Origin of the sequence: Flavobacterium aureirubrum (genome assembly GCF_038739835.1) — a bacterium.
Taxonomy (GTDB): domain Bacteria; phylum Bacteroidota; class Bacteroidia; order Flavobacteriales; family Flavobacteriaceae; genus Flavobacterium; species Flavobacterium aureirubrum.
Genome location: NZ_JBCGDO010000020.1, coordinates 1 through 55,705 on the forward strand (window position 1 = coordinate 1; position 55,705 = coordinate 55,705).

The following is a 55,705-nucleotide window of genomic DNA, read 5'->3' on the forward strand; positions in this document are numbered from 1 at the left end:
TAACCACCGACAGTCAAACCGGTAGAAAATATTACACAAATATGTTTATGAAAAGATAACCAATTCGTGTTCCCATAAAATAGTTTGATTATTGTTTTGTTTGATTTTGACAGATCGAAAAACCCACACAATCGAGTGGGTTTTTGCTATATACTAGGTTCAACTTTTGCAGTTAGATATTCCATTCAAAAAACAAAAGGAATAATTACAAAACACCAGTTTATTTTTCAATAAAATACAAATTGACTTTGGTGGTTGACGGTTTGAATTTCATATTTTCTTGTTCTTTTTGTCGGTCAATGAGGAGAATTCCGTCCAAATGGTCGCGTTCGTGCTGAAAAATAACGGATGTAAAACCTTCGAGAATTTCGGTCACTTTTTCGCCTTTCAAGTTATAATACTGCACTTGAATTGAGTAATGACGCATAATCATGCCGCGTTCGTCAAACGATAAATCGCCTTCTGGACCTTTTTGCATCAACTCTGATTTCCAATTAATCTCGGGATTGATGAAAACTTCAAACGGTTTATCTTCTTTGTCAAATCGTTGAACTAAAACCATTCTACGATTAATACCAACTTGTGGCGCGGCAATCCCAACACCACGATGGTTCACATCTTGAACCGACTTCAGCATTCGTTTTGCCAACACTTTGGTTAGTTTGTCTTTTGGATTTATAGATTTGGAAACACTTTTTAAAATGATAGAATCGTTGTGAAACTTGGTTTGCGTTACCCGCATCATTTGGGTAGTATCCGCGAGTAGTAACTCTTTTTCCTGAGTGGTCAGCTTTTCATATTGCTGCGAATGTACCACAGTAGAAAACAATAGCGCGAAAATAACGGATTTGATTATAGAATTCATAACGAAATGGAACTTTTTCAAAGATAGTTATTTTAAGATTTTCAGACTTTCGGATATTCAGATTTTCGGATTGTATGTATCAATGAGTTGCTACATTGACAAAATATTCTGCTAAAGTTTATAAATGAGTTGTTAACGTGAGAAAACTTCTTGCTAACAGGTTTGAAACATTTACAAAGGAAAGGTTTGTTTGAATTTGTTTTTGAAATTAGTTTGTGGTCACGGATTGCAAATCCGCGCTATCGGGGACTTTTTCAAAGATACAGATTTTGGTAAATAACTTCGATCACTATGTACTTATACTTACTTAAGTTAAGCATAAGGCTAAACTAAGTAAAGTATAAAGCTAAACTGAGTTAAGCATAAGGCTATACTAAGTTGAGTATAAAGCTATACTAAGTTGAGTATAAAGCTATACTAAGTTGAGCATAAGGCTAAACTAAGTTGAGTATAAGGCTACACTAAGTTGAGCATAAAGCTATACTTAGTTTAGTCTTATACTGTTGTTTTTATTTTTTAAGACTGAAAATGAAGTAGTTACAAAGCGTCTTTTTTACCTAAAAAAACAATGTTTTGATGGTTTTTCTGCTTGTGGGAGTAATATTTAGTCAAAAAAAAACCTTTGCCAAATTAGGATACATTGACAAAGGTTGGGGTTTATTTGAATTTTTTTTTTGAAATTAGTTTGTGGTCACGGATTGCAAATCCGCCTATCGGGTTTGCAGAATGAAACTTTTTTAGTTTTTTGATACTATCCATTTATCCTTTTTGAACTCATAAATTGGGGTTGGTAGCAGCTTTACACAAGAAAAAGCAAGACCATAATCAAAAGCGGCTTTAGTATAATTTTCATTAAATATTGGCTTGACTATATAAAATATTCCAGTTTTGCACAATTCTAAAGTGTGACTATCTTCTCCTTTTTTTATATTCCAAATATCTTTCGAGCTGACTATTTTAATTTTATTGACCTTAATTTTTTCGCTGTCCAATTTGAAGTTTTTTGAAACCGATAACAGACTATCGAGATTTGCATCCGTTTTTAGATTGAGTTGCATTTTTAGTTTTGATTTGATATCATAGCCTGGGTTTTCTGAATTATTAATATCTACCAATGATTCTTCTGGTATTTCTAGAATACACTTGCAATTATTTTCCTTTAAAGTTTGGAAAATTAAATCATTGGCTTTCTGATTATAAATAGTGGTTTTTGAAACTTCTTCTTTGGAACAACTAAATGCAATCCAGATAAAAAGACAAAAAGAAATATGAATGTTTTTCATTATTTATTTTAGATAATGTAAAGTTGGTTGTTGGTTAGACCGAGCTGCTCGCACAAGCTGCGATCTAAAAGTCGAATATTTATAATCTAAATTGCTAAAATCATATCGTATCTATGCATTCCAATTTCATAGTAATCATTTGTTATTTTGGTGACTTTAAATCCATACTTTTCAAAGAAACCATATGAATATTGAGTAGTATCAATAATTACAGGAAACTTTGGTTTGAGCAGTTTTATTTGTTCAATTCTATAGTTCAATAGCCTTTCACCAAAACCCATTTTATGAAAATCTTTATGAATTAATCCCCAAGCCAATGAAATGATTCCGTTGTTATCTTTATCTCCAAACCCACCACAACCAATCGTTTTGTTATTATGATTAACTACATAAAATTGAGTTTTGTTATCGTCGCTTTCAAGTCTTGTTAAAAAGGCTTCGAAGTCCTGTACCTCTTGATTTGTGAAATAAGTAGGGACATTACTCTTAAAAGCGTTTATGCAACCAAGTCTGTCTGTATTTAAATATTTTTTTATTTGTATCTCCATTTTTTTTGATCGTGTAGGTTTTTTTGAAAACAACAATTTACACCCGCGCTATCGGGGATGTATTTGGCTGTTTTTGAAGCAAATAAAGTAAGAATTACTAAGAAAATAGTAGTTGAATAAACCGGGCAGTCGGGGTTTAATTAAAACTCCAATTGAAAACCAATACCATTGTCATTGGCGATAACTTTTAATGCTGATTTATCAAAATAGGTAACATTTTTGTTGGGCATAGAATTATACCCCTCGATGGCTTTTTTAATATTCTTAATACCGCCTAATCTTACAGGAATTCCAACAACAGCTGTAGCCAAACCAACAATAAGGAAAGCTGAAGAACCTTTTTTTCCATTATTGGCAAGTGATACATTACTTAATCCGCTACCAATGAAAAAACCTATTCCTCCCCCTATTAAAATACTGCCAAGCATGGCTCCATTTTCCCCTTTTTTATATTGATTGTAAATACTTGGTTCTACTTTTAAAACTGTTGCTAATTGATCATCGGTAAGGATTTCATCATTCAAAGTTATTTTGGATGCTGATTTATAAATAAGTTTTTCACTCTTCTTTTTAAGAACTACAGTTTCTTTTCTTGAAGTTTGCTCATTAGTAACATTTTTGACTTTTATTTTGTTTTCAGACTCATAGACTATTGTACCATTGATATCCATGATCTTTTTTATGGAGGTTAACGGATACGTTGTTTCTGTTTGAGAAACTTCATTAAAATAAGTTGCATTTCCATTTTCAATAGTTAGATTTTTAAATTCAAGTATTGAATTGCTATTGAAAGTAATATAACCTGCTTTTACAACTTTCTTCTCTTGGGAAAATGAAATTAAACTAAAAATGAGGCATAAAAGGATACTAATTTTTTTCATAGTTTTATATGTTAACTATTTTAATAGTTTTAATTAAATCTAAAATTTACATTTTAATTGATTTACAATAATTAATTAATCTTTATTAAACTAACTTTGAAACAATACCTTTATTTTTGGCTTGGTCAATATAGAAATCCTTTCCGGTGCTCGTCTATGACGAGTACCTATTTACCTTTATTTGACAAATAAAGCGTTTGTAACGCGGGTTTTAAAACATTTTATCAAATATAGTATTTTTGAGAAAACAATAATATAAAACAGAATCTTAATTATTACTTCTTTTTTAGTTAACCGCATAGCAAATGCTACGATTTTTGTTCTAATTTAAGTAGGTACTCGTAACAGACGAGCACCAGTTTGGGGTTTTGATTGTTTCTCGCAAACACACAATGGGGCAAAGAAAATTTTCAGTATATAGCGTCTTAGCGCCTTTGCGAGTTAAATAATTTTTATGTAAAAAGTCTTAAATTGAATTTTTATCGGATAGCAATGATTGGAAATAAAAACTATTTATAAAAAAAACCACCCAAAAAAATGGATGGTTTTCCAAACAATTAACTTAACTTAAAACTAAAAACAATAACTATTTTCAGCCACTAACTTAGCTGTAATAGTTTCTCTTAAACCAACAATATTAGGCATGTTGGTGTATTTTGTAAATCGGCGTAGCCCCATAAGCATCATGCGTTGTTCGTCGCCTTCGGCAAAAGAGATAATGCTTTCTTTTCCTCTAGCGGCAACAATATCTACGGCTTTGTATAAGTATAATTTTGCCATGGCAATTTGCTCTTGAACTTTAGCTTCTCCTTCTTTTTTAGCTAATTTTTCAGTTCTAAGAATAGTACTTTCCGCCATGTAAATTTCAATCAACATATCGGCAGCAGCCATTAATAGTTGTTGGTGTGCATCCAAGTCCATTCCGTATTTTTGAACGGCAGCACCTGCTACCATAAGAAATGCTTTTTTCAATTTGCCTACCATTTCTTTTTCTTCCGAAAATAGCTCTGAATAATCTGGTGTGTCAAAAGATGGAATTCCCATTAATTCTTCTTGCACTTTCATGGCTGGTCCAAGCAAATCAACGTGACCTTTCATCGCTTTTTTGATTAACATCCCAACGGATAACATTCGGTTGATTTCGTTCGTTCCTTCATATATACGGGCAATACGAGCATCTCTCCAAGCACTTTCCATAGGTGTGTCTTCAGAGAAACCCATTCCGCCATAAATTTGAATTCCTTCATCGGCACAGTTTTGAACATCTTCCGAAACGGCTACTTTCAAGATAGAACATTCGATAGCAAATTCTTCAACTCCTTTTAATTCGGCTTCTTGATGACTTGCGCCTTCAGCTTCACGAAGTTTTATTCTGTTTTCAATGTCTTTTGCAGCACGATACGTAGCACTTTCTCCAGCATAAGCCGAAGTTGCCATTTCGGCTAGTTTATAACGAATAGCTCCAAAAGATGATATAGGCGTGTTGAACTGTATTCTTTCGTTAGCATAGTTCACAGCGTTAGAAGTTACACGACGTTGCGCATCCAAACAAGCGGCTGCCAATTTGATACGACCAACATTCAATGCATTCATAGCGATTTTGAAACCTTCGCCACGAGCAGCCAACATATTTTCTACAGGAACTTTAGTATCTGCAAAGAAAACTTGACGCGTAGAAGAAGCACGAATTCCTAATTTATGTTCTTCTTCGTTCATGGTAATTCCGTTGCTTGGATCATTTTCTACGATGAAACCTGTAATGTTTTTATCATCTTCAATTCTTGCGAATACAATAAATACAGAACAAAAACCTGCGTTAGAAATCCACATTTTTTGTCCTGTGATTTTGTAATGCGTTCCATCTTCTGAAAGAACCGCTTTTGTTTTTCCTGAATTTGCGTCCGAACCTGCTCCTGGTTCTGTTAAGCAATACGCTCCGAACCATTCACCAGAAGCTAATTTTGGTACGTATTTTTGTTTTTGTTCTTCTGTTCCGTATAATGTAATTGGCATGGTTCCAATTCCTGTATGCGCCCCAAAAGCTGTAGAAAACGAACCTGTCGCTCCCGAAATATAATCACAAACTAGGCAAGTATCCACAAATCCCATTCCCATTCCGCCATAATTTTCTGGAACGGCAACACTTAAAAATCCCATTTCTCCTGCTTGTTTCATTACGGCTTCTGTAAATGCGTAATCTTTATGCTCAAAACGGTCTTTATTTGGCCAAATTTCTTTATCAACGAATTCTTTAACAGAATCACGCATCATGATTTGCTCTTCTGAGAAATCTTCTGGTGTGAAAACGTCTTCACACTTTGTTTCTTTAACTAGGAATTGTCCTCCTCTGGTTATATCGCTCATTTTTTTATTTTTTTTAATTTTAATAGTTATTTTATTTTTTAGAATATAGAGAATAGAGAATAGAAAATAGACGGGATCATTGAGAAGATACTTTTCTTTAATCCATTTTGAAATGACATTGTCATTCTTTGAAATTCTTCTATTTTCTTTTCTAATTTTATGAAGGTTTCTTCATCAATATATTTTCTATGTTTTGCAACAATTAATTGTGTTATTAATTCAAAAGAAGAGTCTAAAGCTATATCAACAAAATGACTAAACGATTTGTCCGTTCGAGATGAACCTTCAGCAATATTACTTGGAATAGAAACAGAACAACGGCTCATTTGAGAACTTAAATCATATCTTTCATGTTTTGGAAACTCTAATAAAATATCAGAAATATCATTTGCAATTTCAATTCCTAATTGCCATACTTTCAAATTTTTATAATTATGTCTCATAACAAAACTCTATATAATTAAACTCAAAATCTATTTTCTATTCTCTATTTTCTATTCTCTATTTTCTATACTCTTCAAATTACAACAACTCGTAAATTCCTGCAGAACCTTGTCCAGTTCCTACACACATACTTACAATTCCGTATTTGGATTTTCTTAAACGCATTTCGTCAAATAATTGAACGGATAATTTTGCTCCTGTGCAACCTAGTGGATGTCCAAGTGCAATCGCGCCACCGTTTACGTTAATGATATCAGGATTTAAACCTAATTCTCTAACAACAGCTAATGATTGAGAGGCAAATGCTTCGTTTAGTTCGATTAAATCGATGTCATTCAAGGTTAATCCTGCTTGTTTTAGTGCTTTTGGAATAGCTTTTACTGGACCAATTCCCATAATTCTTGGTTCAACACCTGCTGATGCAAAATTTACTAATCTAGCAATAGGAGTAACACCTAATTCTTTTACCATTTCTTCGCTCATGATTAAAACGAAAGCCGCACCATCACTCATCTGTGAAGAGTTTCCTGCTGTTACAGAACCATCAGCTGCGAATACAGGTTTTAGTTTTCCTAAAGCAGCAATATTGGTGTCAGCTCTTGGACCTTCATCTTTGCTTACTACGTATGATTTTGTTTCTTTTTTACCATTTTCATTGATGAAAGTCTGCTCCACGGTAATTGGAACAATTTGTTTATCAAATTTACCTTCGGCTTGCGCTTTTAAGGCTTTTTGATGTGAATTGTAAGCAAACTCATCTTGATCTTCACGAGAAACGTTGAATTGTTTGGCAACTGCTTCTGCTGTTAAACCCATTCCCCAATAGTAATCTTCGTTTCCTTCTTTTGCTACAGCGTAATCTGGTGTTGGTTTATAACCACCCATTGGGATAAAACTCATACTCTCAGCTCCACCGGCAATGATACAATCAGCCATTCCACTTTGGATTTTGGCTGTTGCCATTCCGATAGTTTCTAATCCTGAAGCGCAGTATCTATTTACTGTTACACCTGGAACGTCAGTTACTTTTAATCCCATTAAGGAAATTAATCGTCCCACATTTAGACCTTGCTCAGCTTCTGGCATTGCGTTTCCAACCATTACGTCGTCGATACGTTTTTTGTCAAAATCAGGAAATTGTGCCATCATGTGTTCGATGGTTTCTGCTGCTAATTCGTCAGGACGTTTGAAGCGGAAAACTCCTTTTGGCGCTTTTCCAACTGCTGTACGAAATCCGGATACTATATATGCTGTTTTCATATTTTATTGTATTAATTTTTTTGTATTAAGATTGGAGTATAAAGTATTAAGATTTTTTCTAACAATTATGTCTTGATACTTAATACAATTATCTTGATACTTATGTTTTTAATGTTTTTTGAAAAGAGAAATTCATATTTGAAACTTCTACTAATTTGTTAATTATAGGCTGTATTATTTCTTCTGATATTAGTTTTAACCTTTTTGCGAGTATTAGTTGAGTTATTAATTCAAAAGTAGAACCATTAGCTATTCCTAAAAATTGGATAAATTCTTTATTATGATTTCTACCTGAACCTTCAGCTATGTTAGAAGGAATAGAAACTGCACATTTTTTTATTTGATGTATCAAATTGAATTTTTCATCATCAGGTAAAAGCAAAGAAATTTCATAAACTTCAACAGCTATGTCCATTGCTTTTTGCCAGATTTTTAGTTTTTCAAAATTGTGCATATTTGTTTTGTATTAAGATTGGAGTATTAAGTATCAAGACTTCCAATCCTGTTTAATTTTTATTTAATATCTACACTCTTAAGTCTTAATACTTAATACTTCTGTCTTAATACTAATTTCTCAACGGTTTCCCTTTAGTTAACATAAACTGAATTCGCTCTAGAGTTTTTCTTTCTGTACACAAACTCAAGAAAGCTTCACGTTCGATGTCTAATAAATATTGTTCACTTACTAATGTTGGTTCAGATAAATCGCCTCCAGCCATTACATAAGCTAGTTTGTTAGCAATTTTTAAATCGTGTTCTGAGATGTATTTCCCAGCAACCATTTGGTTTGTTCCTACTAAGAACATTCCTAATGCTTGTTTTCCTAATACTTTGATATCCGTTCTTCTTACTGGTTGTGTGTAACCTTGATCAGCCATTTGTAATGCTACTTGTTTCGCTACAGCAATTTGACGGTCTTTGTTTACCACAACGATGTCTTTTCCTTTTTGTAAAATTCCTAAATCAAACGCTTCGTAAGCTGATGTTGCTACTTTTGCCATTCCAATAGTTAGGAAGTTTTCTTGTAAAACATTTAATTCCACATCATTTTTACGGAATAAATCACTTGCACGTAAAGCCATTTCTTTAGATCCACCGCCACCAGGAATTACACCCACTCCAAATTCTACTAAACCAATGTAGGTTTCAGCAGCGGCGACAACTCTGTCAGCATGCATACTCATTTCGCATCCACCACCAAGTGTCATTCCATGAGGCGCGACAATTACTGGAATAGAGGAGTAGCGCACTCGCATCATTGTGTCTTGGAACATTTTGATAGCCATATTCAATTCGTCGTATTCTTGCTCAACAGCCATCATGAAAATCATTCCGATGTTAGCTCCAACTGAGAAATTCGTTCCTTGATTTCCAATTACTAATCCTTTATACTCTTTTTCAGCTAAGTCGATAGCTTTGTTGATAGCGGTTAAAACGCCACCACCAATAGTATTCATTTTAGAGTGGAATTCTAAGTTCAAAATGCCATCACCCAAATCGATAACTGAAGCGTCTGAGTTACCCCAAACTTTGTGACTTTCTCTGATGTTATCTAAAATAATGAATGCATCTTGACCTGGTTTTTCTTCTTGAGCTTTTGATGGAATGTTGTAGAAACACGTTTTACCATTTTTAACCGAATAAAACGATTTGTTTCCTGAAATCAACATATCCGTTACCCAAGCTGCTGGTTTGTATCCTTCAGCTTCCATTATTGCTATTGCTTTTTCTACACCAATGGCATCCCAAATTTCAAACGGACCATTTTCCCAACCGAAACCAGCTTTCATAGCGTCGTCGATTTTGTAGAATTCGTCAGTGATTTCTGGAACTCTGTTAGAACAATAAGCAAACATTGCTGAGAAATTTTTTCTGTAGAAATCACCAGCTTTATCTTTTCCTTTTACCAAAACTTTAAATCTATCAATTGGTTTGTCAATTGTTTTGGTAAGTTCTAAAGTGGCGAACGATGCTTTTTTAGCCGCTGTATATTCTAAAGTATCTAAATCTAACGATAAGATTTCTTTACCTTCTTTTTTGTAAAATCCTTGTCCTGTTTTGCTTCCTAACCATTTTTTTTCCATCATTTTGTTGATGAAATCTGGTAGTTTGAACAATTCGTGTGCTTCATCATTTGGACAATTGTCATAAATTCCGTTAGCTACGTGAACCAACGTATCTAAACCAACTACGTCAACAGTTCTGAATGTTGCCGATTTTGGACGACCAATAACTGGACCTGTTAATTTATCAACTTCTTCAATGGTTAATCCCATTTCCTTAACTTGGTGGAACAAACTTTGGATTCCGAAGATACCGATTCTGTTTCCGATAAAAGCTGGAGTATCTTTAGCAATTACTGAAGTTTTTCCTAAGAATTTTGAACCGTATTCAAAAAGGAAATCCAATACTTCTTGTGATGTTTTTGGACCTGGAATGATTTCGAATAATTTCAAATAACGTGCAGGATTGAAGAAATGCGTACCACAGAAATGGGCTTGAAAATCATCGCTTCTTCCTTCACTCATAAAGTTAATTGGAATACCTGATGTATTTGACGTTACTAATGTTCCCGGTTTACGGAATTTGTCGATTTGTTCAAAAACCAATTTCTTGATATCTAAACGCTCTACCACTACTTCGATAATCCAATCGCAAGTTGCAATTTTGGACATATCATCCGTTGTGTTTCCTGTTGTAATTCGGCTAGCAAATTTCTGACTGTAAATAGGTGATGGGTTGCTTTTTAAAGCATTTGCTAAATGGTCATTTACCAAACGATTGCGAACCACTTTACTTTCTAAAGTTAGTCCTTTCTTTTCCTCGATTTCAGTAAGTGCATTAGGCACAATGTCTAAAAGTAGTACTTCCAAACCGATGTTAGCAAAATGACAAGCAATTCCTGAACCCATTATTCCTGAGCCGACTACTGCCACTTTTTTAATTGTTCGTTTCATGTTTTTCTTTTTAAAGATAACAGAAAATAGAGAATAGAAAAAAGACTTTACTGTCTAGTTCAACCTCTATATTCTTTATTCTATGTTCTATATTCTTAATTTAAAAAATCTTTTTCTCTGCAATCAAATCATTAATTATATCTGCGACTTCTATAAAGTTTTGAAGTTTTTCATCTGATATATTTTTTCGGATACTTTCATTAAATTTAAGTACAGTTTCTTTAGATTGTGCTCGCATTTGTTTCCCAAAATCGGTTAGGTAAATTAACACGCCACGACCATCATCTGGATTTTTCTTTCGTATGATTAATCCTTTTTCTTCTAATGTTTTTAAGGTTCTAGTTAATGAAGTTGCTTCCATTCCCATTCTAGAACTGATAGCCGTTGATGGTGTTCCGTCTTCTTTGTCAATGCTTAGAAGTGCAAAACCTATCGCCATTGAGCCGTCAAACTTTGATGCTTCTTCGTTGTACATTCTTGAAACGGCCTGCCAGGTGGCACGTAGAATGTAATCTATGGTTTTGTCTTTCATTTTTTACTACAACGTTTTCTTTCTGTTGTCAAATATATAAAATATTTATTATGCACGCATAGTATTTGTGTTAAATTTTATGCATGCATAGTATTTTTTTTAAGTTTGAGGTACAAAAAATGAGGTGAGAAGTGAGTTAAATGACCCTTTATTTTGGAACACTGATTAAAGAAATTCTTAACATTAATAAATCTGTATTTCAAAAAAGTATATTAAGTTTTTGTTTTGTTATTAGTTTGAGAGTCTAAATTGTTAGCGTACCACAACCCTACCGTTGCTATGCAGTATCTATAGGGTTGCTATAAAGCAACTATGGCGAAGTGTAGGTTATCTCTGGTTTGTATTTGGTTCGTAACTTGTTCGTAAAAAAAGGTTTATTTTTTGCAAATGCATTGAAAATTAGTATTATTTTAGGTTACCACAGCTAAGCAGCAAATAGAAACAAGACAGGAGCGAAGAAGAATATAAAAAAATGAAGTACAAACGATGGCTAGAGTTAAAGTAGAAGGAGAATTTCCTAAGCGAATTGATGATTATGTTCTTTATAAATTGGAAGACCAAATCATTATGAGAGCTAAAAGTGGCTTTACTACAAAAGCTTTAAAAACTTCGCCAAAGTATGCCTTAAGTAGGCAGAATGCTTCTGAGTTTGGACGGGTTTCTTCTACTTGTAAGGAACTTCGGTTGGCTTTGAAGGATTATTTACCTAAAAAAAATAATCTTTTGGTGGTGAATAACTTGACTAAAAAGATGCGTCAGTTGTTGGTTTTTGATACAGAATCAATAAGAGGTGAACGTACATTAGCCAAAGCACTCGTTACTATTGAAGCACAAAATCAACTAAAAAGGTTTCATTTTAATCCTGAAATGGCAATTTCTTTAGATTGTACAATTACAAATAACCAATTACAATTTACTACTGATGGAATCGTACTTCCCGATGGTGGAACTAGTGTTAGTTGTACTGTTTTGACTTTAGCTTTTAATTTTGAGACCAAAACGAATTCTTTGTGTGAGAGTGATAAACACTTTTACAACCTCACAACGCTACCTAATTCTATTACACTTGAAGTGCCTAAAATGGAGCTTACTGATGGTATCTTGTTTACTATTTTAGTACTTGATTTTTACAAGGAACTAGACGGCACTTATGTTCCTTTGGAGGATGATAGGAGTAAAGTGGTGGTTATTATTTAATTATTTCATTCCCCCAATTTATATTTCTCTAAACTTTTTTCTAGAATGCTTTTCATCCTTTTGCGCATTCCTTCTGGTTTGATGATTTCTATACCGTTGCCAAATCCGAGAAGTAGTCGCTCCAATTCGTAGTTTTCTACTAAAAATAAATGAATGATAATGCTTCCATCTTCGTTGGTTTTTATCAATCGTTGGGAATTGTGTAATGGTTTTGTTATCACATAAGGCGCATTGGTTCGGTCAATCCAAAGTACTATTTTTTTGGGTTGTAATCCGGTGTTTACGGTTACGCCAACTATATTTTTATAAAATTTTTCAGCATCAAATTCTTCTTCTAAATAAGGTGTTTGAAAATCATAATCTACTGCAATAATGCGGTCTAATGCTAAATTACTTATAGGTGCTGCACTACGTTTTCTGCCTACTAAAAACCAACGATTGTTGAACTCTTTCAAAATAAAGGCGTGAAACAAAAACGTATTTTCATCACGAGACGTGAACGACTTGTAGGTAATTTTAAGGGCTACTTTTTTGATTATGGCTTGATACAATTCGTCTAGAAAATGCAGTCCTTTTAAGTTTTCGTTTTTATCTAAATGGATTACCGGTTGCGTATGCGATTTTTCGGAATAGATTTTATCTTCCAATCGTTGTAAAATATCCGAAACATCATGAAACAAAGAAAAGTCTTTGAACTGTTTTAGCATAGAAACTGTTTCGGTTAGCACATTAATATCGGTTTCGGTTAAGGGAATATCTGTAATCGAATAGTCATCATCGGCATAGCGATAGTATTTTTTGTCGTATACTTCAATTGGCGCATTGTAGCCCAGTTTTTCGCTACGCATTAGTTGAATGTCCAACTGAATGGTTCGTTTGCTTACCGGATTTTCTTTACCTTCATATTCATACAATGCTTCACTAACTGCTTCAATCAAATCTTCCAAAGTCCATTGGCGGTAGTGATTTTGCAAACATTTATCAATGGTTTTATAGCGAATGAGTGCGTTTTTGTTTTGAGCCATTTTGTTTAGTTTTCAGTTTTCAGTGTTCAGTTTTCAGTTTACAGTTTACAGTTTACAGTTTACAGTTTTCAAAACCAATCAAATTTAAAGTTTATTATTTACTACGCAAAATAATTGCGTAGTAGTTTTTGAATATTTGTAATGTAAAACAATAACCCGATTTATTCATCGGAAATAAGTCGGGTTTCACAAAAGGAAAAGAAAATGAAAACACCTATCAATGGAAATGATCTAATGGAATTGGGTTTGCCACAAGGACAAATCATCGGCATTGCCTTAAAAATAAACAGCAAACGACATGGTTTTACTCGTGAACAAATGTTGGCACATTTTAAATTGGTTCTTGAAAATCCCGAAAATTATATTGATGATGCTATTTTTAGCAAATTGGCTGTTGCCTTAATCGAAAAAGCCAATGAAAAACCAGAAGATTTCATTCAGTTAAATCCAACACCCAATGCTTTTACGGCTTATGGTTTAGCCCATATTGAAGAAGGTGCCAAAAAACAGATGGAAGTAGCGATGCAATTGCCTGTTACCGTTGCTGGTGCGTTAATGCCTGATGCACATCAAGGGTATGGATTGCCTATTGGTGGTGTTTTGGCTACTCGAAACGCGATAATTCCTTATGGTGTTGGCGTTGATATTGGTTGTCGAATGGCGTTATCGGTTTATGATATTACAGAAGATTTTTATTATGCCAATCAAGATAAATTTAAGCGAGAATTGACTGCGCACACCAAGTTTGGTGCAGGTCATGGTTTTCAAGGTCAGTACAAAGCTGAGCATGCTGTTTTGGATAGCCCTGTTTTTGAAGCCAATTCGTTTATAAAAAATTTGAAAGACAAAGCTTGGTCACAATTGGGTTCGTCTGGTGGTGGCAATCACTTTGTGGAATTTGGTATTATGGAATTCATGGAAGCCGATGCCGATTTGGGAATTCCTAAAGGGAAATATGTGGCATTGTTAACCCATTCGGGTTCGAGAGGTTTTGGTGCTACCGTTGCTGGGCATTATACTAAAATGGCGAAAGACGTTTGTAAACTTCCAGAAATAGCCCGAAACTTAGCTTATTTGGATATGAATTCTGAGTTGGGACAAGCATATTGGATAGCTATGAACTTAGCAGGTGATTATGCTTCTGCGTGTCATGAAGTTATCCATAACAAAATGGAAAAAGCACTGGGCGCAACGGTTTTAACCAAAGTAGAAAACCACCATAACTTTGCTTGGAAAGAGATTTGGAATGGCGAAGAAGTAATTGTACACAGAAAAGGTGCGACACCAGCCGGAAAAGGCGTCATGGGAATTATTCCAGGCAGTATGACCGCACCGGGATTTTTAGTAAGAGGAAAAGGTGAAGAGAACGCCATCAACTCGGCTTCACATGGCGCAGGACGACAAATGAGCCGAACCCAAGCGGAGAAAAACATTACCAAAGTCGAAATGCAAGCCGTATTAAAAGATCATGGTGTAACCTTAATTGGCGCAGGTTTAGACGAAGCACCAATGGCTTACAAAGACATTAATTTGGTTATGGAAGCCCAAAAAGATTTGGTTGATGTCGTGGCAAAGTTTACTCCCAAATTGGTTCGCATGGCGGATGATGGAAGTCGTGAGGACTAGTATTCAGTCTCAGTTTTCAGTGAGCAGTTTTCAGTGAGCAGTTGTAATGTTACATAAAATCCAATACATGCAGGTTCGAATCCTCCTGCGCAACCAAGTAAGTCGCATAGTTTAAATTGGATAAAACGATTGGATTTAGAGCATTTCAAATTAGGTATTTATACATAGATTGGGAATGCTTTTTTTCTTACATTTGAGAAATTAGCCATGAAAGAAATAATACTTAAAAAGTTAAAAGAGGCAGAACTTCAAAAAGGAGTTGAAATCTTGTATGCGGTAGAATCGGGTAGTCGTGCTTGGGGATTTGCCTCGCCTGATAGCGACTATGACATCCGTTTTATCTACAAACACGATTTAGATTATTACTTATCACTTTGGGAACAAACCGATGTTATTGAGTTTATGACCGAGGATAATTTGGACGGTTCAGGTTGGGATTTACGGAAAGCCGTAAAATTATTAGCAAAATCCAACGCACCTTTGCTGGAGTGGTTGTTTTCGCCAGTGGTGTATTTTGAAAATGAAGCGTTTATAGCTGAAATGCGCCGTTTGGCAAAAGATTGCTTTTCGCCTATAGCTTGTTTGCACCATTATTTGGGTACGACCAAGAATTTCATGGACGTATGCCAAGCCGAAGAAGTAAAACTAAAAAGTTATTTCTACGCTTTGCGCACAGCCTTAGCCGGAAAATGGATTATAGAACACAACAGTTTTCCACCAGTAGATTTCATGGAATTGTTGCCCATTGCGCCACCAAACATACAAGAAAAAGTAAAAGAATTGATGCAAATAAAAGCCAACCAAGACGAAAAATACTTGCACCCAAAAGAGGCTTTGATTACTAATTTCTTGATGGAAACAGTGAAGTTTAATCAAGAGAAAGCTGTTGGGTTGAGTAGTGGTAAGAAGATGAGTTTGGAATTGGATGGGGTTTTTAGGAGGATGATAAATAATTAAATTAATTAAGTAGATGAAAAAATCACATTTGTTTTTCAAAAATCCTGTTGAAGGTTTGGTCGGATATAAACAAAAAACTAGATATTCAGGTAATGACAATAAAGATGTAGATGACTCAATAATTGATTATTCTCCAAAAAAAGAGGATTTTAAAAGGTCATTGAAAAATTTTCAGATTGATAGAATTGAGAGAAAGAGGAGTAAAACACTTGATATACCTGAAAATATTGAAATGATGAAAATTACTTTTCATGATGTTTTTGATTCTTCAGTTTTTGAAGTTAGGTATAGAAATGATTTTGGACTTGAGTTAGTTATGTATGAGGAATGGAACACTGTTGGAGTATTTGTTATATGGGATATAAGGTTATTTAATTATTTCATAAATCAACTTGAAATTTTTATTAATACTGATTCAAGAGGACATCATAAATCTAATTATAATAATAATATCAAGTTTATAAAAGAATTCTCGTTTTTAACTTCTGATAGAATTGTCAACTTGAAGCAAATAAAAAAACTTGTAAAATTAAATTTAATTAATACTTTAACATTAGACAATTTAAGTCAGTCTATTAAAAAGCATTTATTTCAATACTTGGATGAACTTGATATTAAGTATAAATATAATGCGGATATGGATTTAATTGAGCTAGCTGAAGTCAGCCAAGAATTGATTTCTGAGATAGTTGATAATTTTGATATAATTCATTCAGTTAATTCATATAATTCAGGATTTGTAAGTCCTAATAATTTTAATTTATCGAATAAGTCTTTTGGTTTTGAAATCTCAAATTGGGAGGATGATATGCCAATTATTGGTATTATTGATACTGGTATTGAGAAAAAGTCTCCATTAGAAAAGATAATAATTAATGATGATTCATACAATTTAACTGACTTTTCTTCATTAATAGATAACTGTGATCATGGAACGTCGGTTGCGCTAATTGCTGCTTTAGGTGATAAGTTATATCCTAATCACATAGGAGCTTTCAAAGCTGATGCAAAATTGTTGAGTATAAAAACTTTAGATAGAAATACAGGTTTTATTTTTGAAAAAGATGTTATACAATTAATTAGGAGAGCTCACGAAGAATATAATGTGAGAATTTTTACTTTAACAATTGGTTATAACGAATACAAAAAGTATAATGAAAAAGTTTCTGAGTATGCTTATGGATTAGATTTGTTATCTTTTGAGTTGAATATACTTATTTTTATTTCAATTGGTAACTTCAACGAGTATTTTAATTTTCATACAAATCAAATTATAGATTACAAAAGTCATTTTGAAATTGAAAGCTCAAATTTAACAAGTCCATCTGAAAGCATGAATAATATATGTGTAGGAGCGTACGCATCAAATCTTGACAATAATGAGTTAGTAAGAAATGCACCTATTGGAACTATTCATAGTATTATTAGCAGAACTTTTCATTATAATTGGGATTTGAAAATTTTTAAGAATAAAAAAGATGGAGAAAATACTAATAGGGTAAATAAGCATTTATTCAAACCTGATTTAATTAATTATGGAGGAGATATTGACACAGAGACAGACTTCTCAAAAACAGGGTTAAAGGTTTTGACTATAAAAACTGGACATTTTTTTCAAAAAGAAATCGGGACAAGTTACTCAGCACCTTTTACCGCTAATTTAGCTGCGAGAGTTTTAAACGTTTATCCTCAGCTTTCAGACAACATGCAAACAGTTAAAGCGTTAATAATCAATTCATCTAGTATTGAAGAAAATAAAGATATTTTAAATGAAATCAAAAAGCAGAATGTAATTGGCAACGGTTTTCCAATTGAAGAAAAAGCTTTGAATTCGACTGATAATAATGTTACATTAATAATAGAAGATAACATTTTACCAGAAAAGATTAAATCATATTCTCTTAAATTACCAAGTTACTTAATGAAATTATTGAATAAAAAATCGATAATTAAGATAAAAACCACACTTTGTTTCAAATTTAATCCAATCTACCATAATCAATTTACTTATTGTCCTATTCATTTAGCATTTGGATATTTTAATGATAAAGAGCTTGAAATAATTAATGATAGCGAGGTAAAAGATGTTAAATTGAAAGATTCTTGGTCACAAGATTATTATTTCAAAAGAAAAGTATTAAGTAATGTTCAGAAAACCGAATTTAATTTAACCAAACCTTTTCTAAAAAAGAATATTAATGAAAAAGGAGAAATAGTTGTTAAAATTGCAATTAATTCTAAATTGCATAAATTATTGAATGACATAGATAAAGTTAAGCTTAAAGATAAAGCTATAAATTTTTCATTAGTAATTTCTGTAGAGGAACTTCCTTATAAAAATACTTATTCAGGTAAATTATATGATGAAATGAAACTAATTAATAATCTAGAAGCTATTAATAATATTGATACAGACCTCGAAGCAGAAAATTAAATATTCATTGATTTTTTTTCAATCTCAATTAAATTTTGCCAAACAGTAGTATCAATCTTTGCAGATAAAATAAGTTCAGGATTTACAATAGCAAATAAACTTCGTTTGATAGCTGTAACCAAAGTTTTTTGGATACTATAATAAGATAATCCAATACAGCTTTTAATTACTTTATTAGCTTTAGTTTTGTTGTCAAAAGTGAAATTACCATTTTTTAATGTTAAAGAAATCAAGTCTTTTATTTCTTTTTCAGTAGGTAGATTAAAACCAATAGAAAAATCGAACCTTCTTAATAAAGCTTCGTCTAACATTTCTTTTTGATTGGTGGCAGCAATAACTATGCTTGATTGTGGTAAATAATCAAAAAGTTGCAGTATTGTATTTACAACTCTTTTCATTTCACCATGATCTTGACTGTAATCTCTAACTTTACCTAAAGAATCAAATTCATCAATAAAAATTATACAATCTTCTGATGCCGCTTTACGAAAGATTTTAGAAAGATTTTTGCTTGTTTCACCTAATTTAGAGGAAACAATAGCACCTAAATTAACCACAACCATCATTTTATTTAATTCACCTGCGACAACATAAGAAGCTAAAGTTTTTCCACATCCAGATGGACCATGTAACAATAATTTATTAGCAATCGGTAAATCAAATTTTCTTAAAACTTCTGATTTATGATGTTCTTCAATAAAATGATTTAGATTATCAATTACGTTTTCATCTGCGACAATATTGTCAAGACGATAATCAGAGGTAAGTTTTTCTAAAATTAAATCACCAACTTCTCTATCTTCAATTCTATTGAAATAAGAATCAGAACCAACTTTAGTTAAAGAACTAGTTTTTTGTTGGCGAATAGATTCCTTTAAAATGGATTGTAATTGTATAGCAAAATTTGTCTTTTTACTATTTTTAGAATATTCAATGAGATCGTTTAAAACGTTCAATAGCTTCTCTTGGTCATTTTCAAGACCATATTTCGCAATTTCTTTTATATAATCAAATTGGCTCATTTTATTACAAAAGTAATCATTTTTTACTTTTAGTTGTAAGTTTGCTGTTAAAATTAAACACATTTGTTTCAATAACCATCCAAACCCTAAAACCCCAACCCCAAACTTTCTTCAAAGCTATTTCAAAAACTAAGTAATACAACACCTAACAGGTTTCCAAAGCCTGTTAGGTGTAAAAAGAAAATCATTATCTTTGTGTCAACAATTCCATGAAGCATGAACTACAAAATATCATTTCAGGAAAGAGCCAAGTTGAGTTTGGAGCAACTATCCAAGCAGTCACCCATTACCTTAGAGAAAGCAAAAGCTCAAGTGAAATGGCTCAAGGAAGTATCGACTTCAAAAAACAAGAAGAAGGCTTTTTAGTACAATTTGCTAACCAAAATTCGCTCTGGTATCCAAAAATTGATGTAAAACAATTTGTTTCCAATGGTGCAGAACAGTTGGTTTACCTAAAAGATAGTCGTAAAGTTTTAAAACTAAATGATTCTATTTACTATTCCAGTTGGGAAGATTACTTCAACAACTTACTTATAAATAATTGTTTTTTTCCAGATACAGCTTATCGCCTTTTAGGTTTTTACAAAACGCATACTACTTTTTATGCGGTGGTCGAACAAAATTTTGTGTTAGCCACCGAAAAAACCAACTTAGAACATGTTAAACTTTTTTTGGAAAATGCCGGTTTTATAAATAAAAAGAATAACGATTATTATCATCCAGAATGGGGAATCATTTTGGAAGATTTGCACGATGAAAATGTGCTTACGCAAAATGGTATATTAAAATTTATCGATACCGTTTTTTACCTAACGGAACAATTTTACAAATGACCATTCAAGACCTAAAATCCCAAAACCTAATCCTCTTCGAAGTCATTTCGGGCAGTAAGTCGTTTGGGTTAGACACGCCAACATCGGACACAGATATTAAAGGCGTGTATTATTTGCCAAAAGAGCAGTTTTATGGGTTGCATTATATTCCTCAAATTAGTAATGAAACCAATGATGAGGTGTATTATGAAATCGGTCGTTTTGTAGAATTGTTACTCAAAAACAATCCCAATATTCTTGAGATTTTAGCATCGCCAACCGATTGTATTCTGTACAAACATCCGTTAATGGAACGATTACAGTTGGATGATTTTTTGTCTAAACTCTGTAAAGACAGTTTTGCCGGTTATGCCATGACGCAAATCAAAAAGGCAACGGGTTTGAACAAAAAAATCGTCAACCCAATGGAAAAGCAAAAGAAAAGTCTGTTGGATTTTTGTTATGTGTTGCAAGGCTATAATTCGGTTGTACTTTCGCAATGGTTGGAAAGTAATGGTTTGCTTCAAGAACGTTGTGGTTTAATCAACATGCCCAACTCCAAAGGAATGTATGCGCTGTTTTATGACGAAACGGCTACTTTAGAGTATCGAGGAATTGTTAAAAATGAATTCTCCAACGAGGTTTCGTTGTCATCCGTTCCAAAAGGCGAGAAAGAGCTAGCTTATCTCTCTTGCAATCAAGACGGTTATTCCAAATATTGTAAAGAATACAAGGAATATTGGGATTGGATAGAAAAACGCAATGAAGAACGTTATAACACCAACAAAGAACACGGCAAAAATTATGACAGTAAAAACATGATGCACACCATACGTTTGTTGCAAACTGCCGAGCACATTTTAAGCAAAGGAACATTGCATATAAAAGTAACCAACCGAGATGAGTTGCTAGCTATCAAAGCAGGCAAAATGGAGTATGACGATTTACTACTGATGGCAAATAATCTAATTGCGTCTATAGAAAAGCACTATGAAACAAGTACTTTACCCGAAACCCCAGATGTGGAAAAAGTCATTGATATTCTCATAAGTATTCGTGAAGAATTGTATAGGTAATTATGTTTTAAAATAGTAGTTTAGTATCAAAATAGATAGATTGTGAATATTCAATTTTAAATTGAAATTATGACTGAGGAACAGTTGCAACTTTGGAACGAAATAAAAGGTTTTGAAATAGACGATGCAGAAGCTTCCTTTACTTTTACTGATCGTCTTGCGCGGGAAAATGGTTGGTCTATAGAATATGCTGTTCGTACCATTTTAGAATATAAAAAATTTATTTTCCTATTGACACTTTCCGACCATCCGCTGACGCCTTCTGACCAGGTTGATCAGGTTTGGCATTTGCATTTGCTATACACACAATCGTATTGGGTAGATTTTTGTGATACTACAATTAAGAGAAAAATCCATCACAATCCAACAAAAGGTGGCGATAATGAAAAGTCTAAATTTAACAATTGGTACGAAAAAACAAAGACTTTTTATCAAGAAGTATTTAAGCTAGAAGCTCCAAATGATATTTGGCCAACCAGTGAAATTAGATTTTCAGAAGTTGAATTTCAAAGAGTAAATGTTAAAAGAAACTGGATAATTAAAAAGCCTTTTTAAATGAAACATCTATCACAACTAACTCCAGCAGAAGTAGTATTGTTAACCAAACCAGGTGCAACACATAATGAATTATTAAAGTTAACGTTTATAGATTTACTGTTCAAACAAGTTTTAAAAACATACGAAGTTGAACGCCGACCACATTATAGAGATAAATTAAAAGTTTATACGTATGTTAGTATTGGAAAAAACTTTGAAACGTACACTTCTCTAAATCACGAAAGGGTTTTTTTATCCTCTTTTGTGTCTGATACTTCTATTGAAATTTTGTTTAGCAATTTGGTGAAAATTGCCTATCAAAAATCGAAAGCACTATTGTATTACAAGGCTGATATCTACAAAACGCCAACGCTACAAAAATGTTTTTCTCAAAATATTTTCCAAAAGTTATTGTATAAATACAGTATAACAGATTATGGAGCCAAATTAAAAAAAGAAGTAAAAGAAGAAATTCAAATTGAAGCGAATAAGCTTGCCAACAATAGTACTTTAGAGAGTCAAATGGTAATTGACCTAATTGAAAAAATAGGTGGTAACATATTTTTGTTGGTTGCTTTTGATCATGAGTTGTTTAGTCGTATTGATCATGAGATGGGAAGTATTATCAATCGGGTTAATGACAATAGTGGAGTAGGTGAATCAGGTTGTGCCTATATGAGTTTCGACGACTATTCTTCAAGTTTTGATAGCAGCTGTAGTGGCGACAGTGGATGTTCTGGTGGCGGATGTTCTGGTTGTGGTGGAGATTGATACCTGAAAAGTATTCTGTATGATTTAGATTTCCAAAATAGCTTAATTTTCTGATATTATAATAAAAAAACACCAGACAGGTTTCCAAAACCGGTCTAGTGTTGATGAAAAATAAAGTAAATAATTTTTTACGAAATCATTTTCACTCCCAAGATATGTTTGCAAATTCCTCGTTTGCCTTGGTAGGTTGTAAACCAATCGCAGGTGCAGTGTTGGTTTTCTCCGTCTAAAATTACTTTATGGGTTACTCCAGTTCCTTTTACGTTGGCTTCGGTATAGTTGTGTCTTTTAGAAATGATTTGAATGTCATCGTTGTCGATTAATTTTTTGGCATTTTTCAGTCTTGGGTTTAAGCTTAAAATGCGTTCGGTTTTAAAAGGTAATCGTCTGTAAAAATGGTTGCGTTCTTCAATATCATAACCTAATAATCCCATGGAAGATAAGTTTGCCGTGAGATTTTCCATCGTTCCAAAATCGATATCATTCTCGATAGAAAGCATCGTTGGATCGAATGATTCGTTTGATTTTAGCAAACTGTTTAAACCATAAACCCATTCTATCGGAAGATTTTCGGTCATGTTTTCCAACGCTTTTCCTTCGCCCGAAAAACCACGGTATGCATCAGGTGAAAACGCCATGAGCAATTGCATTTTTCCAAATTCGCAAACCGCAGCACAGGTTTCTTTATCGGAAGATTCGTAGAAGTAGATTTTATCTACAATAGGCAAAATACCTTCTAATAAACGTAAACGATGAACGCCACCAATTCGAACACTGTCAGGGGTTTCTAAAGTAGAAAACATAAATTTTCCAGCACGTTTTGTGATGTAGAATTCGCCTTTTACATTTCCTTTGGGAAGGCTTTGAAAAAGTTGAATGGTTTGCATTTTATTGAGTTCAAACTTTTTATCCATGTCGGCTAAATATAATTGAACGCTAGTCAAACCCTTAATCCATCGTGGCGGAAGCGTTACTTTTTTTTCAACCACTTTGGCTTTGGTTGTAATGACTTGAACATCGTGTTGACCAACGGCTAACGTTACTTTTTCATTTTTTTGAATAGCGTTTAAAGCGTTTAACATCGGTTCGTTAAAATCGACATTGGTTGTTCCAGAGGCGATAAATTCGCCATCGATAGCTTCGGGTTTCATATCTAGTCGAACATATACTCCATTGCAAGAAGAAAAACCTTCAAAACGCATGCGTTCTGCTCCAGCCGAAACAATTGGATCTCTTAAACTTGGTGGGATTGGTCCAAAACTTGAGCGAACTACTTTGGCAATTGTACTCCAACATTTTGCCGTAATGTAAGGTTCGGTTAGACTTCCCCAAAAGAAGCAAGGAATATTGTTTACTTCTTCTATCTCTGTTTGATGTGCCATCACCAAATTATTGATTCCTTTGGCTTTATTTAGTGTAGAAACACTTTGGTATTTATATAGTAAATCGTTCATTTTTATGATGTTAAAAGTTGTTTTATCAGTGGTTTTAGCGAATTGTTCTCTTTGTGTTTTTCGAAGAAATGAATACTTTCTACTGATAGTTTTTGGTTGGTTTTTGCTATAACATCCAAATAATTTTCAACTAATTTCTTGAAGTTAGTAGGCAATTTATCATTTAATTTTATTCTCTTGAAAATACCATCTAAAATTAGAAACAAAGCCGAATTGTGTAACGGTGAAACGTCTTTTAAAGTAATAATTCCATCGATTAATCGTAATAAAACGCCATATTTATTAGTAATAAGAAACGCTAGTTTTTCAGAAAAAAGATTGAGGTCTATCTTTTGTTTTTCTACAAGATTTATAATCATTTCGGAAGCTAAAAGGCGAACCTCTTTTTTCTCTTGGAAGAAGCAACAAGCAAAAACCAATAATGAAGTGGTATCAAATTGAAAACCTGGAAAATTGGTAATATTTAAAAATCCTTTTAACTCATTATTTGTTCCGTCGGCTGTTTTACAATTTTTGGCTAATAGTAAATAGGCTAGAGGTTGATTGTTTTGAGGCATAATGCTATTCCAATAGTAAGCATTGTCTTCAGAATTTAATACATAATCCGAATGCCAAGTATATCGTTCTTTTTTGGGATGTAAATCTAGATTATAAATAAAATTTTGTGGAATATTCTTTTCTACAGGAAGTGTATAGGTAAGTTCTGTCCATGAAGGCGAACGCTCTAGTTCTTTGGTTTGGTAATTTTTCCATTCGTTCCATTTTTCTTTAAAATTGATTTCGGGAGCGAAAGGTTTAGCTACAAAAGGAATATCATTTAAAGTAGTTTTTTCAAATTCTTCAAAAGTTTCATTTGGATAATACGTTCTGGCTGCAACTGCCCACAAAGCCAGTTTTTCGGTGTCTTCGCTTGGACCAGTTACTTTTTGAAACAATTTTGAAAGTATTGAAGACGAATGGACTTTTAATTCATTAGAAACGCCTAAACAATAGGACATCAATTCTTTCATTTCGGTATCAAGTTTACTTAGCAATGGAATAGCTTCTTCTACATTTTCGCGCGGCATTCTGCTGATGGCTATACTTAAATCAACTTTATCAATAGTTTCTTTTGAGGTTTGATATTGAATTATTCGTTCCAAAAGTGTTTTTGGTTCCACCCAATAAGGTTTGTGTGTTGGGAAAGAAAGTAACGGAAGTTTTGAACCTTCGCTATTCTTTAGAAGTGCTTTTTGAACAAGAGGTTTTATTAGTTTGAGCGTATTGAGCGTAATTAAATCTTTGTCATTGATTTTATAAACAAAATCTTTGTTGGGAATTTTATTGACTAATAAATTCTTAACATAATTTTTTGGAATACTCGAAAAGTAGCTCTTTTCTAATTGTTTTAGATAGGGTTGAAGTTGAGCGGTATAATCCTGAGGAAATAAATCTCTTTGTGCAATAAACACATTCACTATGGTTTCAGAGTCAACGACATCATTAGAAGTAATAAATCGTCCGATTAAAAAAAGTATGTCATTCCAATCTTTAGGAATTTCGACTTCTTCCAATAGCACTTTTACATTTTCATTTTTGAATTGATACTGTTCTAATGAAGATTCATCAACGATTAAATCATCTTCGCTTAAAAATTTACTTAAACTAGTTTTTACGCTGCCTTGCATAAAACTTACATAAGAAGCTAACTTTTCTGAAAGCGCAGAGTCTTTTTCGGTACCAATTTTTAAAAGTAATTTGGTTGCTCGTTCTTGAATATTCAAATCCGATATAATAAAGATATCGGCTATAAGTAATGCAATAGGTTTGTTTAATTTTGGGTTGGATTTGCTTATCTTTTCTAGAACTGTTAAGCTGCTTTTGATGGCTGCTTTGCAATCATTTCGCATCATTAAACTTTCAACCCATTCTAAGTATGATTTTGTTTTAAATTTTGGATGCTCATAGAGTTTCTTAACCAATTCAGCACCATAATTAACTATCGTTGGGTTTGAATTATGAAAATAGGTAAAAATATTATCTTGAAACGGAATTAATTCATGGGCTTTTGTATTTAAATCTTCTAATAATTTTCTAAAGAAAAGTTTCAAATTGTTGTTCCATTCTTTCGTTTGAATAAGAATTGCGTTTTCAACAAATGATTTTTTATCAAGTTTGCCTTCAGAAATTAATTGATTGAAAAGTATATTCCACGTATTCAATTCGCGGTAACTAGCATTTGGCGTTTCATTAAAATTGCTATTCTGAATGTTGGTTTCATAGTCATACAATAATGGAATATCTCTTTTGCAAGCCGTTTCATCATTGGCCAAAAACGCAACAAATTCTCTTGGTTTTGTTTTGCCGTGCCAGCTGTTAAATCTTGACAAACACAAGGCAAATAACTCAGGATTAAAAGTTATAAAACCTTTATCTTCAAGAAATCGAAGCGATTTATATTCAAAGTTTTGCCAATCATTTTTTCTAAATCGATCTAAGATATAGATTTCAATCCAGTTGGGTTTTGCCCAATTTAAAATTTCTAGAATGATAGGCTCATCACTATTTTCTAAAAAACTCATTGCTTCTTCAAACGAAAGAATATCGGTTTTATCAAAAGTAGCTATAGCACTTAATGTAATGATCTCTTTAATTTTTTCGTCACCACGTATCCCCCAACTCCAACTGTTATCTTTGGGTTTTTTATAACCAGGTTCAAGCGATAAATCCACATAAGTCATCCAATAGCGCTTGTTTTTTTTGATATGTTTTCGGATAGTGTCTAAATTTCCTTTTGTATTTTTTTCTAAAAAGGGTAAAAGTAATGCACTGTTTTTTTGACGAATAATAGCATCATACTCCTCTAAAATTGTCGATATATTGGTTACCTTCCCCGTTTTGGTATCAACTTTATTAGCAATAACCACTTCGCCATCTTCGGAATATCCTTTTTTTACTTTCTCTGATAAAAGCTTTTCTGCCGCTTTCAAGCAATCTTCATCAGTGTCGAAGGTTTTGGTTTGAGATACTCCGGAAGTACCATTTTTTCCATAGGTAACGGTAAACTTATTGCCTGTAACTTCAATTTGCCAAAACTTGTCTGAAGTTCCGTCAATGTATTTTAGATGCTTATTCATTTATAACAGATGATTATTATGCTTTATTTTTTATAAGATTAAGAAATTTTAAAACCAAAAAAGAAAACAAAAAATGTATTACTTTCTTATTTTCCTTCTCATTATTAGCTGATAGACAATTCCAAGAAAGGCACCAATTTCACCACCAGTATAACTATAGTTGTGAATAGAACCTACAATTTTGAAGCTTCTACCGTCTTTGATATTATAAGGAAAACAACAGTCTTCATAACTTTGAGTGTCCAATAAACCAACGATATAACCAATAATTCCAAAAACTATTGCAACACCTAAAGTTATAAAAATTGCTCTCATCACATAGGTAAACATCAATTTATGGTTTTGGTGAAGCAAACCTACGAGACCTTGAACTATCCCAATATATAATCCAACCCACCAAGTAGCTAAAACACCAATTAGAGCAGTTGTTTGTCTAGGATTGTTGTTTCCCCAGTCTAAAAAACCAAATTGATCAAATTTATATACTGTAAAATATTCAGAAGAAATAGAGTAGGTAACTTGGTCGTGCAACGCACCATAAAGGGAAGCCATTACAATTGAAATGATAATAGTCAATATTAGAACACCTATTTTTTTCATAATGGTTTAAACGAGTTCAAGCAAATATAACAAAATACCCTTTTTACTGTAATTATTTTTTTACTACGCAAAATAGTTGCGCACAACCATTTGAATATTTGTCTTGTCAAACAAGATGACTGTTTAGAAAGTCTTCTCGATACCTTTTTGGCTTGGGTGATTGGGTTAAAAAAACATTTGAAGTAAGCCAAAAACACTCGAAGTGACGATTGAAAGTATAAAACGTTCCTTGAAGTAAAAGAAAAACAATATCAAACAAGTCCTGTTGGGTGTTTCTGTATAGCACTATTGTAGTATTCGTTTCGCGTTGGCGAATGATGGTTTACTGTTCAACTTGATTTGGAGGTTTTTGATTATTTTCCAAAAAATAATCGTCACTATCGGTCGTGGGTTCGAATCCCACTCTCGTTGCAAAACGAGATAGTTCAGTGGTTAGAACAATAGTTTGTTGCAGGTTCGAGTCCTGCTCTCGTCTATAAACGAGATAACTCAATTGGTAGAGTGCTACACTTTTAATGTAGATTGTCCAGAGTAGCATAACTCTTTAAAAAAATGCACAAAAAAAGAAAACGGGTTTGTCTTTGTCGGCAAAGGTGAAAAGTGTTCCAGTTTTGCACTCAAGCCAAGACCTGAAAATAAAATCGCTTTATGAGATTTTAGATTGCTTTACTGTTTGAAGGAAACCACTATGTTGCTTGCCAACTACTGTTTTCAAAAAACAACAGAAAACCAGACTACTTGAAAATAAAACCTTTTGTTTTCCGTCGTTGGCAGAGGATGAAGACAAGCTGTTTTCTTATTATTAGATAATAGGGTAAAGAATAAAGAAGATAGAATAAAGAAAATAGAAATTATGATAAAGAAAATTAGAATTCAAGCATACCAAGTGGGTTTGGTATTTGAGCAGAGAAAATTGGTTGGCGTATTGCAAGAAGGTGCGTTCTGGATTTTGGGTAACAAAGAAGTAATGGTCTATGAAATGAAAAGTTCTTTCGTTGCACCATTCGAATTAAACATATTGTTGCAAAATGAACAATTGGCATCGATGTTAGAAATCGTTGAAATTGCGGATAATGAAATCGCTTTATATTATTCAAATGGCATTTTCAAAGAAATATTGAGCACTGGTCGTTATGCTTTTTGGAAAGGATACAACGAGAACAAATTTGTAATAGCTGATATATCAAAAGTGGAAATCACTGAGGAAATTCCAATTGCATTTTTGGAGAATATGAAAATCAAACAATACGTTAGACGATTTCAGGTGTTGAGCTTCGAAAAAGGTTTGTTATTTGTTAACGGTTCTTTCGTCAAAGAATTAACTGCTGGAACCTACTATTTTTGGAACAATGCTATTTCAGTAGAAGTTAAAAACGTCGATACCAGACAGCAACAAATGGAAATCTCAGGTCAGGAATTGTTGACTAAAGATAAAGCTGCTTTGCGAATTAACTTTTTTGTAAGCTACAAAATTGTAGATAGTATCAAAGCGTTGATTGATAATAAAGATGCTGAAAAACAGTTGTATGTCTTGATGCAATTGGCGTTGCGTGCTTTTGTAGGTGGATTTACTTTAGATGAATTGTTGAGCAAAAAAGACGATATTGCTACAGCTATTTTGAAAGAAGCAACCGCAAAAATAAATGCTTTAGGTTTAGTAGTTTTTGACGCTGGTATCCGAGATGTTATTTTACCTGGTGATATGAAAGAAATCATGAACCAAGTTTTAGTGGCTGAAAAAAAAGCACAAGCCAACAGCATCATGCGAAGAGAAGAAACTGCGTCTATGCGAAGCATGTTGAACACTGCCAAATTGATGGAGGAAAACGAAACCTTATGGAAATTGAAAGAGATGGAATATGTGGAAAAAATTGCGGAACGAATTGGTGAAATCACCATTTCCGGTTCGGGTAACGTCATCGGTCAATTGAAAGAGATTTTTGTTAAATAAAAAGAAACCACGAGTTGCTGCTCGTGGTTTTTGGTTATAATAATTAAAACTACACCTGACAAGTTTTTAATAGCAGTAAACCACTAGCCATTCAAGACCTAAAATCCCAAAACCTAATCCTCTTCGAATGAGTCAACAAAACTGTCTAATAACTAAAGTGAAGACAAACCAATTCTTTGAAATACTATTACCAACTATACACTAGCGCATTACTTAGCTGTAACTTTACGCCAAATCAAAGCCACCAGTTTTACTACTATAAAAGCAATAACACCTCCAACAAGCCCAGCAAGCACTTCGCCAACAAGTGATGGCAAGCCAGCAACTAAATGATGTATTTGCTCAATTTCGTGCACAAATATGCCACCCGCAACCATTACCAATGCAATAGTGCCTACAAATGCTAATCCTTTTATTATAAGTGGAAGTGCTCGTATGAGTAAATTACCAAGCCATTTAGAAGTTGCATTTTTTTTACTAACCAATACCAATCCTAAATCGTCCATGCGCACAATGGCTGCGACGATTCCATAAACACCCACAGTTGCCAAAATAGCAATAAAACTAACCACAATAATTTGTGTGGTTATAGGTTTCCCCATGACGCTACCTAAGGCAATGATGACAATCTCTACCGATAAAATAAAATCAGTGACAATGGCTGATTTTATTTTGGCTTTTTCCATTTCAACAATGGTTTCAGGTGCCAAATCCGCTTCATCGCTAGCAATAGTCTCCTGCTTGTGAGGCACAAAATACTCATATATTTTTTCGGCCGCTTCAAAAGCTAAATATAAAGCGCCAAGCACTAAAATAATGGTCACGAGCGTTGGCAGATAGTAGCTTAGTAAAAAGGCAAGCGGCAATATTATCAATTTATTATAGAAAGAACCTTTAGTAATAGCCCACAAAACGGGGATTTCTCTCGAAGAAACAAAACCTGATGCTTTTTCGGCATTCACCGCTAAATCATCGCCTAAAATACCTGCCGTTTTTTTAGTAGCTAATTTACTCATCACCACTACATCGTCCATGAGTACTGCAATATCATCTAACAAAGCAAAAAAACCTGATGCCATATTCTTTAATTTTATTATGTGCTTTTTAAAAACAGCCAAATATAACCAAAATAGTAATGTGTACTGGTGATAAAATAGTAGTGATTTGTATTAAAAAAATATATCATACAGACCACCGATTAAAACCATCACTACGTCAAAAAAAATGGTTCGAGTGAGGAGTAAAACTGTAGAACTAGCAAAAGGAACCTTGGTCAACTATACCAACATAAAGCCCGTCAATACAAGAGGCATTAAAAATGCGAACAAACACTTTTTGACAGCAATAAACCAGTGACCATCCAAGACCTAAAATTCACAGATCTCATTTTTTTTCAGTTCCATAAGATGATACGAGCGGTTGAGGTAAATTAGGGGATAGCAATTAAAATTTACGAGTTAGAAATTATGAATTGTGTTTTGAGCTACACTTATTTTATAACTCTTGGGTTGGGGTTTTAGTATTGGTTGTCAAATACGCTTTTGAAAATTGTTTCTATTTATAATGTTCATAAAACTTATTATTGAACAATTCAGTTGGGTCGTATTTTAGTTTTAGTTGAAAAAAAGACTCTGCGTTTGGATAAGATTTTCTCATCTTATCTTTCTCAATATGCAAACGATAAGGCAAGTAAAAAGTTCCCTCATTTTTTAATGCAACATCTACAAGTTGGTTTGTTAGTTTTTTCATTTCAGTTTCTTGCTTGTCTGTTTTCTTTTGGTTGAACAAGAGTACAAAACCAAATACATTTTCGCGAGCATAATTCAAGTGACTGTCATTGTCTTGATGAACACCTCGAATAGTGATGTTTAGCAAGTCTATTTTCGAGTTTTTCAAGATAGGTTTCATATCTGAAATGAATTGATTAAAATTTCTTTCAGGGATAAAATATTCTTGAAGTAAATCAGTTGAAGAAGTGTCTTTATTTTCAATTAGTGAAACGTGGTCATTTAGTAGTTCATTTCTTGAATAAATTTCGTTTTTAGAAACTTTATTCATTCCTGTTTCCAAATCCCAACGAAGTCGTTTTCCATATTCACTGTTTACACTTCCTCTAAACACCAATCTTTGTGCTTCAGTACTTTTTTCGTTTTGTAAAGTTGGAATAGTTGCATCAACTTTTTCAAAGAAGTTCAATGTTGCCTCTTCTAAAAAATACTTATTTGAAATTCGCAGTCTGCCGAATACAAGATTTACATTTGGATTTTCTGAGATATACTTTTTATAATAGCTTATGTAGTTGACAGGACTTAATCGAATGTATTTGAATTGTAAAGCTTCGTTTTCAACAACTTTCAATTTTATGTCTAAGACAACTCCAAATAGTCCGTAACCGCCAAGTACTAGTTTAAAAAGTTCTTGATTTTCTCGCCTACTACAATTGATAATTTCTCCATTTTCTTTCATCAGAGTAAATGAAATTACACTTGAAGAAATGGGTGGTAAGTCTTTTTGCCAACCGTGTCCGTTAACGCTTATAGAACCGCCTATTGAAAACGAACTGAATGCTTGCATTACAGCTATTGATTTTCCGTATTTATCTAAATATTTCAGAGCGTCTTCCCACAAAGCACCGGAACCGATTGTTAAAATATTATTTATGGTGTCAAGCTTCATTTGATTGTAGGGAAGCATATTTAATACAATTCCGTGTGGATAAATAGTATGTCCACCCATGCTATGTTTCGCACCAGCAATAGAAATTTTTAGATTATTTTCTTTTGCATATTTCAATACGTTTCTAAGTTGGATTTCAATCTCTATTTTATTGTTTGGAACTTCAATAGCGGTGTCAATTTTCGTTAAGTTTAGTTTACTTGCATCGTTTGTATATCCTTTTGGTATTTCAATGTCAATACCCTTTTCCTTCCATTTGGTTTTTAGAATATGTAAAGTCGGAATAGATATAAATGCAATTATTGTCAAAATTCCAATTATCCAAAGGTGTTTTTTCTTCATCTGTAAATTTCGTTTTTCGTTTTTTTTATTAAAAAAACGCTAACATCAGTTTAAAAACAATTAAAGTTTCTGTTCGTTTAAAAAGTTCATTATCAAAAAGTAAATGGCATAAACCGAGCTAAGCAAACCTACAAATTTTCTTTGAAAGAACGAATGGTATTGAAACTATTAGTTGACTATATAAGGAGTTTGTTGTATAGGTCTCCTCTTTTAGATTGTTGCTTCTCGATACATTTTTGGCTTGGGTGCTTTAGGTTTGAAGAGATATGTGCAGTAAGCCAAAAACACTCGAAGTGACGCGCTGGATTTGGGATGCGCTTCTCGATACATTTTTTGGCCTGGATGATTTAGGTTTGAATAGATATGTGCAGTAGGCCGAAAACAGTAAACAACCTCGATTTCATCTCCCGACTTTGAAGCGTTGGGACAGGAAAAGAGGTTGTTTTTTATAAGTGGTGTAAGTTTCTTTTATGAAGGTTGTTGCACCGTTGTTTACTATTATTTGCCGATTTAATCTAATCCTGCAAATTGAAAGGGTTGTGCTGTTTTAAAATTCATTGACGATTCGCCTGCGTAGTTTTCGTTACTGTCTAAAGTAAGCTTTCTTACTTTTCCTTTTTCACTGAAGTCAATTTTACTGAATTCTACCCAAACTACATTTGGGTTGAGGACATTTTCGAAGTAGTATACCAAGTTTTTCTGGTCTGCTAATGTTCTCCAACGTGTAGATGATATGTTGGGTTCTGTTGGAGATGATATACCTAACGGCACGGAACAATTTCTTATAACGCTAAACACACTGGGTATTGCTACTCTAGTATTGTCGGTTTTTGGAATTGCATTGATATAGTAAGAGGCTCTTACAAATCGGTCTGCGGCTCTGTTTGTTCCTGGTAGCATAATGGTTCCTGGAATATTTTTCCAGTAGGAGTTAATAGCCAGCTGTTCCTCAAAAATAGGGGAGTTGGTCATGGTTACATACGACTTGTCATGATGTATTACTAATTTGCCTGCGATGTACTCAAATATGGCGTTGTCTCCTGTTTTATCTGAAATTGATAGGTGTACTGTAGCAAAAATTGGTGTTCCAGGAATGTGCGAAGACACTACTACAAATTCTTCTTTGCTTAGTGCAGTAACCGCTTCCTCTACTGTTGCAAAATTATCAAGCACATACTGTAACCAAAGTGAAATTGCTAAACCCGGTTTGTCTTTGTCTTTTTCAAACTTTGGATATGTTGATTCTACGAGCCATAACAAATTACCCACAAGTCCTTTTTCGTTCATGCCATCAGAAGAAGCGATGTCCCAAGAACTGGTGATCACACTGCCATATTTTGATTTCCATTTTATAGAGGTTGTTCCTGCTTCGCCATTATGGTTCATTCCTCTTGGGAATATCCACAGATTTGCGGGAATATCACTTTTCCAGTCCATTGAGCGCGCTGTGATAATGGTTCCATTTGGACCTTGATACACAATTCGAGTGCAAGCAAGTGCTTGTTGCACGGTAAAAATAGTACATAAGAATAATGCTACTACTGATTTTCGGTTAGCCTTAATAACCATATTAATTATATTTTAAATTGTCCTACTCATTAGGTTTTTCGGTTACACCCCGTTTTTACATGGTTTCTGGTCTCCATTTCAGGATTAAATAGCCTGACTATTTCGCTATTTATTTGTTTTATCAAATAGTTATTACTTTTCAGAAGAGGAAAAGATAGAATACATTGCTTCTATTAGAAATGAACTGCCTCATTCTCGTTTCGACTTGAAATGATGGCTTTCTAAACCCGCCTAGAACAACAGCAGAGCGAGGTATGTATTTATCCTAAAAACAAAAGTATGAAAAAAGCAACATAATCTGTAGGCTTAACCGTATCAAAATTAACTGTAGCTGTTTCATCGATTTCATTACTGTTTACCAGTAGTTTAGTAATAAAATTTAAGGTTTTTAAGCCCTTGTTGCTAGCCCTAATTTGCTGCTAACAATTCCGCTGGCGCAGTAAATAACCTCGTCGAGGAAGTAAATAACCTCTTCGAGCAAGCAAATAACCTCTTCGAAGAAGCAAAAAGCCTCTTTGACGAAGTAAAAAACCTCGTCGAGGAAGTAAATAACCTCTTCGAAGAAGCAAAAAGCCTCTTCGAGCAAGCAAATAACCTCTTTGACGAAGTAAAAAACCTCGTCGAGGAAGTAAATAACCTCTTCGAGCAAGCAAATAACCTCTTCGAGCAAGCAAATAACCTCTTTGACGAAGTAAAAAACCTCGTCGAGGAAGTAAATAACCTCTTCGAAGAAGCAAAAAGCCTCTTCGAGCAAGCAAATAACCTCTTTGACGAAGTAAAAAACCTCTTCGAAGAGGCAAAAAGCCTGTTATTAAGAGTAGTGACCCTTAATTTAAGGAGTCAAAGCTTAATTTAAGCAATGAAACCTTAATTTAAGGAGTCAATTCTTAATTTAAGGAATGAACGCTTAATTTAAGCAGTGATTGGTTAATTTTTTGGTCTATGCTGCAAGATGTGTAAAAAAAATCCTTTTCCGTTTATACTAAAAAGAAACTGTTGTAGCGCGAAACGGATTTTTCGTATGCAAAAATAAAACTGTCGGTGGGCAGATTATTCTATTTGAACTCTTCTGGCGGTAAGTTCTCAATCTGCAGTTTATAAGCTGTTTGCTCTATTTTATAATTTGTTGCTTCAAATGTATATTTTAAATAAGGACGCTCAGCAGTTTCAAAAAAATCTCTGTCTGCAATATTTGATTGTAAGCCAAATAGTTTATAGTCTAAAACTGGCGATGATTTACTGAAACAGAAGGTTTCTGTTAGCGATTTTTTTTTCGCTGTTTTATATTGGTATTGATAACATTCACAGCTTATTCCCATTACAATTTGATTTTCAGCTTTGAACTTTCCAATGAACCTTACTTTAGTTGAAGGGTTGTCAATACTACCTGATTTTAGTTTTCTGTATCTAGTTCCGTTTGATAAAATTAAATAGTAATCAATTCCAGTTTCTCCGCTATTTAAATGTTGGTATTTGATGTGTCCAAATCTAGAGTAAAGCATTTTGATACTGTCGCCTTTTTTTACTTTGAACTTGTTTTCTTTTTCAATTCTACTGCTTTGAATAGAATCTTTTGATGTGAATTTTAAATGAAAATAAACTGCTCCTTCGAAACTATTTTGTGAGTTACAGGTAAGTGCTATTAAAAACAAAAAAAATGTAAATTTTACTTTCATAACAGAATTCTCTATTTAACTAAAAAAAATAGCTTACAACAGGCATTAATCTACGAACTATTTTTGGTTAAACGTGGACGTAAATGTATTGATTTTAAGTACTGGTTAATATGTGTACCATTAAAAAGTATAGTAGCGTTGCTAGAAAGCAAAAGATACATACCGTTTTAAAAAAGTTTTCTTGTGGTGCAAAATAGTAAAGCGAACACTTTTAAGTATTGTTTACGTATGGTTTCCTGTTTTGTTTTTAAAAAGGAAAAAATAGCTTTCGTTTTAACTTAATAAGTCGCTTAAAAAGTCAAAGAATACCGCTTCGAAGCTATATTCTATTAGGATTATGATTTTTTAAACGTGCCATTATCCACGTCTTTTAAAAATTGTATCACACCCGGGAAATAGTGTTTTTGATCATCATATTGCGATAAATGACTCCCGTCAGGGCAGTGCAAATACCGACCATTTTGAACTTCGTTGGCTATCCATTCCATGTGTTTTGGGTCCATGGTGTCGTGTTGTGCACCAATAGCCAATGTAGGAACCGAAATAGTTTTCAACCGCTGGGTCACATCCCAATTTTTTAATGTAGCATCACCCGTAATACCAAATTCACTTGGTCCTTGCATATAAACATATACCGCAGGGTTTAAATGTTTAAATGCTCTGTTGATTGACTCAGGCCATTGGTTAACGGGTTTACGAAGTATGTGTTCGGTATAATAATGGTTCATCAACAACTCCATGTATTTTGGATTAGTATACTCTTTGTTTTTTTCAAATGCTTTTATTTGAGCAAAAACGGTAGGGTCTAATTTTGGTCCAAGTACTTCCTCGGCATACTTGTTATACGCTGGTGCACTAGCCATCATGTTAGAAATAATCAATCCCTTTAAATTTTTCTGATATTTTAAGGCATATTCCATAGCTAAGATTCCACCCCAAGATTGCCCTAGTAAATAGAAATTGCTGTTATCGAGCTTTAATGCTTTTCGCACCTGTTCTACTTCTTCCACAAACCGTTCGTTGGTCCAAAGCCTGTTATCGTTTGGCTGATCGCTATAGTAAGAACCCAGTTGGTCATAGTAGATATATTCTATACTTTCGTTAGGAAAATAGCCATCAAAGCTTTCAAAGAATTCATGAGTTCCGCCTGGACCACCATGTAACAGCAATACTTTTATCTTAGGATTATTGCCCACACGCTTTGTCCAGACTTTAAAATTCCCTGCGGGTGTTGAGATTGGTATCATTCTAATGCCACCTGTAGCCTGATCATCGCTTTTAGAATAGTCAAGATAATTTAGTCTAACAGAATCCTCAGTAGTTTTGGATTGGCATCCTAGTAACAAGAGGAAAGAAAAGCAGGCGAGGAGCAAACGAGATGTTGTCATGAGTGAGAGTAGAAGTTAGCTGTATATTTTTTGATATAAATGTTTGTAAATTTCTCTAACTATTTTACGTTTTAATTTCATAGTTGGAGTAAGGTGTCCGCCTTCAATAGACCAGACTTCGGGCGTGAGTTCAAAGCGTTTTATTTTCTCCCAACTGCCAAACTTATCGTTGTATTTTTCGACTTCTTTTTCAATGCGGTCAATCACTTGTTGGTTCGCTATTAGTTCTTGGTTGGTACTGCCAATATTGTAATTCTTGCGTTTAGCCCACTCTCTAATAAAATCAAAACTAGGTTGGATAAACGCAGCAGGCATTTTTTCGCCATCGCCAATGACCATAATTTGTTCTATAAAAAGCGATTGTTTCATGGCATTTTCAATAATCTGCGGCGCAATGTATTTTCCTCCTGATGTTTTGAACATTTCTTTTTTGCGGTCGGTAATTCGAAGAAAGCCATCGGCATCAATCTCACCAATATCGCCTGTATGAAAATAACCATCTTTAATAACTTCGTTGGTCAATGTTTCGCCTTTGTAATAGCCCATCATCACGTTTGGACCTTTGCACAATATTTCACCATCATTGGCTATTTTGACTTCTACATTGGTAATTACTTTGCCTACTGTTCCTATTCTAAAAAGTCCGTTTCTCATGTCGTTAACAGAAATTACTGGTGAGGTTTCAGTCAATCCGTAGCCTTCCATTACAGGCATGTCAGCGGCAGTAAAAATTCGTGCTAGTCGTTGTTGCAAAGCAGCGCTACCCGAAACCATAACCTTTAAATTGCCACCTAGTCCTTCTTTCCACTTACTAAAAATGAGTTTTCGGGCGAGTTTAAGCTGGGTTTCATACCACCACCCGTTAGCACCATAAGGTTCATATTTTAATCCTAACTCTACAGCCCAAAAGAATAATTTCTTTTTAATACCCGTTAAGTCTTCGCCTTTAGCAATGATTTTGTCGTATACTTTTTCTAACAATCGAGGGACAACAGTAAAAACAGTAGGTTTTACCTCTTTGATGTTATCAGAAAGTTTTTCTATAGACTCAGCAAAATAGATAGAAACCGAGTAATACTGATAGATGTATAGAATGATTCGTTCAAAAATATGACAAACAGGCAAAAAACTCAAGGCCACGCTTGTGCCTTCTTCAAAGGGTATTCTGGAAGCACTGTCGAGCACATTAGAGACAATATTGTTATGCGAAAGCATCACGCCTTTTGGCTTACCTGTAGTTCCAGAGGTATAAATAATAGTGGCCAATTCTTCCGCTTTTACATTGTTTTTTCTTTCTTCTACCAAGTCTTGATTACTGTTATCATCGCCCAATTGAAGTAATTCTTTCCAATTTTTGCAACCTTCAATGTCGTTAAACGAATAGATATCCATCAGTAACGGTATGTTTTGATTCACGGCGATGAGTTTATCATACACTACTTGGTCTGAAACAAAACACAATTTAGACTCTGAATGGTTTAAAATGTATTCGTAATCTTCTGATGCAATTGTGGGATAAATAGGAACGGTTTGTGCGCCCACTTGAAGGACTCCAATATCCATGATGTTCCATTCGGTTCTATTATTAGAGGAAATAAGGGCTATTTTATCGTTTTTTTCAATACCTAAACGCAGTAAAGCTCTAGAAATGGCATTGGCTTTATCCAGGTATTCTTGTGTAGAAGTGGGAATCCAAACACCATCGTATTTGGTTACTAAACAGTTTGGAATATTATTCTTTGCTAACTGGTAGTAGGGAAAGTCGAACAAACGGGTAATTTTCATCATGGTCTTGTTTAATTTCGATGCAAAATAATTAATACTACCCTTATTGACAATTTTTATTTAAAATTTTGATAAAATATTAAGAAATATGCAAAATGTAAGCCTATTTTTTATCACTTTTTTTTGGATTGTCTGGGCAGTAGAAGTGTAACAACGATGAAATAGCCACACCAAGGTTTGTATTGTAATACTAAAAAAAACCAACAGGTGGATACACTGTTGGTCATCTTGTAGCTCTTTATACTACAATCCGACCAATTGTAGCACATTGTATAAAGCAAAAAGTTGATTAGCTACATTAATAGCTTATAGCTTTTGCATGTTTTCTGCTAATGTTTCGATAAACTTACTAATTGGACCTTTAATCATCATGGCCATCATGGGGTTGAATTCACCTTCAAAATGCAATTGAACATCAGTTGAGGTATCCGAAACTTTATCAAGGTTGGCTACCAAAGTAAAGGGCAATTTATCGCTAGCAGCAGCAAGATTTACTTTAGAATGTGGAACACCTTCTTTAAGTCTTAATTTGATTTCGGGCATGCCTTTTAATCCAAAATTAAAAATATCATCGCCCAATACTTCAAACTTGGCGATATTCTCGGGCATTAGTTTTTCAAAGTTTTTAACGTCAGATAAAGCGTTGAATAAATATTCCGCTGATTGTGGAACGGTAACTTTTGGACTTTCTAAATTCATAGTTTTTTATTTTTTAAGATTAAAGATAATAGACTAAGAGATAATAGATAAAAATGCTATTCTATAACCGTCTATCATCTATCCGTCAATCATCTATTAGTCTATTAAACATTCCAAGTCGATGGATTTTTCCGCCATTCTTGCAACGTGGACAATTCTTTTTCGGTGATATAATTTTTGGCTACAGCCAAAAGCAATAAATGTTCATAGTCGGCTAAAGTATGTAAATCAACATTTGCTTTTTTGAAATTTTCAATAGCTACATCAAAGCCATAACTAAAAATAGCGACCATGCCTTTCACATTGGCGCCTGCTTCTTTTAGCGCTTCAACAGCCACTAAACTACTGTTGCCAGTACTGATTAAATCTTCGACGACTACTACATTTTGACCTTTTTGTAAAAAGCCTTCCACTTGGTTTTGTCTCCCGTGTTTTTTAGGTTCAGGTCGCACATATACAAACGGTAAGCCCATGTATTCGGCTACTAAAATCCCAATGCCAATAGCACCAGTAGCAACACCAGCTATTACATCAGGTTTTCCAAATTCTTTTTCAATTAATTTAGAAAATTCTTCTCTAACATAATTTCGTATCGCTGGAAATGAAAGGATTAGTCGGTTGTCGCAATAAATTGGCGACTGCCAACCCGAAGCCCACGTAAAAGGATTTTTGGAATTCAATTTAATTGCATTTATTTGTAAAAGCAATTCGGCTGTTTTTTCGGCTGTATCTTTATTAAAAATCATAGTACAAATGTATAAAGTTTTTGTCAACGACAAACCCCTTTTTTTAACAAATGAAATCGCCAAAGAGACCGATTTTCAGCTGTTTTTGCTAGAAAGTGTTGATATTGAGCAAATCATCATCAAAATATTTCAAAACAAAATTCAGAAAGCCTATTTGTATTATCCTGATGAAAAAGCTATTTTAAAGAAGGTAAAAGCGAAAATACCCGTTTGTAAAGCCGGAGGCGGACTAGTTTATAATCAAAATGGCGACGTACTATTCATTTTTAGAAACGGAAAATGGGATTTACCCAAAGGCGGTATCGAAAAAGGCGAAAGTATTGCTGAAACTGCCCTACGAGAAGTAGAGGAAGAAACAGGAGTTTCCAATCTAGTATTGTCGCATAAATTGCAAAAGACCTATCATATTTTTAAGCGCAACGGAAAGTATAAACTAAAAGTGACCCATTGGTTTGAAATGCACACCAACTTTGAAGGAAACCCAATTGGCCAAGCCAACGAGGGCATTGAAAAAGTAGCATGGCTCAATCCAGAGCAAGTGAAAGACGCTTTGAAAAATTCGTATGAAAATATCAAACTACTTTTTGAAGAAGAGCTCAATCTCAATAAATAGTGTTTTACTTCACAACCCGATAAATGGGATACTGTAAGTGCGCTTTTTCATAATGAGGTGAGTTTTTGTAAACCCAATCCAATTGTGCTTCAGGATTTTTAGCAAAATTGGGGTCGTTTTTTTTCTTTTCTTCCAATTGCAATCGTAAATCGGGATTTTTATTCAAGAAATCACTGGCCAAATCCTCAAATACATAACTCGAGTAGCCTTCTTTTTGTTGAAGTATGGTATCGAAAAAATTCCAATTAAAAAAACTGTCTATGGCTTCAGGTTCTAATGTTTCCAATAGGTATTTCACTCCTTTTTGATTGGTGCTTACTAAATAATCGCCTTTTTTGAAAGCTATTTTTTGTGTAGTTGCAGTAACCTTTGTGTTGTAATGTAAATAATGGCCTTCGTAGGCATTTTTACTCGTTTGATAATCGGCAATTTTATAGCTTTCAACTTCAATTATGGTATCATTTGGCAACTGCGAATAGTGAACCTTATTGTTTTTTAACAAATCAATAATAGGCCATTGTCCTTTTGGGATGAGGTAAAAGCGAGGAATCAAGATTTCTTTCACCGATTTATATTCGGCCAAAAATGGAATTTTTTTATCAAATGGTTTTTTTGTGTCATAAAACAAACGTTCTCCTGTGGTAACATCACTTTTTTTATAATTGCCTTCATAGCCTAAAAAAGAGATTGGCGTTACCTGTGTGGTATCAATTTTCCATTGAATAGTATAGCGCTTTCCTGCTTGAAATTGGATTTCATTTTCCAGTTGTTTTGCTTTAATGCTAATGGCTTTAATGGCGGTGGTTTCGATGGCGGCAACCATAAAATCGTAGGTCACTTTTACGCGGTCGTTGTAGTTTTTGAGCATGTGTGTTTCCACGACATAACCAAGGCAGTTAAATAGCGAAGTATAACCTGTTGCATACCGCGGACTATCAAAAAACTGCTGAAAACCTTGATCAGGTGTGCCGTTCCATACGTTAACATAAGGAGTGGCAGGTATTTTTTTATCTTTTAATTTTTTAAGTAAATCAGGCGTAAAATCATTTTTTATAAAGTCGCCCAGCGCACTGCCTAACTTTTTTGGTTCGGTCATTATGTAGGTTAATGTATACTGATAGTCAGCGCCATTACTCACATGATTATCAATGAATACCGCAGGTTTTACCGAATGAAAGATTTCAACAAAACTTCTAGTGTTCTTGGTATCCGATTTGATAAAATCGCGGTTCAAATCATAGTTTCTCGCATTGCCACGAAAACCATAGTCTTCAGGACCATTTTGATTAACTCTCGAAGTGCTATTTCTATTTAGACTACCACCAATATTGTACACCGGAATAGCTACTACCACAATGTTATTGGGAACAATTATTTTTCCAACTGCAATATCCCTGAATAGTTGCATGGTAGCATCAATGCCGTCAGGTTCGCCAGCGTGAATGCCGTTATTTATTAAAAGTACTGTTTTGGATTTTGATATTTTGGCAAAATCAAAGGATTTATCGCTGTTGTAAATAACAATATGTAAGGGTTCGCCACTATCGGTTAGGCCCATTTCTTGCATTTGAATGGTTTTAAAATTAGCGTCTAACTTTCGGTAAAAAGAAATCGTTTCTTCATAGGTTACTGATTGGTTGCCGTTGCCTTTTTCAAAAAAAGTTTGAAAGTTATTTTGAGCTTGGCACAGCGTTATTGCACCTACAAAGAAAAAAAGGAGTGTAAACGAACGCATGGATAATTTAGTTTTGTTTTCAGATATAACACTATTCAGCAGCTAATGTGACATAGCGATAAGCTTAAAAAGTAAGAAAACCGGTTAAAAACTGCGGTCGATTTTTGCTAATCGACTGCTTTAAATTGTTTCATTTCTTCAATCGGTTCAATGCCGTTGTAATCTTTCCAAATTTTTGGGTCATACGATTTGAGGTTGATAAATTTAAAATCCTCTTCGGTTACTTTTGCTATAAAAGCTTCAGTACTTTCGGAGCGATTGATGTTAAGGTATTCTCTTTTTTCGTTGGTATTTCCTTCGATCATTAAGTCAAAAGCTACAACATCTTTGTCTTTATCAGTTAATTCGATAAACTTTAAAGGTCGGTTTACGTAGATATATTGTCCAGCTTCGTGCGCCGCATATTGCAAGTGATAACCCGTTCCCACAGGACTATTTTTATAAATAACCGTTCCTGTACTCACATTTTCAAAAGCTTTAACACCAAGCAGAAATTTCAAATTAATACCACTCACTTTTTTACCATCTTCTAGTTTATAATCAGCTCTTATCACAGCAAAATCTGACTCGGAAATGTATAATTTACCTTTATATTTTGCCCTGCTTTTTTTGGGCGTAAAACTCAAAACATACACAAATTCGTTTTCGTTGGTGTAGGTAGCGCGTTCAAAAATGTAATTATAGGCTTCAGGATCATGAATGAAACTAAATTTTGTGATATTCGTAATACTATTTTCTAATAAAAAAGAGGATATATTAGATTTGGTCGCCGTTTGCTGATTTGATTTAGTTTTGTTGTTTTTCTTTTTGTTAAAATCTTTGCGAAGCGAAATAGTATCTCGCGAACCAAAAAGCCCACTTTTTACTCGGTAATATTTTGTCGTGTCAAGGTGCGTTAAAATAATATCAGTAGCCGATTTTTGTAATTCTTCTAATGATGTGGAACTATTTTCATTTTTAAGTTTGGTCGCTTTTAAAACCTCTAGTTTAGATAAATAATAAGGTTTATCATCTTTCGTGGTAAGGTAGGAGTAGTTATTACACAAGATATCGGTGTATTCACGTGGTGGTTGCGAAATTAATTTTGAGGTGAAAGCGGTCATTTGTGCGTTGGCTTTTTTTAATGCTTCTTTCGAAAATCCAGAAGATTTATCAATTTCTACATCCAAGACTGCGGGTTTGAAATTGTTGATTTCTCTGAAAAAAATCAGGTCCTTTTTCGGAACGCTGTTTTTAGCATAATTATTTTTAATATTGGCTTTTACATTGGCTATTATTTCATAAGGGTTTAGTTTTTTATTGGAAACATTTACTTCATTAAGTTCGATAATTCCCGCTTGAAGCCTGATAGTATTTTCTTGTTTTACAAGTGCTTCCACCGAAAGTTTTTGACTAACGTAGCCAATATAAGAGATGATTAAGATGGTACTCGCATCACTGCTTTTTTCAGACAACGTAAATAATCCTTCAGCATTGGAAACCAGATTTTCAGCATTGTTTACGATAATGGTGGCATAAGGAATACTTTCTCCTGTTTGAGAGTCAATTATTTTTCCCGAAATATTTTGGGCTACCGAAATTTGAAGACAAAAAAGTAACATTATACTAAATGACGAGTAGTTGATGATTTTCATATGTTATTGTTGTTTTAGAAATAAAAAGTAAAGCCAAAATATAGAAACATTTTAACGGCTCATGATTTTTAACTCAAATTTGGGAATAGCTTGTTTTACCGAAATCAGTTTATTTGTGAGACTTCACTATTACTGTACTGGGAACTAAAACGGTATAATCACCACCGTTTCTAATAACATCTCGAACTATAGTGGAACTGATATAGGAAGTTTTGGCGGCAGTTAGTAAAAAAACAGTTTCTATTTGAGAGAGCTTTCTGTTTGTATGTGCAATGGCTTTTTCAAATTCAAAATCGGCTGGATTTCGCAACCCACGCAAAATGAATTCAGCGTCTAACTTTCGACATAAATTGATTGTCAATCCTTCATAAGTGATCACTTTTACTTTTGGTTCGTCCATGAAAGCGTCTTCAATGAATTTTTTTCTTTCTTCCAAAGTAAACATGTATTTCTTATCGGCATTGATTCCAATAGCTACAATTACTTCATCAAATAGTGAAACACCTCTTTTAATGATATCAAAATGACCTAAAGTTATTGGGTCAAATGAACCGGGGAAAACTGCTTTTCTTTTCATTGTTGATAGTATTGATTGAATCTTTAGGTGATTTCCAAACAAGCTATTTCAGCATATTCATTAGCGGATATAAAATCTGAAATAATTGTATTTTTTTTATTGATTAAATCGGCAATTATACTAGTATTTGTATTTCCTATTCGTAGCCAAATTATTTTTGGAGGATGTCCTTTAATATTTGCAACATCAAAAAAATCAGAGTCAAAGGTAACAATCGTATAATTATTTTTTTTGGCAAAATTCCAAATTTCAATATCAGAATAATTTTCTATTCCGAGTTGTTTGACTTGCTTAGCTTCAGGAAAAGTTTCTTTAACTTTTGAAATAATTCTGAAGGATATATTTTGGTCAAAAAGTAGCCTCACGATGCAATTCGCGTTTTATGTTCTTTGTCTGCTGCATAGGAGAGACATGCTTTTATCTGGTTCTCGTTAAGCTCCGGAAAATCATCAATAATTTCCTTTATCGACAGCCCATTAGCTAACCAATTTAGAACATCATAAACACTTATCCGAGTTCCAATGATGATTGGCTTTCCAAATCTAACTTCAGCATTTATAGTAATGTAGTTTCTGTAGTCAATCATAATTTTACTTTTTACAAAGTTAACTAAAATATAATTACTGCTTCAATGCCAATTCTAAGGCATTGGTAAATAAATCAGTAAGTGAAATTCCCGCTGCTGCAGCTTGTTGTGGAATTAAGCTTTCGGTGGTTAAACCCGGAATAGTATTCATCTCTAGCATATGTGGTTCGTCATTAACGATGATAAACTCACTTCTAGAAAAACCGCTCATTTTCAATACTTCATATGCTTTTTTGGCTACAGCCGAAACTTTTTCTGCCATGGCTGGTGAAATTCTAGCGGGTGTAATTTCCTGAGATTTTCCAAGATATTTGGCTTCATAATCAAAGAAGTCATTTTCTGAAACAATTTCTGTTATGGGTAAAACGGTAATCGCTCCTCTATAATTGATTACACCAACCGAAACTTCGGTACCATCCAAAAAACTTTCAATAATGATTTCGTTGTCTTCTTTGTAGGCAGTCGCTATAGCAGGTAAAAATTCGTCTTTCGATTTTACTTTCGAAATTCCGAAGCTAGAACCCGATTTGTTGGGTTTTACAAAGCATGGTAATCCAATTGTTTTTAAAATTTCATCTACATGAATTTCGTCTCCAAAATTCAAATAGTAGGAAGTGGCCGTTTTGATACCATAAGGCTTCAAAACCGACAATAAATCACGTTTGTTAAAGGTTAACGCTGCCTGATAATAATCGCACGAACTTTGCGGAATTTCTAGTAATTCAAAATAGGCTTGCATCAATCCGTCTTCACCTGGAGTACCATGTATTGCATTAAAAATCACATCAAAAGTAATTTTTGAACCGTTTACAGTCACCGAAAAATCGTTTTTATCAATAGGATATTCAATAGTATCATCATCAACATAAACCCATTTTTCTTTAAAAATATGAATGCGATATCCGTTGAATTTTGTTTTATCTAAAAATTGATAAACCACATTCCCGCTTTTGAGAGAGATTTCATATTCACTGGAATATCCGCCCATGATGATGGCCACTTTTTTCATAGATAATTGTTGTTTTTGGTAAGGATTATGTTTAACAAAATTATCATTTTTTTTCAAACCAATAACCTTTATGTTTTTTATATCTTTGCTCAAATTAAAATTATCTATGAGTTTACGTTCGTATTTAACCAGCAAAGTATTTTTTGCACAAGTATTGGCAGCTATGGCGATTTTTGCTGGGGTTGCTTATCTTTTTTTTCATTGGTTGACCTACACAACGCGTCACGGACAAGAAATAGCAGTGCCTGATTTAAGTAAACTATCGGTCGAACAAGCCGAAGAAAAGTTAAGCGCTGTAGATTTGGATTATATAATTTTGGACACGGTAGACTTTAAACCCGAGTTTCCTAAATTAACGATTGTAGAACAAGAACCAAAAGCAGGAGCAAAGGTTAAAGAAGGAAGGAAAATTTATATCAAGATCAATGCATCAACCTATACCATGGTTACCGTTCCCGATTTAATTGAAAAAACCTATCGTCAAGCAGTGCCGACACTTGAAGCGGTTGGTTTACAGGAAGGAACTATAATTTATAAGCCCTATTTAGGAAAAGACATGGTACTGGAGATTAGAATGAACGGAAAAATTTTGAAAGCAGGTGATAAAGTATTAAAGTCATCAAAAATAGATTTAGTACTTGGTGACGGAAAAATTACATTCGAAGAAACTATTGACTCAACAGCGGTTGACTCCACTGAAATTATGCCTACCGATGAGCCATAACGAAGAAATTTCAGAATTAGAAGAAGAATTATTTGAGCACCATCGATTTGTTTCTCCCAAAGGACAATCGTTGCTTCGTGTAGATAAATTTCTGATGTCGCTGGTTGAAAATGCTACGCGTAATAAAATCCAACAGTCGGCAGAAAAAGGAAATATCTGGGTGAATGATGTGCCGGTAAAATCGAATTATAGAGTTAAGCCGTTTGATGTGGTGCGTATCATGTTATCACATCCTCCATTTGAAAATCATATTTATCCCGAAAATATTCCTTTGGACATTGTTTACGAAGACAATGCTTTGTTGGTTATCAATAAACCAGCAGGATTAGTAGTGCATCCCGGTCACGGAAATTATACAGGAACTTTAGTGAATGCATTGGCTTATCATTTCGAAAATTTGCCATTAAACTCAAGTGAGCGACCAGGATTAGTACATCGAATTGATAAAGACACTACGGGATTATTGGTCGTTGCTAAAACAGAAGCTGCTATGACGCATTTGGCTAAGCAATTTGAAGATAAAACTACCGAACGCGAATACATTGCTTTAGTTTGGGGAAATGTGAAAGAAGATGAAGGAACAATCGTAGGTAATATTGCACGTCACGTGAAAGATAGAATGCAAATGGCTGTTTTTGCCGATCCAGAAATCGGAAAACATGCAGTTACTCATTATAAAGTTTTGGAACGTTTTGGATATGTTACTTTGGTTTCGTGTAAATTAGAAACAGGTAGAACGCATCAAATAAGAGTGCACATGAAACATATTGGTCATACCTTATTTAATGATGCGAGATATGGTGGAGATTTAATTTTAAAAGGCACCACTTTTACTAAATACAAGCAATTTATAGACAACTGTTTTAAAACATTGCCAAGGCAAGCGTTACACGCAAAGACACTTGGTTTTGTACATCCTACTACAAACGAATTTATGCGATTTGACACTGATTTGCCGCAAGACATGAAAGGCTGTATTGAAAAATGGCGAAGTTATTCACACTCACATACCACTGAGGAAGAGTAATAAAAAAGTCCCAATTTTCATTGAGACTTTTAGTATCTTATACTATTTTTTAAATTTTATCTGCAACCGGTTTTTCGGCAACAAAAACGTAGTAAATACCCACCAAAATAAAAGGGATACTGAGCCATTGTCCTGTGGTAAATAGACCAAAAGTTTCTTCAATGCCGCCTTGACTTTCCTTTACATATTCTACAATAAATCGTACAGACCAAAGTAAAATTAAAAAATAACCAAAAAGTAAACCATGCTTTTCTGCGGTTTTAGTTTTCCAATACAAAAAGAAAAGAATAAGGAAAACAATTACATACATACTTGCTTCATACAACTGCGCTGGATGTCGATACGGAATTTGATTTAAAATATCTACAAACTTAGGGTCATTTTGAATGAGATTGAAAGCTTCATTTTTATCGGGATTGTTTGTGATTTGAAATAAACTATGCGTATCCCAATAGTCATCTTCTCTAAGAAATTTCACCGCATAAAAATGATCTTTTGAAGTAACATGACCGTATATTTCGGAGTTGAAAAAATTTCCAATTCTAACAAAAACAGCACCACTTGCAACTGGAATTACAACTCTATCTAAAACCCAAAGAATAGGTCTTTTAATAACTTTAGTACTATAAAAATACATGGCTACAATAATTCCGATAGCAGCACCATGACTGGCTAAACCTTGAAACCCTGTAAATTCAAACTCGGGACTAAACCGGAAAGGCAGTAAAATTTCTAATAAATTGTTGCGATAATATTCCCAATCGTAAAAAAACACATGTCCTAATCTAGCACCTACTAAGGTTGCTACCACAGTCCAAATAAATAAAGTGTCTAGTTTTTCTATGGGTTCATTTTCTTTTTTAAAGATATGTTTCATAATATACCAACCTAGACCAAAGGCAATTACAAACATTAAGCTGTAATATCGGATAGTAAAGAAACCTATATTTATTCCTTCTGATGGATTCCAAATCATGGTCAATTCTTTTATTTGATTAAAGATTAGATGTAAAAATAGTTAATTGTTGCAAAAAGCAGACAAAATAGGATCAAATTCTTTGGTGCTTACATTTTTTCTCTGGCACAGGATCGTAACCATTTTTTCCCCACGGATGACAACGCGCAATTCTACCAATACCCAAATAAGTGCCATAAAAAACGCCATGTACTTTTAAAGCTTCAATAAAATAACTGGAACACGTAGGCTGAAATCGGCAAGTAGAAGGCATTAAAGGAGAAAGTACAATTTTGTAAAAATAGATTAAGAATAAAAAGGGCGCTATGATAATTTTCTTTAACATCGAACTTATGAAATGCTAAAACTAGTTCCCTCTTTACCGTCTTTTAATTGTATTCCTAATGCCAAAAGGTTGTCACGAATTTCATCCGATAATTGGAAATTTTTATTCGCTCGAGCTTCTTTTCTCATCGTAATAAGCATTTCAACAACACCTTCTAATTTGTCTGCATTATTGGAACTATTTCTTTCATTTTTAATGCCAATAACATCAAATATAAAAGTATGCAGTGTTTCTGACAGCATTTTTAAATCATCGGCGTTTAAGCTCTCCTTTCCATCGTTAACCACATTGACAAATCGAATACCTTCAAATAAATTAGCAATCAAAATAGGCGTATTAAAATCGTCATTCATGGCATCATAACAGTCTTGTTTCCAGGAATGCAAATCAAGTGTGGAAGTATTGCTAGGTTGTAAATTTTTCAGAATTTCCAATCCTTCCATCAAGCGGTTGAAGCCCTTTTCAGCCGCAACAATGCCATCGTTGGTAAAATCAAGAATGCTTCTGTAGTGTGCTTGCATCATAAAAAAGCGCGCCACATTGGGTGAAAAAGCTTTACTTAAAAAAGGGCTACCACCATTGTAAATTTCGTCAGGAAGAATATTATTTCCAGTCGATTTCGACATTTTTTTACCATTTAGTGTCAACATATTGGCGTGCATCCAATAGTTAACAGGACTATGACCAGTGCACGCTTCATTCTGAGCAATTTCACACTCATGATGTGGAAATTTCAAATCCATCCCACCACCGTGAATATCAAAAGTTTCTCCCAGATATTTGGTGCTCATTGCAGTACACTCTAAATGCCAACCCGGAAAACCAATTCCCCATGGCGAAGGCCATCTCATAATATGTTCGGGTTCGGCTTTTTTCCAAAGGGCAAAATCTTGAGGATTCTTTTTATCGCTTTGACCATCCGTATCGCGCGTATTGGCTAACATTTCGTCAATATTTCTGCCGCTTAACTTTCCGTAATGATTGGTTTCATTAAATTTTACCACATCAAAATATACAGAACCATTGGTTTCATAAGCAAATCCCTTATCGATAATTTGCTTTACGATTTCAATTTGTTCAATGATATGACCTGTGGCTGTAGGCTCAATACTTGGCGGTAAAAAGTTAAATTGTTTTAAAACATGATGAAAATCAACGGTATAACGTTGTACAATTTCCATAGGTTCTAGTTGTTCGACACGCGCTTTTTTGGCAATTTTATCTTCTCCGTCATCCACATCGTCCACTATATGCCCCACATCGGTGATATTGCGTACATACCGTACTTTATACCCTAAATGTAGCAAATATCTAAAAATCATATCAAACGACATAAATGTTCTAACGTTCCCCAAGTGAACATTGCTGTACACGGTCGGACCACAAACATACATGCCTACGTTGCCCTCATGAACCGGCGTGAAAAGTTCTTTTTGACCCGTGAGCGAATTGTATATTTTCAAAGAATTATTTTTAATAAGTTGCATTTTTTTTTGATTTATTCTAAATTTATTTCAGAAGCTATTTCCTGCTTTTCGTTACCATCTTTTCTTTAAAAAAGAAAAGAATCTTCACTGCAAATGTAATTCATTGAACTACGATAAAAGATTAAAGCAGTGTGAAGTAATCAGGGCTAATTAATATCGGTTACTGTTAAAATTGAGTATCAAATTTCACGTAATCCAAAAACTCTCTTTTAGTTTGTTCATTCTTAAATTTACCACCAAATTCAGAAGTTATCGTACTACTTTCTATATCACGAATTCCTCTTGAATTGACACAAAGATGCTTAGCATCAATAATGCAGGCCACATCTTCGGTGTTTAAAACCTTTTGCAATTCCTGCACGATTTGCATAGTCAATCGTTCTTGCACCTGCGGTCTTTTGGCATAATAATCAACAATTCTATTCATTTTTGAAAGACCAACAACGGTACCGTTGGATATGTAAGCTACATGAGCTCTGCCCACAATGGGCAATAAATGATGTTCACAAGTAGAGTAGAGGGTAATGTTTTTTTCTACTAGCATCTCGCCATATTTGTAGTTGTTTTTAAAGGTAGAGGAATTGGGTTTTTTATTAGGATGTAAGCCGCCAAAAATTTCTTTTACAAACATTTTCGCCACACGGTTGGGAGTGCCTTTGATGCTGTCATCAGTCAAGTCCATACCAAGTGTTCTCAAGATGTTCTCAACATCCGCTTTTATGAGTTCTATTTTTTTTTCATCTGATAATTCAAAAGCATCATTTCTTAATGGGTTTTGCGCGCTCGTGGCAATATGATTATCTCCTAATTCATCACTATTATAATTGTTATTTATCATTAATTTCTTATTTAATTGCGGTTTGTTTTAAGAATACAAATATAATTAATTAAATCAAACTCTTGTGAAGTCTATTTTCATTTAAAAAAAAGTAAATTTTAAGTTAATTATTTGCTAAAATTATGTACTTTTCGCTCCTTAAAATGCTATTAAAATGAAGAAATTTTATATCTTTTACATATTTATTACTCTTTTAACCACGCACTTAGCTTTTAGTCAAGGTGCAAATTGTGCTGCTAGTGATGCTTTTTGTGCGGGTGGATCGGCATTAACTTTCCCAAATTCAACTGGTACAGCTGCTGAAGCGGGTATTGATTATGAGTGTTTGGGAAGTCAGCCCAATCCTGCATGGTTCTACATGCAAATTGGTGTTGCGGGAACTATTAATTTCCAAATTTCACAAGCTACTAATGCCGGTAATCCAATTGATGTAGATTATATTTTATGGGGACCTTTTTCGGGACCTGTATGCGGACCAGCAAATTTAAATCCAACCACAAGTGTTAGCTGTAGTTTTTCTGCGGCTGCCGTGGAGAACTTTACCATAGCTAATGCTGTGGTTGGGGATGTTTATGTTGTTTTACTTACCAATTTTAGTGGACAAGCGGGTAATATCACCGTTACACAAACAAATGCAGGACAAGCAGGTGCAGGTGCCACTGATTGTAATATTATTTGTCCGCTTTCATTAGCCAATCAAGTGATATGCCCCGGTGGACAAGCCATATTAACAGCAACAATTGCAGGGGCGACAAGCTATCAATGGTCTTCTTCTGTAACAGGTCCAATCCCTGGAAATACGCAGTCCATTGCGGTTACGCAGCCAGGAACGTATACTGTTGTTGTTAATAAACCAGGTTGCGTTGCCAATGCCACTGCCACTGCAACAGTTTCTTTTAGTGCTCCACCACCTATAAATCCTCCTACAAATTTAACGCAGTGTAGCAATATTCCAAGTTTTAATCTTAATACTGCTGTGGCCAATATTTTTAATGGTACAGGTTTAACGCCAAGTAATTATGAAATATTTTTTCATACCACTGCTAATGGTGCTCAAAATTTAGATAATTCCATTCCAAATGCTGCATCTTATGTTGCACCTGCTGCGGGTGCCACTATTTTTATGTCAGTAACCGATAATGGTCCTACTTCTAGTGGCTGTATATCTGTATTTACATTTACTGTTGGCTACATAAATTGTAACGCCACTCCGGTACAACCACCCAATTTAACCTTATGCGAAAGTGCCTTGGGTAGCGGAACGGCATCTTTTAATTTTGCGCCCCAAACAGCAATTGTTCTTGGGACCAATAATCCAGCCGATTACATAGTAACCTACCATCTAACGCAAGCTGCTGCTGATAATGATACAGGTGCTATTAGTCCAATTAGTGCTTTTGTGAATACATCCAATCCCCAAACCATTTTTGTGCGATTAGAGGAAATTGCAAACCCATTGACTTTTGGTACGACTACTTTTCAACTAATTGTAAATCCATTGCCTACGGCAACTATTTCAGGAACCACTGCGATTTGCTCTGGTACCAATGCCGTAATAACGTTTAATGGTACGCCCAATGCAACAATTACCTATACTGTTGATGCAGGTGCTAATCAAACTATTGTTTTAAATGGCACTGGCACTACTACTGTAACTACTCCTAATCTTACCGCAAATTCAGTATATAGTTTGGTAAGTGTTACCAATACTGCAACTTCTTGTTCAAGAGTTGTTACAGGTACAGCAACTGTGACGGTTCGTTCGTTGCCAACAGCTTCTATTACTGGTACAACAACAGTGTGTCAAAATGCCGGAAATCCCTCTGTAGTTTTGACTGGTGCTAATGGAACAGCGCCGTATACTTTTACTTATGCTATTAATAATGTGGTGCAACCTACTATAACAACAACTTTGGGAAATAGTATTACTTTAAGCGTACCTACTTCTGTTCCTGGTACATTTACATATTCTTTAGTAAGCGTTCAAAGTTCAGGAACACCATCTTGTTCTCAAAATCAAACAGGAACGGCTATTATCACTGTTAATCCATTGCCTACAGCAACAATATCAGGAAGTGTGGCTACTTGTTTAAATGCAACAGCACCACAATTGGTATTTACAGGAGCTAATGGCGTTGGACCTTATACTTTTGTGTATACTATAAATAATGCTATTCAGGCACCGCTAGTAACTTCTGGTGGTGGAAATACGGCTGTAATTAATGTGCCAACGTCCTCTTTTGGTACGTTTACCTATACTTTAGTTAGCGTTCAAGAAGGAAGTGCCTCCACCTGTTCCCAGCCACAAACGGGTTCAGCAGTAGTAACGGTAAACACCGCACCAACGATAGTTACTCCTAGTCCTTTAGTAGTTTGTGATGACAGTAATAATAACGACGGGATAGCATGTTTTGATTTGACGACTAAGATAAATGAGATAACTGGTGGCAATCCAAATATCGTTGTTGAGTTTTATGAAACTACTGCAAGTGGTTTTGCTCAGTCGAGTCCATATTGTAACTTGAATAATGCTGGAATATTCACACTAGATGTAAGAGCCTATTTTGTGGGATCTCCCAGTTGTATTTCCACGACGTCATTACAATTGATTGTCAACCCATTGCCATTGGCCAATCCAGTAATAACAGATTATGCGTTGTGCGATACCAATAACCCAGGAGACGACACAGAACCATTCATATTAAACACCAAAACAGCCGAAATAGCCAACGGACAAACCAATGTAGTGGTTAGCTATTACGCTACCCAAGCCGAGGCTACAAGTCAAAGTAACCCACTACCAAATACGTATACCAACACCAGCAATCCACAACAAATATGGATTAACATCCGCAACACGACAACGGGATGCAACACGGTAAGCTCGTTTAATTTAGTAGTCAATCCATTACCCCAAGTAACGGCACCAGCCACGATATTCCAATGCAGCAACGGTGTAAGCACCCAAGCATTGTTTGACCTTTCTATAAACGAAGACGTAGTTACCGGCGGTGTTACTGGGCTAATCATTACCTACCACAACACCCTACTTGATGCACAAAATGAAACCAATCCGATACAAACCCCGCTAACCTATACAGGAACAGACAATGAAATTGTGTACCTGCGCGTAGAGAATACCACCACAGGCTGTTATGCAACTACCACACAATTATTGCGTGTTACCCAAGGACCATTGGCTGTAACCCCACAACCGTTGCGTTACTGCGACCCAAACAACGATGGCTTTGGTGTATTTGATTTGAATAGTGTTATCAATGAGATAGCAGGAGGAACCCTACCCGCAGGCGTTTCAGTAAGTTTTTACGAAACAGAAACCAATGCGCTAATAGGAGCCGTACCGCCATTAAGCAGTCCTTATGAAAATATCGAGCCCAATGTACAAACATTGTATGTACGAGTATTTTTCACCCTAACCGGTTGCGCTAACATTGTCCAACTCCAACTAATCGTTGACCCGACACCCGAAGCCACGACCCCATCGCCTTATGCTTTGTGTGATTACACCGGTATTGCGGGCTTTGAGACCTTTGATTTAACCACTACCATCCCAGAAATAC

General features: G+C 34.3%; 46 protein-coding genes, 1 tRNA gene and 1 pseudogene. 14 read left to right on the forward strand and 34 right to left on the reverse strand.

Annotated features, from left to right (window positions below; genetic code table 11):
* Positions 1 to 220: 220 nt before the first annotated feature.
* From WFZ85_RS12905 to WFZ85_RS12950, 10 genes are all read right to left on the reverse strand, one after another.
* Positions 221 to 865, reverse strand: a complete 645-nt coding sequence (locus WFZ85_RS12905; RefSeq protein ID WP_342696713.1) for a peptide deformylase — start codon at positions 863 to 865, stop codon at positions 221 to 223.
* A gap of 737 nt (positions 866 to 1,602) precedes the next feature.
* Complete coding sequence (locus WFZ85_RS12910; RefSeq protein WP_342696714.1) at positions 1,603 to 2,148, reverse strand: hypothetical protein; 546 nt, start codon at positions 2,146 to 2,148, stop codon at positions 1,603 to 1,605.
* Between the two features lie 86 nt (positions 2,149 to 2,234).
* A complete protein-coding gene (locus tag WFZ85_RS12915) occupies positions 2,235 to 2,696 on the reverse strand; it encodes a GNAT family N-acetyltransferase (protein WP_342696715.1) in 462 nt (153 codons plus the stop codon).
* Positions 2,697 to 2,836: 140 nt separating this feature from the next.
* On the reverse strand, positions 2,837 to 3,577 hold the full coding sequence (locus WFZ85_RS12920; protein WP_342696716.1) for a hypothetical protein: 741 nt from the start codon (positions 3,575 to 3,577) through the stop codon (positions 2,837 to 2,839).
* Between the two features lie 573 nt (positions 3,578 to 4,150).
* On the reverse strand, positions 4,151 to 5,941 hold the full coding sequence (locus WFZ85_RS12925; RefSeq protein ID WP_342696717.1) for an acyl-CoA dehydrogenase family protein: 1,791 nt from the start codon (positions 5,939 to 5,941) through the stop codon (positions 4,151 to 4,153).
* A 38-nt stretch (positions 5,942 to 5,979) separates the two neighbouring features.
* Positions 5,980 to 6,384, reverse strand: a complete 405-nt coding sequence (locus tag WFZ85_RS12930) for a four helix bundle protein (protein ID WP_342696718.1) — start codon at positions 6,382 to 6,384, stop codon at positions 5,980 to 5,982.
* 79 nt (positions 6,385 to 6,463) lie between these two features.
* Positions 6,464 to 7,645 (reverse strand): acetyl-CoA C-acyltransferase, encoded by a 1,182-nt coding sequence (locus WFZ85_RS12935; protein ID WP_342696719.1) that lies wholly within the window; start codon positions 7,643 to 7,645, stop codon positions 6,464 to 6,466.
* 100 nt (positions 7,646 to 7,745) lie between these two features.
* Entirely contained in the window at positions 7,746 to 8,099 is a 354-nt protein-coding gene (locus WFZ85_RS12940; RefSeq protein WP_288109979.1) for a four helix bundle protein, read from the reverse strand.
* Positions 8,100 to 8,211: 112 nt separating this feature from the next.
* The gene (locus tag WFZ85_RS12945) at positions 8,212 to 10,602 is read right to left on the reverse strand and encodes a 3-hydroxyacyl-CoA dehydrogenase/enoyl-CoA hydratase family protein (RefSeq protein WP_342696720.1); all 2,391 of its coding nucleotides are present in this window, start codon (positions 10,600 to 10,602) and stop codon (positions 8,212 to 8,214) included.
* Between the two features lie 100 nt (positions 10,603 to 10,702).
* Positions 10,703 to 11,134, reverse strand: coding sequence for a MarR family winged helix-turn-helix transcriptional regulator (locus WFZ85_RS12950; RefSeq protein WP_288109982.1), 432 nt, complete (start codon positions 11,132 to 11,134; stop codon positions 10,703 to 10,705).
* A gap of 486 nt (positions 11,135 to 11,620) precedes the next feature.
* On the opposite strand from WFZ85_RS12950, the gene WFZ85_RS12955 reads away from it, so the two are divergent.
* Positions 11,621 to 12,331 carry a hypothetical protein gene (locus tag WFZ85_RS12955; protein ID WP_342696721.1) on the forward strand — a complete coding sequence of 237 codons (711 nt, stop codon included), beginning with the start codon at positions 11,621 to 11,623 and terminating at the stop codon, positions 12,329 to 12,331.
* Between the two features lie 5 nt (positions 12,332 to 12,336).
* On the opposite strand, the gene WFZ85_RS12960 is transcribed toward WFZ85_RS12955, so the two are convergent.
* Positions 12,337 to 13,356, reverse strand: coding sequence for a helix-turn-helix transcriptional regulator (locus WFZ85_RS12960; protein WP_342696722.1), 1,020 nt, complete (start codon positions 13,354 to 13,356; stop codon positions 12,337 to 12,339).
* 204 nt (positions 13,357 to 13,560) lie between these two features.
* On the opposite strand from WFZ85_RS12960, the gene WFZ85_RS12965 reads away from it, so the two are divergent.
* The 3 genes from WFZ85_RS12965 (at position 13,561) to WFZ85_RS12975 (ending at position 18,373) form a co-directional block, all read left to right on the forward strand.
* Positions 13,561 to 14,982 carry an RtcB family protein gene (locus tag WFZ85_RS12965; RefSeq protein ID WP_342696723.1) on the forward strand — a complete coding sequence of 474 codons (1,422 nt, stop codon included), beginning with the start codon at positions 13,561 to 13,563 and terminating at the stop codon, positions 14,980 to 14,982.
* A 207-nt stretch (positions 14,983 to 15,189) separates the two neighbouring features.
* Positions 15,190 to 15,939 (forward strand): nucleotidyltransferase domain-containing protein, encoded by a 750-nt coding sequence (locus tag WFZ85_RS12970; RefSeq protein WP_342696724.1) that lies wholly within the window; start codon positions 15,190 to 15,192, stop codon positions 15,937 to 15,939.
* A 13-nt stretch (positions 15,940 to 15,952) separates the two neighbouring features.
* Positions 15,953 to 18,373, forward strand: coding sequence for a S8 family peptidase (locus WFZ85_RS12975; protein WP_342696725.1), 2,421 nt, complete (start codon positions 15,953 to 15,955; stop codon positions 18,371 to 18,373).
* On the opposite strand, the gene WFZ85_RS12980 is transcribed toward WFZ85_RS12975, so the two are convergent.
* Positions 18,370 to 19,458: an AAA family ATPase gene (locus WFZ85_RS12980; RefSeq protein WP_342696726.1), complete on the reverse strand. Its 1,089-nt coding sequence runs from the start codon at positions 19,456 to 19,458 to the stop codon at positions 18,370 to 18,372. The two genes, WFZ85_RS12975 and WFZ85_RS12980, sit on opposite strands and share 4 nt — an antisense overlap.
* Positions 19,459 to 19,604: 146 nt before the next feature.
* Here WFZ85_RS12980 and WFZ85_RS12985 point away from each other — a divergent pair, with 146 nt between their 5' ends.
* The 4 genes from WFZ85_RS12985 to WFZ85_RS13000 all read left to right on the forward strand — a co-directional run bounded on the left by WFZ85_RS12985 (position 19,605) and on the right by WFZ85_RS13000 (position 22,591).
* Positions 19,605 to 20,228 carry a putative polyvalent protein kinase domain-containing protein gene (locus tag WFZ85_RS12985; protein WP_342696727.1) on the forward strand — a complete coding sequence of 208 codons (624 nt, stop codon included), beginning with the start codon at positions 19,605 to 19,607 and terminating at the stop codon, positions 20,226 to 20,228.
* Positions 20,225 to 21,283 (forward strand): nucleotidyltransferase domain-containing protein, encoded by a 1,059-nt coding sequence (locus tag WFZ85_RS12990; protein WP_342696728.1) that lies wholly within the window; start codon positions 20,225 to 20,227, stop codon positions 21,281 to 21,283. Before WFZ85_RS12985 ends, WFZ85_RS12990 begins: the two co-directional genes overlap by 4 nt.
* Positions 21,284 to 21,352: 69 nt before the next feature.
* The gene (locus WFZ85_RS12995) at positions 21,353 to 21,838 is read left to right on the forward strand and encodes a glycine-rich domain-containing protein (protein WP_342696729.1); all 486 of its coding nucleotides are present in this window, start codon (positions 21,353 to 21,355) and stop codon (positions 21,836 to 21,838) included.
* Positions 21,839 to 22,591 (forward strand): hypothetical protein, encoded by a 753-nt coding sequence (locus WFZ85_RS13000; RefSeq protein ID WP_342696730.1) that lies wholly within the window; start codon positions 21,839 to 21,841, stop codon positions 22,589 to 22,591.
* A gap of 128 nt (positions 22,592 to 22,719) precedes the next feature.
* Here the strand turns inward: WFZ85_RS13000 and WFZ85_RS13005 are convergent, their stop codons facing one another.
* From WFZ85_RS13005 to WFZ85_RS13015, 3 genes are all read right to left on the reverse strand, one after another.
* Entirely contained in the window at positions 22,720 to 24,045 is a 1,326-nt protein-coding gene (locus tag WFZ85_RS13005; RefSeq protein WP_342696731.1) for an SWIM zinc finger family protein, read from the reverse strand.
* Positions 24,046 to 24,047: 2 nt separating this feature from the next.
* Positions 24,048 to 27,161: a DUF6493 family protein gene (locus tag WFZ85_RS13010; RefSeq protein WP_342696732.1), complete on the reverse strand. Its 3,114-nt coding sequence runs from the start codon at positions 27,159 to 27,161 to the stop codon at positions 24,048 to 24,050.
* Positions 27,162 to 27,239: 78 nt separating this feature from the next.
* Positions 27,240 to 27,761 (reverse strand): hypothetical protein, encoded by a 522-nt coding sequence (locus WFZ85_RS13015; protein WP_342696733.1) that lies wholly within the window; start codon positions 27,759 to 27,761, stop codon positions 27,240 to 27,242.
* A 414-nt stretch (positions 27,762 to 28,175) separates the two neighbouring features.
* Between WFZ85_RS13015 and WFZ85_RS13020 the strand changes: the two genes are divergently transcribed.
* Together WFZ85_RS13020 and WFZ85_RS13025 are read left to right on the forward strand one after the other, a co-directional pair.
* Positions 28,176 to 28,233, forward strand: a tRNA-OTHER gene (locus tag WFZ85_RS13020).
* A gap of 381 nt (positions 28,234 to 28,614) precedes the next feature.
* Complete coding sequence (locus tag WFZ85_RS13025) at positions 28,615 to 29,712, forward strand: slipin family protein (protein ID WP_342696734.1); 1,098 nt, start codon at positions 28,615 to 28,617, stop codon at positions 29,710 to 29,712.
* Positions 29,713 to 29,921: 209 nt separating this feature from the next.
* On the opposite strand, the gene WFZ85_RS13030 is transcribed toward WFZ85_RS13025, so the two are convergent.
* The 9 genes from WFZ85_RS13030 to pyrE form a co-directional block, all read right to left on the reverse strand.
* Positions 29,922 to 30,791, reverse strand: a complete 870-nt coding sequence (locus tag WFZ85_RS13030) for a DUF808 domain-containing protein (RefSeq protein ID WP_342696735.1) — start codon at positions 30,789 to 30,791, stop codon at positions 29,922 to 29,924.
* A 475-nt stretch (positions 30,792 to 31,266) separates the two neighbouring features.
* Complete coding sequence (locus WFZ85_RS13035; protein ID WP_342696736.1) at positions 31,267 to 32,730, reverse strand: FAD-binding oxidoreductase; 1,464 nt, start codon at positions 32,728 to 32,730, stop codon at positions 31,267 to 31,269.
* A 510-nt stretch (positions 32,731 to 33,240) separates the two neighbouring features.
* Positions 33,241 to 34,299, reverse strand: a complete 1,059-nt coding sequence (locus WFZ85_RS13040; protein ID WP_342696737.1) for a linear amide C-N hydrolase — start codon at positions 34,297 to 34,299, stop codon at positions 33,241 to 33,243.
* Positions 34,300 to 34,687: 388 nt separating this feature from the next.
* Complete coding sequence (locus WFZ85_RS13045; RefSeq protein ID WP_342696738.1) at positions 34,688 to 35,053, reverse strand: hypothetical protein; 366 nt, start codon at positions 35,051 to 35,053, stop codon at positions 34,688 to 34,690.
* A gap of 301 nt (positions 35,054 to 35,354) precedes the next feature.
* The gene (locus WFZ85_RS13050; RefSeq protein ID WP_342696739.1) at positions 35,355 to 35,975 is read right to left on the reverse strand and encodes a hypothetical protein; all 621 of its coding nucleotides are present in this window, start codon (positions 35,973 to 35,975) and stop codon (positions 35,355 to 35,357) included.
* 335 nt (positions 35,976 to 36,310) lie between these two features.
* The gene (locus WFZ85_RS13055) at positions 36,311 to 37,363 is read right to left on the reverse strand and encodes a proline iminopeptidase-family hydrolase (protein ID WP_342696740.1); all 1,053 of its coding nucleotides are present in this window, start codon (positions 37,361 to 37,363) and stop codon (positions 36,311 to 36,313) included.
* A 15-nt stretch (positions 37,364 to 37,378) separates the two neighbouring features.
* Positions 37,379 to 39,151 carry an AMP-dependent synthetase/ligase gene (locus tag WFZ85_RS13060; protein ID WP_342696741.1) on the reverse strand — a complete coding sequence of 591 codons (1,773 nt, stop codon included), beginning with the start codon at positions 39,149 to 39,151 and terminating at the stop codon, positions 37,379 to 37,381.
* A 303-nt stretch (positions 39,152 to 39,454) separates the two neighbouring features.
* Entirely contained in the window at positions 39,455 to 39,847 is a 393-nt protein-coding gene (locus WFZ85_RS13065) for an SRPBCC family protein (RefSeq protein WP_342696742.1), read from the reverse strand.
* 104 nt (positions 39,848 to 39,951) lie between these two features.
* Positions 39,952 to 40,593: an orotate phosphoribosyltransferase gene (pyrE, locus tag WFZ85_RS13070; protein WP_342696743.1), complete on the reverse strand. Its 642-nt coding sequence runs from the start codon at positions 40,591 to 40,593 to the stop codon at positions 39,952 to 39,954.
* A 7-nt stretch (positions 40,594 to 40,600) separates the two neighbouring features.
* Between pyrE and WFZ85_RS13075 the strand changes: the two genes are divergently transcribed.
* Positions 40,601 to 41,206: an NUDIX hydrolase gene (locus tag WFZ85_RS13075; RefSeq protein ID WP_342696744.1), complete on the forward strand. Its 606-nt coding sequence runs from the start codon at positions 40,601 to 40,603 to the stop codon at positions 41,204 to 41,206.
* Between the two features lie 4 nt (positions 41,207 to 41,210).
* Here WFZ85_RS13075 and WFZ85_RS13080 read toward each other — a convergent pair whose 3' ends face one another.
* The 6 genes from WFZ85_RS13080 to WFZ85_RS13105 all read right to left on the reverse strand — a co-directional run bounded on the left by WFZ85_RS13080 (position 41,211) and on the right by WFZ85_RS13105 (position 46,747).
* Positions 41,211 to 42,941 (reverse strand): M14 family metallopeptidase, encoded by a 1,731-nt coding sequence (locus WFZ85_RS13080; RefSeq protein WP_342696745.1) that lies wholly within the window; start codon positions 42,939 to 42,941, stop codon positions 41,211 to 41,213.
* A gap of 107 nt (positions 42,942 to 43,048) precedes the next feature.
* Positions 43,049 to 44,575: a carboxypeptidase-like regulatory domain-containing protein gene (locus WFZ85_RS13085; protein WP_342696746.1), complete on the reverse strand. Its 1,527-nt coding sequence runs from the start codon at positions 44,573 to 44,575 to the stop codon at positions 43,049 to 43,051.
* 109 nt (positions 44,576 to 44,684) lie between these two features.
* Positions 44,685 to 45,152 carry a pantetheine-phosphate adenylyltransferase gene (gene coaD / locus WFZ85_RS13090; RefSeq protein ID WP_342696747.1) on the reverse strand — a complete coding sequence of 156 codons (468 nt, stop codon included), beginning with the start codon at positions 45,150 to 45,152 and terminating at the stop codon, positions 44,685 to 44,687.
* A gap of 23 nt (positions 45,153 to 45,175) precedes the next feature.
* The gene (locus WFZ85_RS13095) at positions 45,176 to 45,517 is read right to left on the reverse strand and encodes a DUF5615 family PIN-like protein (RefSeq protein ID WP_342696748.1); all 342 of its coding nucleotides are present in this window, start codon (positions 45,515 to 45,517) and stop codon (positions 45,176 to 45,178) included.
* Complete coding sequence (locus tag WFZ85_RS13100; RefSeq protein ID WP_342696749.1) at positions 45,514 to 45,738, reverse strand: DUF433 domain-containing protein; 225 nt, start codon at positions 45,736 to 45,738, stop codon at positions 45,514 to 45,516. Before WFZ85_RS13100 ends, WFZ85_RS13095 begins: the two co-directional genes overlap by 4 nt.
* Before the next feature lie 34 nt (positions 45,739 to 45,772).
* Positions 45,773 to 46,747, reverse strand: a complete 975-nt coding sequence (locus tag WFZ85_RS13105; protein ID WP_342696756.1) for a D-alanine--D-alanine ligase — start codon at positions 46,745 to 46,747, stop codon at positions 45,773 to 45,775.
* Positions 46,748 to 46,853: 106 nt separating this feature from the next.
* On the opposite strand from WFZ85_RS13105, the gene WFZ85_RS13110 reads away from it, so the two are divergent.
* Both WFZ85_RS13110 and WFZ85_RS13115 read left to right on the forward strand, forming a co-directional pair.
* Positions 46,854 to 47,471, forward strand: coding sequence for a PASTA domain-containing protein (locus WFZ85_RS13110; protein ID WP_342696750.1), 618 nt, complete (start codon positions 46,854 to 46,856; stop codon positions 47,469 to 47,471).
* A complete protein-coding gene (locus WFZ85_RS13115) occupies positions 47,461 to 48,498 on the forward strand; it encodes an RluA family pseudouridine synthase (RefSeq protein WP_342696751.1) in 1,038 nt (345 codons plus the stop codon). The genes WFZ85_RS13110 and WFZ85_RS13115 overlap by 11 nt, the downstream gene beginning before the upstream one ends.
* A 49-nt stretch (positions 48,499 to 48,547) precedes the next feature.
* Here the strand turns inward: WFZ85_RS13115 and lgt are convergent, their stop codons facing one another.
* The 4 genes from lgt to folE all read right to left on the reverse strand — a co-directional run bounded on the left by lgt (position 48,548) and on the right by folE (position 52,124).
* Positions 48,548 to 49,474, reverse strand: a complete 927-nt coding sequence (lgt, locus tag WFZ85_RS13120) for a prolipoprotein diacylglyceryl transferase (protein WP_342696752.1) — start codon at positions 49,472 to 49,474, stop codon at positions 48,548 to 48,550.
* Positions 49,475 to 49,547: 73 nt separating this feature from the next.
* Positions 49,548 to 49,799, reverse strand: coding sequence for a membrane protein insertion efficiency factor YidD (yidD, locus tag WFZ85_RS13125; protein ID WP_342696753.1), 252 nt, complete (start codon positions 49,797 to 49,799; stop codon positions 49,548 to 49,550).
* 5 nt (positions 49,800 to 49,804) lie between these two features.
* Positions 49,805 to 51,286 carry a cysteine--tRNA ligase gene (gene cysS, locus WFZ85_RS13130; RefSeq protein WP_342696754.1) on the reverse strand — a complete coding sequence of 494 codons (1,482 nt, stop codon included), beginning with the start codon at positions 51,284 to 51,286 and terminating at the stop codon, positions 49,805 to 49,807.
* Positions 51,287 to 51,452: 166 nt separating this feature from the next.
* Complete coding sequence (gene folE, locus WFZ85_RS13135) at positions 51,453 to 52,124, reverse strand: GTP cyclohydrolase I FolE (RefSeq protein WP_342696755.1); 672 nt, start codon at positions 52,122 to 52,124, stop codon at positions 51,453 to 51,455.
* Between the two features lie 154 nt (positions 52,125 to 52,278).
* Here folE and WFZ85_RS13140 point away from each other — a divergent pair.
* Positions 52,279 to 55,705: pseudogene (locus WFZ85_RS13140) on the forward strand (hypothetical protein); the annotation flags it as partial.

What these genes read in the sequence shown, in the direction of transcription:
- WFZ85_RS13000 (WP_342696730.1), top strand. Translation starts at nt 21,839, where the DNA reads ATGAAACATCTATCACAACTAACTCCAGCAGAAGTAGTATTGTTAACC.
- lgt (WP_342696752.1), bottom strand. Translation starts at nt 49,474, where the DNA reads ATGATTTGGAATCCATCAGAAGGAATAAATATAGGTTTCTTTACTATC.
- WFZ85_RS12955 (WP_342696721.1), top strand. Translation starts at nt 11,621, where the DNA reads ATGGCTAGAGTTAAAGTAGAAGGAGAATTTCCTAAGCGAATTGATGAT.
- yidD (WP_342696753.1), bottom strand. Translation starts at nt 49,799, where the DNA reads ATGTTAAAGAAAATTATCATAGCGCCCTTTTTATTCTTAATCTATTTT.
- WFZ85_RS12970 (WP_342696724.1), top strand. Translation starts at nt 15,190, where the DNA reads ATGAAAGAAATAATACTTAAAAAGTTAAAAGAGGCAGAACTTCAAAAA.
- WFZ85_RS12910 (WP_342696714.1), bottom strand. Translation starts at nt 2,148, where the DNA reads ATGAAAAACATTCATATTTCTTTTTGTCTTTTTATCTGGATTGCATTT.
- WFZ85_RS12930 (WP_342696718.1), bottom strand. Translation starts at nt 6,384, where the DNA reads ATGAGACATAATTATAAAAATTTGAAAGTATGGCAATTAGGAATTGAA.
- WFZ85_RS13060 (WP_342696741.1), bottom strand. Translation starts at nt 39,151, where the DNA reads ATGATGAAAATTACCCGTTTGTTCGACTTTCCCTACTACCAGTTAGCA.
- WFZ85_RS13100 (WP_342696749.1), bottom strand. Translation starts at nt 45,738, where the DNA reads ATGATTGACTACAGAAACTACATTACTATAAATGCTGAAGTTAGATTT.
- WFZ85_RS12920 (WP_342696716.1), bottom strand. Translation starts at nt 3,577, where the DNA reads ATGAAAAAAATTAGTATCCTTTTATGCCTCATTTTTAGTTTAATTTCA.
- WFZ85_RS12925 (WP_342696717.1), bottom strand. Translation starts at nt 5,941, where the DNA reads ATGAGCGATATAACCAGAGGAGGACAATTCCTAGTTAAAGAAACAAAG.
- WFZ85_RS12980 (WP_342696726.1), bottom strand. Translation starts at nt 19,458, where the DNA reads ATGTGTTTAATTTTAACAGCAAACTTACAACTAAAAGTAAAAAATGAT.
- WFZ85_RS12915 (WP_342696715.1), bottom strand. Translation starts at nt 2,696, where the DNA reads ATGGAGATACAAATAAAAAAATATTTAAATACAGACAGACTTGGTTGC.
- WFZ85_RS13115 (WP_342696751.1), top strand. Translation starts at nt 47,461, where the DNA reads ATGAGCCATAACGAAGAAATTTCAGAATTAGAAGAAGAATTATTTGAG.
- WFZ85_RS13050 (WP_342696739.1), bottom strand. Translation starts at nt 35,975, where the DNA reads ATGAAAGTAAAATTTACATTTTTTTTGTTTTTAATAGCACTTACCTGT.
- WFZ85_RS13040 (WP_342696737.1), bottom strand. Translation starts at nt 34,299, where the DNA reads ATGGTTATTAAGGCTAACCGAAAATCAGTAGTAGCATTATTCTTATGT.
- WFZ85_RS13075 (WP_342696744.1), top strand. Translation starts at nt 40,601, where the DNA reads ATGTATAAAGTTTTTGTCAACGACAAACCCCTTTTTTTAACAAATGAA.
- WFZ85_RS13085 (WP_342696746.1), bottom strand. Translation starts at nt 44,575, where the DNA reads ATGAAAATCATCAACTACTCGTCATTTAGTATAATGTTACTTTTTTGT.
- WFZ85_RS12995 (WP_342696729.1), top strand. Translation starts at nt 21,353, where the DNA reads ATGACTGAGGAACAGTTGCAACTTTGGAACGAAATAAAAGGTTTTGAA.
- WFZ85_RS12990 (WP_342696728.1), top strand. Translation starts at nt 20,225, where the DNA reads ATGACCATTCAAGACCTAAAATCCCAAAACCTAATCCTCTTCGAAGTC.
- WFZ85_RS12935 (WP_342696719.1), bottom strand. Translation starts at nt 7,645, where the DNA reads ATGAAAACAGCATATATAGTATCCGGATTTCGTACAGCAGTTGGAAAA.
- WFZ85_RS13065 (WP_342696742.1), bottom strand. Translation starts at nt 39,847, where the DNA reads ATGAATTTAGAAAGTCCAAAAGTTACCGTTCCACAATCAGCGGAATAT.
- coaD (WP_342696747.1), bottom strand. Translation starts at nt 45,152, where the DNA reads ATGAAAAGAAAAGCAGTTTTCCCCGGTTCATTTGACCCAATAACTTTA.
- WFZ85_RS13105 (WP_342696756.1), bottom strand. Translation starts at nt 46,747, where the DNA reads ATGAAAAAAGTGGCCATCATCATGGGCGGATATTCCAGTGAATATGAA.
- WFZ85_RS12940 (WP_288109979.1), bottom strand. Translation starts at nt 8,099, where the DNA reads ATGCACAATTTTGAAAAACTAAAAATCTGGCAAAAAGCAATGGACATA.
- WFZ85_RS12945 (WP_342696720.1), bottom strand. Translation starts at nt 10,602, where the DNA reads ATGAAACGAACAATTAAAAAAGTGGCAGTAGTCGGCTCAGGAATAATG.
- WFZ85_RS13025 (WP_342696734.1), top strand. Translation starts at nt 28,615, where the DNA reads ATGATAAAGAAAATTAGAATTCAAGCATACCAAGTGGGTTTGGTATTT.
- WFZ85_RS13030 (WP_342696735.1), bottom strand. Translation starts at nt 30,791, where the DNA reads ATGGCATCAGGTTTTTTTGCTTTGTTAGATGATATTGCAGTACTCATG.
- WFZ85_RS13055 (WP_342696740.1), bottom strand. Translation starts at nt 37,363, where the DNA reads ATGACAACATCTCGTTTGCTCCTCGCCTGCTTTTCTTTCCTCTTGTTA.
- pyrE (WP_342696743.1), bottom strand. Translation starts at nt 40,593, where the DNA reads ATGATTTTTAATAAAGATACAGCCGAAAAAACAGCCGAATTGCTTTTA.
- WFZ85_RS12960 (WP_342696722.1), bottom strand. Translation starts at nt 13,356, where the DNA reads ATGGCTCAAAACAAAAACGCACTCATTCGCTATAAAACCATTGATAAA.
- WFZ85_RS12965 (WP_342696723.1), top strand. Translation starts at nt 13,561, where the DNA reads ATGAAAACACCTATCAATGGAAATGATCTAATGGAATTGGGTTTGCCA.
- folE (WP_342696755.1), bottom strand. Translation starts at nt 52,124, where the DNA reads ATGATAAATAACAATTATAATAGTGATGAATTAGGAGATAATCATATT.
- WFZ85_RS13010 (WP_342696732.1), bottom strand. Translation starts at nt 27,161, where the DNA reads ATGAATAAGCATCTAAAATACATTGACGGAACTTCAGACAAGTTTTGG.
- WFZ85_RS13080 (WP_342696745.1), bottom strand. Translation starts at nt 42,941, where the DNA reads ATGCGTTCGTTTACACTCCTTTTTTTCTTTGTAGGTGCAATAACGCTG.
- WFZ85_RS13015 (WP_342696733.1), bottom strand. Translation starts at nt 27,761, where the DNA reads ATGAAAAAAATAGGTGTTCTAATATTGACTATTATCATTTCAATTGTA.
- WFZ85_RS12975 (WP_342696725.1), top strand. Translation starts at nt 15,953, where the DNA reads ATGAAAAAATCACATTTGTTTTTCAAAAATCCTGTTGAAGGTTTGGTC.
- WFZ85_RS12985 (WP_342696727.1), top strand. Translation starts at nt 19,605, where the DNA reads ATGAAGCATGAACTACAAAATATCATTTCAGGAAAGAGCCAAGTTGAG.
- WFZ85_RS13005 (WP_342696731.1), bottom strand. Translation starts at nt 24,045, where the DNA reads ATGAACGATTTACTATATAAATACCAAAGTGTTTCTACACTAAATAAA.
- WFZ85_RS13035 (WP_342696736.1), bottom strand. Translation starts at nt 32,730, where the DNA reads ATGAAGAAAAAACACCTTTGGATAATTGGAATTTTGACAATAATTGCA.
- WFZ85_RS13110 (WP_342696750.1), top strand. Translation starts at nt 46,854, where the DNA reads ATGAGTTTACGTTCGTATTTAACCAGCAAAGTATTTTTTGCACAAGTA.
- WFZ85_RS12950 (WP_288109982.1), bottom strand. Translation starts at nt 11,134, where the DNA reads ATGAAAGACAAAACCATAGATTACATTCTACGTGCCACCTGGCAGGCC.
- WFZ85_RS12905 (WP_342696713.1), bottom strand. Translation starts at nt 865, where the DNA reads ATGAATTCTATAATCAAATCCGTTATTTTCGCGCTATTGTTTTCTACT.
- cysS (WP_342696754.1), bottom strand. Translation starts at nt 51,286, where the DNA reads ATGCAACTTATTAAAAATAATTCTTTGAAAATATACAATTCGCTCACG.